Annotated in this window: 47 protein-coding genes, 1 tRNA gene and 1 pseudogene (1 of these 49 running past the window's edge); 17 read left to right on the plus strand and 32 right to left on the minus strand. The window is 64.0% G+C overall.

Annotation, left to right across the window (positions count from 1 at the left end):
- Positions 1-214 precede the first annotated feature (214 nt).
- A pseudogene (gene cysC / locus RBA40_RS22600) lies at positions 215-796 on the minus strand (adenylyl-sulfate kinase); the annotation flags it as partial.
- 26 nt (positions 797-822) lie between these two features.
- Positions 823-1,092, minus strand: a complete 270-nt coding sequence (locus tag RBA40_RS22605) for a hypothetical protein (protein WP_306650144.1) — start codon at positions 1,090-1,092, stop codon at positions 823-825.
- Positions 1,093-1,331: 239 nt separating this feature from the next.
- On the opposite strand from RBA40_RS22605, the gene RBA40_RS22610 reads away from it, so the two are divergent.
- Entirely contained in the window at positions 1,332-2,669 is a 1,338-nt protein-coding gene (locus RBA40_RS22610; protein WP_306650271.1) for an ABC transporter ATP-binding protein, read from the plus strand.
- 166 nt (positions 2,670-2,835) lie between these two features.
- Complete coding sequence (locus RBA40_RS22615) at positions 2,836-3,705, plus strand: YncE family protein (RefSeq protein WP_306650146.1); 870 nt, start codon at positions 2,836-2,838, stop codon at positions 3,703-3,705.
- On the opposite strand, the gene RBA40_RS22620 is transcribed toward RBA40_RS22615, so the two are convergent.
- Positions 3,628-4,827 (minus strand): acyltransferase family protein, encoded by a 1,200-nt coding sequence (locus RBA40_RS22620; protein WP_306650148.1) that lies wholly within the window; start codon positions 4,825-4,827, stop codon positions 3,628-3,630. The two genes, RBA40_RS22615 and RBA40_RS22620, sit on opposite strands and share 78 nt — an antisense overlap.
- Positions 4,828-5,193: 366 nt before the next feature.
- Between RBA40_RS22620 and RBA40_RS22625 the strand changes: the two genes are divergently transcribed.
- Genes RBA40_RS22625 through RBA40_RS22640 form a run of 4 tightly spaced genes read left to right on the plus strand, consistent with a single transcriptional unit; the run spans position 5,194 to position 12,429 of the window.
- A complete protein-coding gene (locus tag RBA40_RS22625; protein WP_099875330.1) occupies positions 5,194-5,994 on the plus strand; it encodes an ABC transporter permease in 801 nt (266 codons plus the stop codon).
- Complete coding sequence (locus tag RBA40_RS22630) at positions 5,994-7,214, plus strand: ABC transporter ATP-binding protein (RefSeq protein WP_306650150.1); 1,221 nt, start codon at positions 5,994-5,996, stop codon at positions 7,212-7,214. The genes RBA40_RS22625 and RBA40_RS22630 overlap by 1 nt, the downstream gene beginning before the upstream one ends.
- Positions 7,211-8,659, plus strand: a complete 1,449-nt coding sequence (locus tag RBA40_RS22635; protein WP_306650151.1) for a class I SAM-dependent methyltransferase — start codon at positions 7,211-7,213, stop codon at positions 8,657-8,659. The genes RBA40_RS22630 and RBA40_RS22635 overlap by 4 nt, the downstream gene beginning before the upstream one ends.
- Positions 8,659-12,429 carry a glycosyltransferase gene (locus tag RBA40_RS22640; RefSeq protein WP_306650152.1) on the plus strand — a complete coding sequence of 1,257 codons (3,771 nt, stop codon included), beginning with the start codon at positions 8,659-8,661 and terminating at the stop codon, positions 12,427-12,429. Before RBA40_RS22635 ends, RBA40_RS22640 begins: the two co-directional genes overlap by 1 nt.
- Positions 12,430-12,444: 15 nt before the next feature.
- On the opposite strand, the gene RBA40_RS22645 is transcribed toward RBA40_RS22640, so the two are convergent.
- The 6 genes from RBA40_RS22645 to RBA40_RS22670 all read right to left on the minus strand — a co-directional run bounded on the left by RBA40_RS22645 (position 12,445) and on the right by RBA40_RS22670 (position 20,009).
- Positions 12,445-13,644 carry a hypothetical protein gene (locus RBA40_RS22645; protein ID WP_306650154.1) on the minus strand — a complete coding sequence of 400 codons (1,200 nt, stop codon included), beginning with the start codon at positions 13,642-13,644 and terminating at the stop codon, positions 12,445-12,447.
- 1 nt (position 13,645) lies between these two features.
- On the minus strand, positions 13,646-15,067 hold the full coding sequence (locus RBA40_RS22650) for an MBOAT family O-acyltransferase (protein WP_306650156.1): 1,422 nt from the start codon (positions 15,065-15,067) through the stop codon (positions 13,646-13,648).
- A gap of 121 nt (positions 15,068-15,188) precedes the next feature.
- The gene (locus RBA40_RS22655; protein WP_306650157.1) at positions 15,189-16,934 is read right to left on the minus strand and encodes a hypothetical protein; all 1,746 of its coding nucleotides are present in this window, start codon (positions 16,932-16,934) and stop codon (positions 15,189-15,191) included.
- 49 nt (positions 16,935-16,983) lie between these two features.
- Positions 16,984-17,370, minus strand: coding sequence for a GtrA family protein (locus tag RBA40_RS22660; protein WP_306650158.1), 387 nt, complete (start codon positions 17,368-17,370; stop codon positions 16,984-16,986).
- Between the two features lie 15 nt (positions 17,371-17,385).
- Positions 17,386-18,330 carry a glycosyltransferase family 2 protein gene (locus tag RBA40_RS22665; RefSeq protein WP_099875320.1) on the minus strand — a complete coding sequence of 315 codons (945 nt, stop codon included), beginning with the start codon at positions 18,328-18,330 and terminating at the stop codon, positions 17,386-17,388.
- Positions 18,331-18,485: 155 nt separating this feature from the next.
- Positions 18,486-20,009, minus strand: a complete 1,524-nt coding sequence (locus RBA40_RS22670) for a DEAD/DEAH box helicase (RefSeq protein WP_306650160.1) — start codon at positions 20,007-20,009, stop codon at positions 18,486-18,488.
- A gap of 312 nt (positions 20,010-20,321) precedes the next feature.
- On the opposite strand from RBA40_RS22670, the gene RBA40_RS22675 reads away from it, so the two are divergent.
- Positions 20,322-23,438, plus strand: a complete 3,117-nt coding sequence (locus RBA40_RS22675) for a ligand-binding sensor domain-containing diguanylate cyclase (protein ID WP_306650161.1) — start codon at positions 20,322-20,324, stop codon at positions 23,436-23,438.
- Positions 23,439-23,537: 99 nt separating this feature from the next.
- Here RBA40_RS22675 and RBA40_RS22680 read toward each other — a convergent pair whose 3' ends face one another.
- Positions 23,538-24,299 carry a hypothetical protein gene (locus RBA40_RS22680; protein ID WP_306650163.1) on the minus strand — a complete coding sequence of 254 codons (762 nt, stop codon included), beginning with the start codon at positions 24,297-24,299 and terminating at the stop codon, positions 23,538-23,540.
- A gap of 123 nt (positions 24,300-24,422) precedes the next feature.
- Positions 24,423-25,040 carry an LON peptidase substrate-binding domain-containing protein gene (locus RBA40_RS22685; RefSeq protein WP_306650273.1) on the minus strand — a complete coding sequence of 206 codons (618 nt, stop codon included), beginning with the start codon at positions 25,038-25,040 and terminating at the stop codon, positions 24,423-24,425.
- A gap of 191 nt (positions 25,041-25,231) precedes the next feature.
- Between RBA40_RS22685 and RBA40_RS22690 the strand changes: the two genes are divergently transcribed.
- A complete protein-coding gene (locus tag RBA40_RS22690; protein WP_306650165.1) occupies positions 25,232-26,977 on the plus strand; it encodes a hypothetical protein in 1,746 nt (581 codons plus the stop codon).
- Here RBA40_RS22690 and RBA40_RS22695 read toward each other — a convergent pair.
- Both RBA40_RS22695 and RBA40_RS22700 read right to left on the minus strand, forming a co-directional pair.
- Positions 26,971-27,411, minus strand: a complete 441-nt coding sequence (locus RBA40_RS22695) for a hypothetical protein (RefSeq protein ID WP_306650166.1) — start codon at positions 27,409-27,411, stop codon at positions 26,971-26,973. The genes RBA40_RS22690 and RBA40_RS22695 overlap by 7 nt on opposite strands.
- Positions 27,412-27,462: 51 nt before the next feature.
- Positions 27,463-27,636: a DUF6726 family protein gene (locus RBA40_RS22700; RefSeq protein ID WP_306650168.1), complete on the minus strand. Its 174-nt coding sequence runs from the start codon at positions 27,634-27,636 to the stop codon at positions 27,463-27,465.
- 117 nt (positions 27,637-27,753) lie between these two features.
- On the opposite strand from RBA40_RS22700, the gene RBA40_RS22705 reads away from it, so the two are divergent.
- The gene (locus RBA40_RS22705) at positions 27,754-28,467 is read left to right on the plus strand and encodes an aspartate/glutamate racemase family protein (protein ID WP_306650169.1); all 714 of its coding nucleotides are present in this window, start codon (positions 27,754-27,756) and stop codon (positions 28,465-28,467) included.
- Positions 28,468-28,680: 213 nt separating this feature from the next.
- Positions 28,681-29,700: a tryptophan--tRNA ligase gene (gene trpS / locus RBA40_RS22710; RefSeq protein ID WP_099875312.1), complete on the plus strand. Its 1,020-nt coding sequence runs from the start codon at positions 28,681-28,683 to the stop codon at positions 29,698-29,700.
- Positions 29,701-29,715: 15 nt separating this feature from the next.
- Here trpS and RBA40_RS22715 read toward each other — a convergent pair whose 3' ends face one another.
- The 5 genes from RBA40_RS22715 to RBA40_RS22735 all read right to left on the minus strand — a co-directional run bounded on the left by RBA40_RS22715 (position 29,716) and on the right by RBA40_RS22735 (position 36,105).
- Positions 29,716-29,841 (minus strand): hypothetical protein, encoded by a 126-nt coding sequence (locus RBA40_RS22715; protein WP_306650171.1) that lies wholly within the window; start codon positions 29,839-29,841, stop codon positions 29,716-29,718.
- 174 nt (positions 29,842-30,015) lie between these two features.
- Positions 30,016-30,159, minus strand: coding sequence for a hypothetical protein (locus RBA40_RS22720; RefSeq protein WP_306650173.1), 144 nt, complete (start codon positions 30,157-30,159; stop codon positions 30,016-30,018).
- A gap of 107 nt (positions 30,160-30,266) precedes the next feature.
- Positions 30,267-30,764 (minus strand): hypothetical protein, encoded by a 498-nt coding sequence (locus tag RBA40_RS22725; RefSeq protein WP_306650175.1) that lies wholly within the window; start codon positions 30,762-30,764, stop codon positions 30,267-30,269.
- Complete coding sequence (locus RBA40_RS22730; protein ID WP_306650177.1) at positions 30,751-35,058, minus strand: RHS repeat-associated core domain-containing protein; 4,308 nt, start codon at positions 35,056-35,058, stop codon at positions 30,751-30,753. The genes RBA40_RS22725 and RBA40_RS22730 overlap by 14 nt, the downstream gene beginning before the upstream one ends.
- Positions 35,059-35,382: 324 nt before the next feature.
- Positions 35,383-36,105, minus strand: coding sequence for a substrate-binding periplasmic protein (locus tag RBA40_RS22735; protein WP_306650178.1), 723 nt, complete (start codon positions 36,103-36,105; stop codon positions 35,383-35,385).
- Positions 36,106-36,468: 363 nt separating this feature from the next.
- Here RBA40_RS22735 and RBA40_RS22740 point away from each other — a divergent pair, with 363 nt between their 5' ends.
- The gene (locus tag RBA40_RS22740; protein WP_306650179.1) at positions 36,469-37,254 is read left to right on the plus strand and encodes a hypothetical protein; all 786 of its coding nucleotides are present in this window, start codon (positions 36,469-36,471) and stop codon (positions 37,252-37,254) included.
- 92 nt (positions 37,255-37,346) lie between these two features.
- Entirely contained in the window at positions 37,347-37,742 is a 396-nt protein-coding gene (locus RBA40_RS22745) for a YbaN family protein (RefSeq protein WP_306650180.1), read from the plus strand.
- A gap of 86 nt (positions 37,743-37,828) precedes the next feature.
- Here RBA40_RS22745 and RBA40_RS22750 read toward each other — a convergent pair whose 3' ends face one another.
- The 3 genes from RBA40_RS22750 to RBA40_RS22760 all read right to left on the minus strand — a co-directional run bounded on the left by RBA40_RS22750 (position 37,829) and on the right by RBA40_RS22760 (position 40,975).
- Positions 37,829-38,209, minus strand: coding sequence for a translational machinery protein (locus RBA40_RS22750; protein ID WP_306650182.1), 381 nt, complete (start codon positions 38,207-38,209; stop codon positions 37,829-37,831).
- A 230-nt stretch (positions 38,210-38,439) separates the two neighbouring features.
- The gene (locus RBA40_RS22755; RefSeq protein WP_306650184.1) at positions 38,440-39,966 is read right to left on the minus strand and encodes a flavin monoamine oxidase family protein; all 1,527 of its coding nucleotides are present in this window, start codon (positions 39,964-39,966) and stop codon (positions 38,440-38,442) included.
- A 106-nt stretch (positions 39,967-40,072) separates the two neighbouring features.
- Positions 40,073-40,975 (minus strand): LysR substrate-binding domain-containing protein, encoded by a 903-nt coding sequence (locus tag RBA40_RS22760; protein WP_306650186.1) that lies wholly within the window; start codon positions 40,973-40,975, stop codon positions 40,073-40,075.
- A 111-nt stretch (positions 40,976-41,086) separates the two neighbouring features.
- On the opposite strand from RBA40_RS22760, the gene RBA40_RS22765 reads away from it, so the two are divergent.
- On the plus strand, positions 41,087-42,517 hold the full coding sequence (locus RBA40_RS22765) for a pyridoxal phosphate-dependent decarboxylase family protein (RefSeq protein WP_306650187.1): 1,431 nt from the start codon (positions 41,087-41,089) through the stop codon (positions 42,515-42,517).
- Positions 42,518-42,611: 94 nt separating this feature from the next.
- Positions 42,612-43,109 (plus strand): helix-turn-helix domain-containing protein, encoded by a 498-nt coding sequence (locus RBA40_RS22770; RefSeq protein WP_306650188.1) that lies wholly within the window; start codon positions 42,612-42,614, stop codon positions 43,107-43,109.
- Here RBA40_RS22770 and RBA40_RS22775 read toward each other — a convergent pair.
- Positions 43,091-43,825, minus strand: a complete 735-nt coding sequence (locus tag RBA40_RS22775) for a siderophore-interacting protein (RefSeq protein ID WP_306650189.1) — start codon at positions 43,823-43,825, stop codon at positions 43,091-43,093. The two genes, RBA40_RS22770 and RBA40_RS22775, sit on opposite strands and share 19 nt — an antisense overlap.
- A gap of 136 nt (positions 43,826-43,961) precedes the next feature.
- Between RBA40_RS22775 and RBA40_RS22780 the strand changes: the two genes are divergently transcribed.
- On the plus strand, positions 43,962-44,378 hold the full coding sequence (locus tag RBA40_RS22780; RefSeq protein WP_306650190.1) for a MarR family winged helix-turn-helix transcriptional regulator: 417 nt from the start codon (positions 43,962-43,964) through the stop codon (positions 44,376-44,378).
- Positions 44,379-44,429: 51 nt separating this feature from the next.
- On the opposite strand, the gene RBA40_RS22785 is transcribed toward RBA40_RS22780, so the two are convergent.
- Positions 44,430-45,398 carry a hypothetical protein gene (locus RBA40_RS22785; protein WP_306650191.1) on the minus strand — a complete coding sequence of 323 codons (969 nt, stop codon included), beginning with the start codon at positions 45,396-45,398 and terminating at the stop codon, positions 44,430-44,432.
- 322 nt (positions 45,399-45,720) lie between these two features.
- Between RBA40_RS22785 and RBA40_RS22790 the strand changes: the two genes are divergently transcribed.
- On the plus strand, positions 45,721-46,875 hold the full coding sequence (locus RBA40_RS22790; RefSeq protein WP_306650193.1) for a hypothetical protein: 1,155 nt from the start codon (positions 45,721-45,723) through the stop codon (positions 46,873-46,875).
- A gap of 168 nt (positions 46,876-47,043) precedes the next feature.
- On the opposite strand, the gene RBA40_RS22795 is transcribed toward RBA40_RS22790, so the two are convergent.
- From RBA40_RS22795 to ybiB, 9 genes are all read right to left on the minus strand, one after another.
- Positions 47,044-47,529, minus strand: coding sequence for a nuclear transport factor 2 family protein (locus RBA40_RS22795; RefSeq protein WP_306650195.1), 486 nt, complete (start codon positions 47,527-47,529; stop codon positions 47,044-47,046).
- Between the two features lie 248 nt (positions 47,530-47,777).
- Positions 47,778-47,856, minus strand: a tRNA-Ile gene (locus RBA40_RS22800).
- Between the two features lie 100 nt (positions 47,857-47,956).
- The gene (rpoD, locus tag RBA40_RS22805) at positions 47,957-50,173 is read right to left on the minus strand and encodes an RNA polymerase sigma factor RpoD (protein ID WP_306650196.1); all 2,217 of its coding nucleotides are present in this window, start codon (positions 50,171-50,173) and stop codon (positions 47,957-47,959) included.
- Positions 50,174-50,685: 512 nt separating this feature from the next.
- Positions 50,686-52,470: a DNA primase gene (gene dnaG / locus RBA40_RS22810; protein ID WP_306650197.1), complete on the minus strand. Its 1,785-nt coding sequence runs from the start codon at positions 52,468-52,470 to the stop codon at positions 50,686-50,688.
- A gap of 151 nt (positions 52,471-52,621) precedes the next feature.
- Positions 52,622-53,071 carry a GatB/YqeY domain-containing protein gene (locus tag RBA40_RS22815; RefSeq protein ID WP_099875291.1) on the minus strand — a complete coding sequence of 150 codons (450 nt, stop codon included), beginning with the start codon at positions 53,069-53,071 and terminating at the stop codon, positions 52,622-52,624.
- Between the two features lie 164 nt (positions 53,072-53,235).
- Positions 53,236-53,448, minus strand: a complete 213-nt coding sequence (gene rpsU, locus RBA40_RS22820) for a 30S ribosomal protein S21 (RefSeq protein WP_008451879.1) — start codon at positions 53,446-53,448, stop codon at positions 53,236-53,238.
- A gap of 119 nt (positions 53,449-53,567) precedes the next feature.
- A complete protein-coding gene (locus tag RBA40_RS22825; RefSeq protein ID WP_306650199.1) occupies positions 53,568-54,776 on the minus strand; it encodes a BaiN/RdsA family NAD(P)/FAD-dependent oxidoreductase in 1,209 nt (402 codons plus the stop codon).
- Between the two features lie 197 nt (positions 54,777-54,973).
- Positions 54,974-55,762 carry a uroporphyrinogen-III C-methyltransferase gene (gene cobA / locus RBA40_RS22830; protein WP_306650200.1) on the minus strand — a complete coding sequence of 263 codons (789 nt, stop codon included), beginning with the start codon at positions 55,760-55,762 and terminating at the stop codon, positions 54,974-54,976.
- The gene (gene ybiB / locus RBA40_RS22835; protein ID WP_306650202.1) at positions 55,746-56,735 is read right to left on the minus strand and encodes a DNA-binding protein YbiB; all 990 of its coding nucleotides are present in this window, start codon (positions 56,733-56,735) and stop codon (positions 55,746-55,748) included. The genes cobA and ybiB overlap by 17 nt, the downstream gene beginning before the upstream one ends.
- Positions 56,736-56,854: 119 nt before the next feature.
- On the opposite strand from ybiB, the gene RBA40_RS22840 reads away from it, so the two are divergent.
- Positions 56,855-57,671 carry the 5' portion of a DUF4331 domain-containing protein gene (locus RBA40_RS22840; protein WP_306650204.1) on the plus strand. Its footprint extends 689 nt past the window's final position, so 817 of the gene's 1,506 nt are visible here — the first part of the coding sequence; the start codon lies at positions 56,855-56,857; its stop codon lies beyond the right edge, outside the window.

Below are 57,671 nucleotides of genomic sequence, written 5' to 3' on the forward strand. Positions count from 1 at the left end.
CTAAGGCAGCACTGAGCTAAGTAGTCGCTCAATTTTTGCTGGCAAAGTCGAATTGGCAAAGCAGCAGGAGTTGATCGATGAAACATCTGGCACTGTCCGGGGAAGTGCAGCGCACGCTGCGTGAGATGGGTATTTTTCACGCGCATCCGAGGACACGGATGCGCGCCCAGAGGATCTTGCGATTGAGTCAAGGATTGACCCTCGCCGAGCCACTTCAGCGCTCCAGCAGTCCGCTGCGTTCCAGATACGCCATCACCTGCGCGGCGCAGGTCTCGGCGTCGTCACGCAAGGTATCGAGCCGCACCTCGGGCTGCTGCGGCGCCTCGTAAGGCGAATCGAGTCCCGTGAAATTGGGCAACTGCCCGGCGCGCGCCTTGCCGTACAAGCCCTTCGGATCGCGCCGTTCGCACTCGTGCAGCGGCGCATCGACGAAAATCTCGATGAATTCGCCGGCGGGCATCAGGCTGCGCACCAGCTCGCGGTCCGAGCGGAACGGCGAAATGAAGGCACTGAGCACGATCAATCCGGCGTCGGTCATCAGGCGCGCCACTTCGCCGGCGCGGCGGATATTTTCGACCCGGTCGGCCGCGCCGAAGCCCAGGTCGCGGCACAAGCCGTGCCGCAAATTATCGCCATCGAGCAGATAGGTGTGTGCGCCGCGCGCCGCCAGGCTGCGTTCGACCATGCCGGCCACCGTGCTCTTGCCCGCGCCCGACAGGCCGGTAAACCACAACAGACAGGGATTTTGCTGCTTGCTGGCGGCCCGCCGCGCACGGTCAACCGGGTGCTGCTGCCACGTCAGATCGGGGTGGACCGGGGCGCTCATGGCGCCGCCGGCTGGTCGCACACGGTGCACACGTCGCCGTCCCAGGCCAGGTAGCCGTGGGCCTTGAGGTGCCACTTGAGCACGCCGGCTTCGACTTCGTCGCAGGACGTCACGGCGGTGGCGGTAAAACGCACCTCGGCGGCGAACTGTTGGTCGAGTTCGAGCACGCCATCGACCCGGCCGCGCTCGGTCAGCACCCGCCACGGCAAGGGATTGTCGTTATCGTTACGCGTATTAAAGCGGATGTACACCCAGGATCGTTCCATCGTTTTCCTAAAAGTCCCGCTGCTCTTGCCAGGCGCCACTGCTTGTTTATTTGTTATTTTTTTCTTGGCCGTTATCATAGCAGTTCATCCCGCGAGCGGCAATCCGGACGCCTGCCGTGCAGGCCCGCGCAGCGCAGCCGTGCGCATGCCTGCTGTATAATCGCCCACCCCGGCGCGCCGGCCTTAACCATTGAATGTTCTATGACGATAGCAATTTCGCGCCCACGGAGCATGCGCTGATGGGCAGTATCCAGGTCAGCCAGCTCGGCAAAGCATACAAGCAATATCCAACCCGCTGGTCGCGCCTGCTCGAATGGGCGCTGCCCTTCCTCGGCCAGCGCCACCGCCTCAAGTGGGTATTGCGCGACATTAATTTCAGCATCGCCCAGGGCGAGGCGGTCGGCATCATCGGCGTCAACGGAGCCGGCAAAAGCACCCTGCTCAAGTTGATCACCGGCACCGCCCAGCCGACTACCGGCGCGGTGCACCTGACCGGCCGCGTGGCCGCGCTGCTGGAACTGGGCATGGGTTTCCATCCCGACTTCACGGGGCGCCAGAACGCCCTGATGGCCGGCCAGCTGATCGGCCTGAGCGTCGAAGAAATCGAACTGCTGATGCCCGAGATCGAAGCCTTCGCGGAAATCGGCGACTACATCGACCAGCCGGTGCGCGTGTATTCGAGCGGCATGCAGGTGCGCCTGGCGTTCGCCGTGGCCACCGCCGTGCGGCCCGGCATCCTGATCATCGATGAAGCGCTGGCCGTGGGCGACGTCTTCTTCCAGCAAAAGTGCTTCGAGCGCATCCGCGAGTATTGCCATGCCGGCAGCACCTTGCTGTTCGTCTCGCACGCCATGGGCGCCGTGTATTCGCTGTGCAACCGCGCGATTCTGATCAGCGAAGGCCAGGTCGCGCTCGACAGCAGCCCGCGCGAAGTGATCGATCTCTACAACGCCCACGTGCTCAACCAGCGCGACGGCAAGCCGCCGGCCCCGCCGCCCGCCGCCTTGGCGGCCGCTGTGCCAACTGCCGGCAGCGCTGAAACGCCGGCAGCCGTGCCTGCCGAGTCCCCGACCCCTGCCCCGGCTCCCGCTCCGCTCCCGGCCGCCGTCGGGTCCTTCGAGCGCGGCGGCGCCCTGATCCGCGCCATCGGGCTGTATGCCGACGAGCGTCCGGTGGCCACCGTCATCAGCGACCGCGTCGCCACGGTGCGGGTCGAGGTCCTGTTCAGCGCCGCGTTTGCCGACCCGCACATCGGCTTTCAGATCCGCAATGCGCGCGGCGAAGCCGTGTTCATGACCAACACCTACTGCATGCGCCGCCCGATCGGCGCGGTGGCCGACGGCGAATCCGTGGCCGCCGAATTTTCCTTCAAGGCGGCGCTCGCGCCCGGCGAATACACCATCACCGCCGGGGTGGCCGAAGGCGGCGCCGGCGACGGCGATTTCCGCCAGACCCTGGCCCGTGTCCAGGACGCCAGCGCCTTCAGCGTGCTGCGCAATCTGGACGCCATCATCTGGAGCGGCGTGGTCAATCTGGACCCGGTTCTTGAGCTGCAACGCATGGCCGAGCCGGTGTGAAATTCTCTCCTGTTGCGGGCCGACTCAGCCTTCACGTTATAATCGCCGATTCGATTGCCGCCTAGCGGCATAAGGCGCCGTGCGTGCAACATTGCGACAGGCGCATCACGTCAACACGGTCCGTTGCCTCATGAATTTACTAATTACTACATCACAATCTTTTCTTTTGCTCGATACAACCAGCGGCCACGCACACGTGCTCGACCGCGGTCACGGGCTATACTACGGCATCGCCCATAACGAGAAGCATCTGTTCGTTGCCGCCCGCAACCGGCTGGTGTCTTCCAACGTCGATCCATCCGAGGAACGCGGCGAGGTGCTGGTGTTCGACCGCTCGCTCAGGCTGTGCGAGCGCCTGCAAGCGCCCTTCCCCCTGCGCGACCTGCATGAAATCGCCTGGCACGACGGCAAGCTGTGGCTCACCAGTTCACACGACAACATGATCGCCATCTGGAATGGCCAGGTGTGGGAGCGCTGGTATCCGCTCGGCGCGCAAGATGCCGGCGACGTCAACCATTTCAATTCCTTCATGTTCGACCAGGGCCTGGTCTGGATCCTGGCGCACAACCGCGGTCCGAGCGAACTGCTCGGCTTTTCGCTGGAAACGCGCCAACTGGTGCAGACCGTCGCCATGGGCAACTGCGGCCACAATATCTGGCGCGAGGATGGCGAACTGTATTCCTGTTCCTCGGCCGAAAGCCGCCTGCTGAGCGACTCCGGCTTCGTGCTCGACACCGGCGGCTTTCCGCGCGGCGTGGCGTTCGACGCCAGCACCCGCTGCGTGGGCGTGTCCGCCCTCACCGAGCGCAAGTCGCGCGACTTCACCTCCGGGAAGGTGATGGTGTTCGAGCGCGACTGGTCGCTACGGCACGAAATCGACATGGCCGGCGAAGGCCTGATTCTCGACCTGTGCCGCTTGCCGGCCGGCTTTGCGCTCACGCACAGCGCCGCCGCGCCCTCACTGTGGGCCAGCATTACGCGCGCCCACAAGCGCGTGGCGCGCCCGGAGCAGGTATTCGCGCTGATGGAAACCTAACGCGCCGGGCCGCCCCAGCGCCCGGATCCACGCCTGCAGCGGCCGCTCCACGTGGCGGTAGCAGAAAAAGGACAGCACGAACGTCATCCCCAGGAAACCGAGCAGCAGCCACGGCGAGCGCCACGGAATGGCGCGTCCGAGCGCACCGCACACCAGCGCGATGGCCAGCTGCAGCGGAAAATGCAGCAGGTAGCTCGAATAGGTGAGGTTGCCCAGGCTGGAAAACACCTTCTGCACGCCGGCGTGGGCGGGCCGCACATATTGCAGCATCAGATACACCATCACCGGCACGATGCCGAAAATGGCGTGCTCGGGCTTGATGGCCCCGGCCGCGGTGGCCGCGCAGAGCCCCATCAGCGCCACGGCCAGCGCCACGCCCAAGCCATGGCGCGCCACCGCGCTCCAGCCGGCGCTGCGCCGGTCCAGCAGCGCCAGCACCCCGCCCAGATAGAAAAACAGCAGGCATTCGATCACCGGCAGCTCGCTGGCGTAGCGCGCCAGCCCCAGCGCGGCCAGCGCGCCCACGGTGGCGACCGCTCCCACGCCGGCGACGCGGCTGAAGCAAAAGAAGAACAAGTAAGCGATCACTTCCAGCGACACGCTCCAGATCGGGGCATTGAAGGAAAATCCCGTCCGCGGAAAGAACCAGTGGCTGGCCATGCCGAGCTGCAAGAAGAAACTCGACAGGCTGTTATCCTTGTAGACAAAATACCAAGAGTGAGTGCTCGCATACAGCGCTTGCCCGCCCGCCACCAGCAGCAGGGTGATCAGGTGCAGCGGATACAGGCGCGAAAAACGCAGCAGGAAAAAGCCTCCGGCGCCGACCGTCTTGTCGGCCAGCGCCTGGCCGTACTTCCAGAAAAAGATCAGCCCCGAAATACACCAGAACACTTGCACCCCGTACAAGCCATAGCGGTAGAACAGGGACAGCAGTCCGAACAGCGGCTGGGCTTCGGTCTGAAACGCGAACGCCTGGCTAGCCACGAAGGAAAAATGCTGGTAATGCCACAGCAGCACCGCCAGCGCACTGCCGAAGCGCAACAGGTCGATGCCGGCCAGCTTGCCGGTACCAGAAGCGGCGTCGGCATCCGCCTTGGCGCGCTGGACGGGAGGATTTTGCATGTGGGGAAAATGGCGTGTAAAGGTGCAATATTATAACGGCTGTGCATGCCTGCGGCCAGATCGCGCCGCAGGGGGCCGGCAGCGGCGCGAGCGGCGCCCATTCCCACCGGCTGGCGCAGGGCTGCATGCTATAATCCTAAGCCCCTTTGACGCCACGGTAATAGCGGCGGCAGGGATCCCGCGGCAGTCCGGCTGGCGCCTGCGCAGGCCATGGCGGCCGCGGGCAGCTGAACCGGTGGCCCCTCCGCGACCCTACATTTCCCATATGAAAATCGATACGATCCAACCCCTGACCCTGCTGTTAGCCGCCAGTGCGCGAGCCACGCCCCTCCGCACTTGCGCGCTGTCCGTCCGCGCCGCGCGCGCATGATCTCGCTGTCGATGTTCAGCGGCGTGTGGCGCTACCGCGGCTTCGTGCTCGGCAGCGTCAAGCGCGAATTCCAGTCCAAGTACCGCAATTCCCTGTTCGGCGCCGTCTGGACCGTCCTCAATCCGCTGGCGATGGTGATCGTCTACACCGTCATTTTCTCGGAAGTGATGGGCAGCCGCCTGCAGGGCGTCGATTCGACCTTCGCCTACAGTATCTACCTGTGCGCGGGCGCGCTGACCTGGGGCCTGTTCGCCGAAATCACCACGCGCGGCCAGACCGTGTTCCTGGAAAACGCCAACCTGATCAAGAAGCTGCAGTTTCCGCGCATCTGCCTGCCGATCATCGTGGTGCTCAATGCCGGCATCAACTTCGCCATCATCTTCGGCCTGTTTACCATCTTCATGGTCCTGTCGGGCACCTTCCCCGGCTGGATCTACTTTGCGCTGTATCCGGTGCTGCTGCTGCAGATCCTGTTTTCGATCGGCCTGGGCATGGTCCTCGGCGTGCTCAATGTGTTCTTCCGCGACGTCGGCCAGTTCTTCACCATCCTGCTCCAGTTCTGGTTCTGGTTCACGCCGATCGTCTACCCGGCCAGCGCGCTGCCGCCGGCGGTGCGCGAACTGCTGGTGTTTAACCCGATGGCCGGCGTGATCGGCGCCTACCAGACCATCCTGGTCAAGGGCCAGATGCCCGACTGGGCCAGCCTGCTGCCGATCGCGGTGCTCACCGTGCTGTGCTGCGTCATGGGTTTACTGCTGTTCCGCAAGCGCGCCGGTGAAATGGTGGATGAACTCTGATGGGCAGTATCGTTGTCAGCAACCTGGGCAAGGCCTACAAGCAGTACGACAACCGCTGGGGGCGCCTGTGGGAATGGGTGCTGCCCTTCCTCGGCCCGCGCCACCGCCTCAAGTGGGTGATCCAGGACGTCAGCTTCCAGCTCGCGCCCGGCGAAGCGGTCGGCATCATCGGCATCAACGGCGCCGGCAAGAGCACCCTGCTCAAGCTGATCACCGGCACCGCCCACCCGACCACCGGCAGCGTGCGCATCACCGGCCGCGTGGCCGCGCTGCTGGAACTGGGCATGGGCTTTCACCCCGACTTCAGCGGCCGCCAGAACGCCTTCATGGCCGGCCAGCTGATCGGTCTGACGGTCGATGAAATCGGCGCGCTGATGCCGCAGATCGAAGCGTTCGCCGACATCGGCGACTACATCGACCAGCCGGTGCGGGTCTACTCGTCCGGCATGCAGATGCGCCTGGCCTTCAGCGTGGCCACCGTCAAGCGGCCTGACGTGCTGATCGTCGACGAAGCGCTGTCGGTAGGCGACGCTTACTTCCAGCACAAGAGCTTCGAGCGCATCCGCCAGTTCCAGAAACTCGGCACCACCTTGCTGATCGTCAGCCACGACCGCGCCGCGATCCAGTCGATCTGCGAGCGCGCGCTGCTGCTCGATGGCGGACGCCTGGCGTCGCAGGGCAGTCCGGAACAGGTGATGGACTACTACAATGCGCTGATCGCCTCGCGCGACGGCGCCGGCGTCGAGCAGGTCGTCACCGAGGCCGGGCGCACCCGCACCAGTTCCGGCAGCGGCGAAGCAAGCGTCACCGCCATTACCCTCGAAGACGAGGCCGGGCGCGCGCTCGAAACGGTCAACGTGGGCGCCGCCGTCACCTTGCGCATTCGCGTGCGCGTGCATGCGCCGCTCGAGCGCCTGGTGCTCGGCTACATGATCAAGGACCGCCTCGGCCAGCAGATGTACGGCACCAATACCCACCACATGGACATGGCGCTGCACGACGTGGCCGCGGGCGAAGAGATCGACTTCCGCTTCCGCTTTCCGCTCAACCTGGGCGAAGGCAGCTACTCGGTCACCACGGCGCTGACCAGCACCGAGACCCATTTGGGCGACAACTACGAGTGGCGCGACCTGGCCTTCCTCTTCATTGTCATGAACATGAACCGCAAACAATTCGTCGGCACCAGCTGGCTCGAACCGCATGTGGAGATCCTGCGATGAGCGACAATTTTTACCGCGCCTTTGAAGACCGCTACCGCGGCGCGCGCCCACTGATCAAATCGCGCCTGATGGCGTACCAGCCCTTCTTTGCGCCCCTGATCGCGCTGTATCCCGGCGCCGCGGTGCTCGACCTGGGCTGCGGGCGCGGAGAATGGCTCGAACTGCTGACCGAACACGGTTTCGCCCCGCGCGGCGTCGACCTCGACGAAGGCATGCTGGCGGCCTGCCGCGAACGCGGCCTGCACGCCGACCTGACCGACGCCCTGTCGGCCCTGCGCGCGCAGGGCGACGCCAGCGTGGCCATGGTCTCGGCCTTCCATCTGGTCGAACATATCCCGTTCGACCAGGTCCAGCTCATGATCGCCGAAGCGCTGCGCGTGCTGCTGCCGGGCGGCCTGCTGATCATGGAAACGCCCAATCCCGAAAACCTGGTGGTGGGCGCGTCGAGCTTCTACATGGACCCCTCGCACCTGAAACCGATCCCGTCGCCGCTGCTCGAATTCGTGACCGGTTTTGCCGGTTTCCCGCGCCACAAGGTGCTGCGCCTGCAGGAAGCGGCGCAGCTGCACACGGACGCGCCGATTGGCCTGATCAACGTGCTCGATGGCGTCAGCCCCGATTACGCGGTGGTCGGCCAGAAGGATGCGCCGCCCGAGGCGCTGGCCGCGTTTGCCGCGCCCTTCGCCACCAAGTTCGGCATCGGCCTGTCCGACCTGGCGCTGCGCTTCGAGGAACAGGATAACCAGCGCCGCACCGAACTGTACGCCGGGATTGCGCGCGTCGAACATGCGCTGCAGAACGGCCTGGTCTCGCTCGATGCGGCGCACCAGGGCGTGGCGCGGGTGGCCGAGGGCGTCGAAAACAACCGCCGCCGGCTCGACCTGGCCGACCCGATCCTGCAGCGCGTCGGCGCCAACACCGACCGCCTGGCCGAACTGCAAGGCCAGATGGTGCAGCAGGTCCAGCTGGCGCTGCAGGCCCAGCTCCAGGTCCAGGGCCAGCTCGACGCGCTCGGGCACCGCATCGGTATGGCCGAAGCGCGCGCCCAGCAAGCCGACGCCCACGTGGCGGCCCTGCTCGAGAGCACCTCGTGGCGCGCGACGGCGCCGCTGCGGATCGTCGCCGGCACCACCTACCGCCTGCGCAGCGCCGCGCGCGAGGGACGCCTGGCGAGCGGCGTGAAACGGCGCCTGGCGGGACCGCTGCTGACCTTCATGCGCGCCATGCTGCGCCGCCCGCGCGTCAAGCGCGTGGCGCTGACGGTGCTGCGCCGCTTCCCCGGCCTGCACGCGCGCCTGTACGGCATTCTGCGGCGCGGCAATGCGCCGCCGCCACCGCCGCCGGCCGCCTCGCCCACCCACAGCGCCAGCGCGGCCGACCTGTCGCCGCGCGAGCAGCGCATGTACCACGAACTCAAACAAGCCATGGAAGCAAGGAACAAGTGATGCGGATTGTGATCGACCTGCAGGGCGCCCAGTCGGAGAGCCGCTTTCGCGGCATAGGCCGTTATTCACTGGCCCTGGCGCTGGGCGTGGCGCGCAACGCCGGCGAGCATGAAGTCTGGCTGGTCCTGAACGGTGCGCTGGGCGGCGCCATCGCCGAACTGCGGCGCGCCTTTGCCGGCCTGGTGCCCCCCGAACGCATCCGCGTATTCGACATCGTCGGCCCGGTCGCCGAAATCGATGAAGGCAACAGCGCGCGCTGCCGCGCCGCGGAACTGATGCGCGAGTATTTCATCGCCCAGCTGCGGCCCGACGCGGTGCTGGTCACCAGCCTGTTCGAAGGGTTTGTCGACGACGCCGTGGTCTCGGTCGGCGCCTTCGACGGCGCCGCGCGCACCGCTGTGGTGCTGTATGACCTGATCCCGTTCCTGAATCCCGCCGCCTACCTCGGCAGCCAGACCCAGCGCACCTACTACGAGCGCAAGATCGCCTCGCTGCGCAGCGCCGGCCTGCTGCTGTCGATCTCGGACTACTCGCGCCAGGAAGCGATCGACGCACTCGGTCTCGCGCCCGACTCGGTCACCGCGATTTCGACCGCGGTGGACGACAGCTTCCGCCCGTCCGACAGCAATCCGGGACAACTGGCCGAACAAATGGCCGAACTGCGCGCACGCTTCGGCATCACGCGCCAGATGCTGATGTACGCGCCGGGCGGCTTCGACGCGCGCAAGAACATCGATGGCCTGATCACCGCCTACTGCCTGCTGCCGCCGGCGCTGCGCGAGAGCCACCAGCTGCTCATCGCCAGCAAGATGGGCGAGCGCGAACGCGCCGAACTGGTGGCCCACGCGGCCAAGCGCGGCCTCGAAAAGGACCAGCTGATCCTGACCGGTTACGTCAGCGACGCCGACCTGATTCGCCTGTACCAGGCCGCGGCCCTGTTCATCTTCCCGTCGCGCCATGAAGGCTTCGGCCTGCCGGCGCTGGAAGCGATGGCGTGCGGCGCGCTGGTCATCGGCGCCAACAACACCAGCATTCCGGAAGTGGTGGGCTGCGCGGAAGCGCTGTTCGACGCCGACCGTCCCCAATCGATCGCCGAAAAGATCACCCAGGTGCTGCAGGACCCGGCCATGCAGGAACGCCTGCGCGTGCACGGACGCGCCCAGGCGGCGCGCTTTTCGTGGGACGCGAGCGCCACCAAGGCCCTGCGCGCGCTCGAAGCGCGCTTCGGCAATGTGGCGGCGCCTGTGGTGCCCCTGCCGGCCGCACGTCCGCGCCTGGCGTTCGTCTCGCCGCTGCCGCCCGAGCGCACGGGGATTGCCGACTACGCGGCCCAGGTGCTGCCAGCCATGATGGAACACTACGACATCGACCTGATCGTCCACCAGGACAAGGTGCTGCTGCCGCCCTCCCTGGCCGCCCTGCCCCAGCGCAGCGCCGCCTGGTTCGACCAGAATGCCGGCCAGTTCGACCGCATCCTGTACCAGTTCGGTAACAGCCCCTTCCACAGCCACATGTTCGGGCTGCTGGCGCGCCATCCGGGCGTGGTGGTGCTGCACGATTTTTTCATCAGCAGCGTGCTGGCCTACGAACAGATGGCCGGCGGGATTCCCAACGGCTGGACCGACGCCCTGTACCAGGGCCACGGCATGGCCGCGCTGCTGGCCGGGCTGGACCCGGCGCGCGCGCTCGACGCCCGCAATCTGTATCCGTGCAACCTGGCCGTGCTGCAGCAGGCGCGCCGCGTGGTGGTCCACTCGCAGCATGCGCGCGACCTGGCACGCCAGTGGTACGGAGCGCTGGCCGCGGGCGACTGGAGCGTGGTGCCGCTGCCGCGCGCCCTGCCGCAGGCACAGGACCGCGCTGCCGCCCGGCGCGCGCTGGGCATCGCCGACGATGTGTTTTTGGTGTGCAGCTTCGGCTTCGTGGCGCACACCAAGCATAGCCAGGAACTGCTCGACGCCTGGATCAGCTCCACCCTGCACGCCAATCCGCGCTGCGAGCTGGTGCTGGTCGGCGCCAACGATGGCGGCGAGTACGGCGTGGCGATCAACGCCACCCTGGCCCGCGCCGCCAGCAAGCGCATGCGCGTGGCCGGCTGGACCGATGAAGCGGTGTACCACCAGTATCTGCAGGCGGCCGACGTCGGCGTGCAGCTGCGCTGCCAGTCACGCGGCGAAACCTCGGCCGCGGTGCTCGACTGCCTGAACTACGGGATGGCGACCATCGTCAATGCCAACGGCTCGATGGCCGAACTGCCGCTTGATGCGGTATGGGGCTTGCCCGACCAGTTCAGCATGGTGCAGCTGCGCGAAGCGCTGGAAAGCCTGCATGCCGATCCGGCCCGCCGCACCGCGCTGGGCGAACGCGCGCGCACCCTGCTCCATACGGTGCACAGTCCCGCCCACAGCGCGCGCCTGTATGCCGAAGCGCTGGAACAGACTTACGCGCCGGCAGCCGGTTCACGCGGCGCCCTGCTGGCGGCGCTGGCGGACCAGCCTGCGCTGCATGCCGACGACGCGCTGGTGCGCCGCAGCGCCCAGTGCCTGGCCGTGATGCCGGAAGCGCTGGCGCCGCGCCAGCTGCTGGTCGACGTCACCTCGATCGCCCGCCACGACCTCAAGACCGGGATCGAACGGGTGGTGCGCATGCAGCTGATCGAACTGCTGGCGCGGGTCGAACCGGGCCTGCGCATCGAACCGGTGTACCTGGCCGACCAGGATGGCCGCTGCGAATACCGCTACGCGCGCGACTATGCGCGCCGCCTGTTCGGCATCGATTGCCCGCTGCCGCCCGACCAGGCGGTCGAAGTGCAGGCGGGCGACCGCTTCTACAGCGCCGATTACGCGCCGGGGGCCGTCATGGCCGCCGCGCGCAAGGGCGTGTATGCGCACTGGCGCGCGCGCGGAGTCGAAGTCAATTTCCTGATCCACGACCTGCTGCCGGTGCTGCGTCCCGAATTCTTCCCCGAAGGCGCGGAGCATGGCCATGGCGCCTGGCTGGCCTGCGTCGCCGGCCAGGCCGACCGCCTGGTGTGCATTTCGGACGCCGTGCGCAATGAACTGCAAGCCTGGCTGGAACACACCCGGCCCGAGATCCACGGCCAGGTGAAGATGGCGGTGCTGCACCACGGCGCCGATATCGGCGGCGCCCAGCCGGTGCCAGGCGCGCGCGCGGCGGCGCCCAAGGACGGCGCGGCCACCTTCCTGATGGTCGGCACGATCGAGCCGCGCAAGGGCCACCTGCAGGCGCTCGACGCCTTCGAGCAGCTCTGGCGCGAAGGCGTGGACGTGAAACTGACGATCGTCGGCGCCGAGGGCTGGACCCCGCTGCCCGACGGCGCGCGGCGCACCATTCCGCGCATCGTCGAACGCCTGCGCGGCCATCCGCAACTGGGGCAGCGCCTGCAATGGCTCAAGGGGATCGGCGACGCCGAACTGCTCGACCTGTACCAGACCAGTTCCTGCCTGCTGGTGCCGAGCGAAGGGGAAGGCTTCGGCCTGCCGCTGATCGAGGCGGCGCGCTACGGCCTGCCGGTGCTGGCGCGCGACCTGCCCGTGTTTCGGGAAGTGGCGCGCGAACACGCGGCCTATTTCAGTGGAATGGAAGGGGCCGACCTGGCGGCGGCGCTGCGCGAGTGGCTCGAACGGCACGGTGCGGGCACGGCGCCGGCATCGAACGGCATGCCGTGGATTACCTGGCGCGAGAACGCCAGCGAACTGCTCGACGTGCTGGCCGGACGGCGCGAGGAAGTGCGCTGGCCGGCCGACTGACACTGGTGCCCGCCGTTATTTGGCGGGCACCGGCAGCATGCGCTCGGTGGCGTAGCGCAGCACGTCGTTGTACATGGCGCCGCCGTCGTGATACAGCAGCAGGATGTCGGTGTCACCCGGATTGCGGTACATATAGGTCTTCAGGGCGCCCAGCTGCGCGGGCGAGAGCAGGTCGATATTATTGGTCGCGAACTGCTCGACCTCGCGGTAGTAGCGCGAGTACCACGGCGAGATTTTCGAGCCGAACGAATCGGAAATGATCAGCAAGCGGCGCGCCGGCGCCTTCGGATTGCCGAAGCGGCTGACGTCGCGCAGCAGTTTGCCCGCCTCGACTTCCGGAAAACAAGCCTCTCCAAAGCAGCCTTTTACCTGCGACGCTTCCAGGTCCGGCTCCGTGATCTCGCTTTGCAGCCCCACGCCATCGAACAGGTGCGATACATCCGAATACTGCATGTGCTTCCTGACCTGCAGCGCGGGCGCCTGGTCGAGCGGGCGCTGCCAGAATGCGGTCAGGCTCAGGCGCGCCACCTGGTCGAGTCCCTCGCCGGTCCAGTGGAACCAGGTTTTCGGAAACAGGGTCGCGCTCTTTTTGATCTCGCGCATCTGCTCGAGCGGGAACAGGATCGACGCGGCCGCCGTGGGATTGAGCGCGTTCGACGCGAACAGGGTCTTGAAGGGCGTATCAAGTCCCATGCAGCGCGGCGTCAGCCAGGCCGGCAAGTCCTCGGGATGGACCACCGGCGCCGATGGCGCGATCAGCAGCTTGGGCGCCAGCCCGGCCGCCTGGTAAGTGTCGAACAGCTGGTTGATGTAGGGCGCGATCTTGTGGCTCAGGACCGCGCCGCTGCAGGTGGCGATGACGGCCTGGTAGGGCAGCTCGTTGGTGCCGTGGGCGGTGAGGAAGTAGCGCCCGTGGCGCCCGCTCGACATCTGCACCGACGGGAATTCGTGGAATACCTTAAAGCGCGTGCGGTTGTTCAGCTTGACCAGGTCATTGCGGTAGCCGAAATGGTCGTTGATCCAGGCCGTGACCTTGGACGGGGCTTCGCCCAGCTCCCACCACGAGGCCGGACGGGCCGGCAGTTGCGCCAGGTTCGGGTCGTTCGGCTTGGTGCGCGCGTCATGCACCGACACGATGGCAGGCACCGCCAGCACGGCCACCACGGCAAATTTCATGGCATGCCGGCCCAGCAAAGTGAGAACAGAGTTGCTCATGTCAGAAGCGGAAGTAGATGAAGGGGTTGTAGGTGCCGGCCGCCAGGCTGGCGATGCACAGCAGCGCCAGGCCCGCGGTCCACGCCAGGTGGCCGCCGTGCAGCAGCAGCGCCGGCACGCGCGCCGCCGAGTGCGCGCCGGCGGCGCTTTCTTTCGGAACCGCGGCGGTGCGCCAGCGCCAGCAAGCCAGCACGATGCCCACCACCAGCGCCGCCAGCGAGGTATTGGGCACGTCGAGGCGCCAGGTATGCAGCAGGGCCTGGCCATCGTAAGCGCCAAACATGCTGCCCAGGTACTTGAGCGCGTACGGCACGTCGGCGGCGCGGAAAAACACCCAGCCGATCATCACGCACAGCATGGTCCAGGCCTGGGCCACCACGCCTGGCAGGCGCGCCAGCAGCGCCCCGCCGCCGACGCGTTCGAGCACCAGCAGGGCGCCATGCCACAGGCCCCAGATCACGAAGGTCCATGCCGCCCCGTGCCACAGGCCGCACAGGAAGAACACCAGCGCCAGGTTGAAATAGGTGCGCGCGGGCGAGACGCGGTTGCCGCCCAGCGGAATGTACAGGTAGTCGCGGAACCAGGTCGACAGGCTGATATGCCAGCGACGCCAGAAATCGGTGATCGACAGCGCCGAATACGGACGGTTGAAATTGGGCGGGTAGGTAAAGCCGAGCATGTGGCCGATGCCGATCGCCATGTTCGAGTAGCCGGCGAAGTCGAACAGGATCTGGATCGAATAGCAGGCGATGCCCATCCAGGCGCTGGGGGCGTCAAGCTGGGATGGATCGACCGCAAAAATGCGGTCGGCCGGCAGCGCCACGTAATTGGCGATCAGGACCTTCTGGGCCAGTCCCAGCACGAACTGGCGAAAGCCCATCCAGATGCGCGCATTGTCCAGCGAGCGGTGGTCGACTTCATCGGCGATCTGGCTGTAGCGCACGATGGGGCCGGCGATCAGTTGCGGGAACATGGCCTTGTACATGGCAAAGCGCAGGAAACTGCTTTGCGCGGCGATATCGCGCCGGTACACATCGATCAGGTAGGAAATGCCCTGGAAGGTGAAGAAGGAGATTCCGAGCGGCAGTACGATGGCCGGCAGCGCGCCTTCGTGCAGGTTGATCGCCTGCAGGATGCCGGCGAAAAAGCCCAGGTATTTGTAGTACGCCAGCATGGCCAGGTTGAGCGCCACGCCCACCACCAGCAGCGCCTTGCGCTGCGCGCTGGCGCGCGCGATCAGGTAGCCGACGCTGTAATTGAGGAAGGCGGAAAGCATCAGCAGCGGCACGAAGCGCGGCTCGCCCCAGGCGTAGAACAGCAGGCTGCCGATCAGCAAGACCGTGTTTTTCCAGGGAAGAACGTAATACAGCAGCAGGAAGCCGGGGAGAAAATAGAAGAGGAAAACGGCCGAACTGAATACCATAGGATGTCTCGTGAGATGGAAACCGCGGCAACGGCAGAGCCGGATCAACCCGCGATTATACATCCCCATGTCATGAAGAATCGAATGCTGCTACACGCCAACCACCCCAAAAAGCAACACTTCAGGGCAAGTGGCCGACCTCGCACAGCTGGTACGGATCGCTGTCCTTGCTGCCGCCGAAGCCGGCCTCGTAGACGATGCAGCTGGCCTCGTCGAAGGTCAGGCCGTAGCGCTTGAGGATGGCCTGGCCGGCCACGGCTACGCGCTGCTGGCGCGCGGCCGTGTCGGCGTCCGGCGCGGCGGCGCCCTGGCGCGGACCGGGCGCCAGGCCGTTGGCGGTGAGCATGACGTACAGCGGCCCTTTGCGCGCGGCGACCATCTGGGCCACGCGGGCGGAAAATGCAGGCGACTCGGGAAAGCCCGAACCGAGCGCGGCAAACGCCAGGCGCGCCGGGAAATTCGGGATCAGCCACGACATCGGCGGGTCGCCATGGACGGTAAACACCATGCTCTGTTCAGGATCGGCGAACACCGGCACCTGGGCCGTGACACTCTTCTCGCCATGGAAATGGTGGCCCCAGTTCACGCGCGGCAGGCCGGCGATGACGGCCAGCAGCACGCAAGTGGCGCCGATCACGCGCGCGGTGGGCAGCGCGCACAGGCGGTGCAGCAGCAGCCACAGCACCAGCGGTGCCAGCAGTTCGAGCGGCACCAGGTAGCGGTAGATGCCGAACAGCTTGATCCAGATGACATACGAGAGCGCGAAAAACACCAGCAGCATGCGCGCGCCGGGAGCGTCGGCGCTCGATGCGGCGGCCGGTGCCGCCGGCGCGGCCAGCCACAGGCGGCGCAGGCGCTGGGCGATGAAGGCGATGAAGGCGATGTACACGATCGGCCACAGGATCTGGGTCATCGGCAGCTCGATCACGCGGCGCGGATTGAAGGTGAAGATGAACGGCCACAGCAGGAATTCGGTCCAGTCCTTGGGCACCCAGCCCATGTCGGCCACGCTGATCTGCGCGGCCAGCGGGCCCTTGAAGATATTGTTAAATTGGGGAAACAGGGGATTGCCGAACGTTTTCCACATCAGCCAGTACCAGTGGCCGGCGGTGACGGCAATGCCGGCCAGGGTGCCGAGGCCGAACACGAAGGCGGTGCTGAAACGCAGCCACAGGCTGGCGCGCAGGGTCAGCAGCGCCAGGCACAGGGCCAGCGCGTAGTTGGCATTGGTCAGTTTCAGGCCGGTACCGGCGCCGATGACCAGGCCCGCCAGCGCGGCGACGATGGCGCCGCGCGCACCGCCCGCCAGCAGTTGCGGCCACTGGCGCAGCAGCAGCGCGATGGCGCCCAGCACGGTGAGCGAGGTCAGGTTGTCGCCCATGGTGTTGCCGAGCTGGCTGAGGAAGGAAAACCCGGCGCAGCCGGCCAGCGCCAGCATCAGCGGCAGGCGGTACGGCGCCGCCCCGGCCGCGGCCGGTTCGCCGGCGCGCAGCACCTGGCGCGTGATCATCAGCAGCAGCACGTAATTGAGGCCGTGCAGATAGCCCATCACGAAACCGGTGACGCGGCTCGGGAAATGCGTGGCCAGGCCGTAATACAGCAAGTCGATGGTGGGATTGAAATAGCTCTGGAACTGGCCGGGATTGAGGTCGAAGCCGATCTTGCCGTTCAGGAAGGCGTACGGGTTATACCAGTGATAGTTGCGCAAATCCCAGTTGGAATCCTGCCCCAGCCACATCGATACCAGGCCGGCCAGCACGGGCCCGAGCCACATCGACAGGCGCAGGACAGCGGCGCGATCGAGCCCATCCCACAGGCGCACGACGCCGGCATCCAGGCGGGAAATTGCTCGAGTCAGTGCATTCATGCCGTACCTGCGATAGAAAGGGGATTCACAAGGAGGATTAACAAGGGAACTAGCGTTGAAAGACGAACCAGCGCGCGCCGACGAAATTGACCGCCATGCCGGCCAGCGAACCGGCGCACACGCCCCACGAGGCGATGTGGGGCACGTTCGGAAAGGTCCAGACGATGGCGCTGTAGGTGGCGAAGTTGACCGCCCCGCCGCCGCTCATGGCCAGCAGGTAGCGCCACCATTCGGTCCACAGCGAGACGCCGGCCGGATGGAAAGTGTAGCGGCGGTTGATCTGCCAGGTGGCGAACACCGCGCACAGGAAGGAGACGGCGCGGCCGGCATAGGGATTCATGCCGGCGCGCAGCGCCAGTTCGAGCACGGCCAGGTCGACCAGCAGGCCGGCCACGCCGGCCACGCCGAAACGCAGGACCTGGATACCGAGCTTCATCGGAGACTACCCGGCTCAGGCATGCTTGACGCGCGGTCCCGAAATCGCCAGGTAGGCGAAACGCTTCTGTTCGATGCGGCCCTTGGTGACGGTATCGAGGATCAGGCCGCAGTTGAGCGAAATCACGCCGAACAGGCTCAGCGCCACGGACAGGATCGCGGTCGGCAGGCGCGGCACCAGGCCGGTTTCCAGGTAAGTCTGGAGCAGCGGGAAGGCGAAGCCGACGGCGGCCAGCATGAAGGCGAAAAACGCCAGCGAAAAGAAGGCCAGCGGCTTTTCGGTCTTGAACAGCTTGATGATGGTCCAGAGGATGCGCACGCCGTCGCGGTAGGTATTGAGCTTGCTGACCGAGCCTTCCGGACGCGAGCGGTAAATGGTTTCGACCTCGGCCACCGGCATGCGCAGTTCGAGCGCGTGCACGGTCAGTTCGGTTTCGGTTTCGAAGCCGGCCGAGTGGGCCGCGAACGACTTGGCGTAACGGCGCGAAAACACGCGGTAGCCGGACAGCATGTCGGTGAAGGTATTGCCGAACACCGCAGCGACCGAGCCGGTGAGCAGGCGGTTGCCGAAGCGGTGGCCGAAGCGGTAGGCTTCCTGTTCGGTCGACACGCGCGTGCCGACCACCATGTCGAGGCCTTCATCGATCAGTTTTTCGGCCAGCTGCGGCGCCACGCTGGCGTCGTAGGTATTGTCGCCGTCGACCATGATGTAGATGTCGGCGTCGACGTCGGCGAACATGCGCCGGATCACATTGCCCTTGCCCTGCAGCGGCACATTGCGCACCACGGCGCCGGCTTCGCGCGCCAGGCGCACGGTGGCATCCTTGGAATTGTTGTCGAATACATACACCACGGCTTGCGGCAGGCAGGCGTTGAAGTCGCGAACAATCGCGGCAACCGTCAGTTCTTCGTTATAACAAGGCACGAGGATGGCGATGCTTTGATTAATTAGTTTGTTCATGGTTATACATTGAGTAAAAAGAGAAACGCCGCGGCGCCTGGCCGGAAAGCCAAGCGGGTGGCGGCATTACATTCAAGCAAATTATACATCTTGGCAACAACCAGACGACAGTGCGGCCGCCCCGGCCCCGGGCCGGGCGCGGGACCCGCCGGGGCTTACTGCTTGGGCGAACCGCCGAGCAGCACGGCAATCTTCTGCTTGGGCTTGGTGCTGGTGGCAACTTGGTCGGCGACGACCGGCGTATTCTTCTTGGCCGGCTCGTACGGGGTCAGGAACCAGGGATCGACCTTCTCGCGGCGCGGGTACGGGCCCGGGCGGCCGGCGGAACTGGTGGAACTGCGTTCGGAACTGCGGTCGCCAGTGCTGCTGCGCTCGCCGCTGCGTTCGCGCTCCGGCGGGCGCGCGGACGGGCGGCCGGCGCTGCTGCCGGCACTGCTGTCGTCGCGGCGCGGACGGCGCTCGCCCGAGGCGTCAAAGCGCCCCGCGCTGGCGCTGGCAACAAAGCCGGCCAGTTCGCCGCGCGTGATGGTCTGCTTGATCAGTTTTTCGATATCGACCAGCAAGCGCTCGTCCTTGTCCGAAAACACCGACAGCGCATCGCCCGAGGCGCCGGCGCGGCCGGTACGGCCGATCCGGTGCACATAATCTTCGGCGTTGTACGGCAGGTCGAAGTTGATCACGCACGGCAGGTCGGAAATGTCGAGGCCGCGCGCGGCCACGTCTGTTGCGACCAGCACGTCGATCTCGCCCTTCTTGAAGGCGTCGAGCGCGGCCATGCGTTCCTGCTGGGTCTTGTCGCCGTGAATCGCGGTGGCCTTGATGCCGCCCTGCTCCAGGTGGCGCGACAGGCGCGAGGCGCCGATCTTGGTGTTCGAGAACACCAGCACCTGCTTGAGGTCGCGTCCGCGGATGAGGAATTCGACCACGTCGCGCTTGGCTTCGTCGGCCACCTTGTAGACGATCTGGGTCACCTTGTCGGCGGTGGCGTTGCTGCGCGCCACTTCGATGGTCACCGGATCGGTCAGGAAGCTGTTGGCCAGCTTCTTGATTTCCGGCGAGAAGGTGGCCGAGAACATCAGGTTCTGGCGCTTTTTCGGCAGCAGGTTGATGATGCGCTGCAAGTCCGGCAGGAAGCCCATGTCGAGCATGCGGTCGGCTTCATCCATGACCAGCATCTGCACCTGGCCCAGGCTGACGTTTTTCTGTTCGATATGGTCGAGCAGGCGGCCCGGGGTGGCGATGACGATTTCGACCCCGCCCTTGAGGATGATGGTCTGGCCCTTCATGTCCATGCCGCCGAACACCACGGTCGAGCGCAGCGGGGTGTGCTGGGCGTAGGCCTTGACGTTCTCGGCCACCTGCACCGCCAGCTCGCGGGTGGGGGTCAGGACCAGCGCGCGCACCGGATGGCGCGCCGGCGACATGCTCGGGCTGGCGTGGGCCAGCAGCAGCTGGATGATGGGCAGCGAAAAACCGGCGGTCTTGCCGGTGCCGGTCTGGGCCGCGCCCATGACGTCGCGCCCCTGCAGGACGATCGGAATGGCCGCGGCCTGGATCGGCGTCGGGTGGATGTAGCCCTGGTCCGTCAGTGCGCGCAGGATCTCCGGCGCAAGGCCGAAATCGGCAAACTTGACGGTGGGTTCACTGTCGGCTTCGATGGTAATCGGTGTTTCAGACATAAGTTTTCCGGGCGTTGGTTCGATATGCTCTACGCCCGGACAGGCCGACGCGGGGAACTTCCAGGATGGACGGGAACGAGCCGGGCAGTGGCAAGACCGGCGGCCAGCTCGAAGTGTGCCACGACAGCGTCGGCAGAACCGGACGTACGGACGTAGATGCAATAATAGTGCCGTAAACGATACCCTAAATCCCGGCAACTGTACATCGATATAAGATTAAGAAAGAGGTATTGCCGCAGAGTCAACTTGGTTTACACTGCCCGGGTTCCCCGGCATTCCTGGGGTGACCGGTACTGTAGACACCTATTTGACATGCCAACCGTATTTACCGCCCCCGCGCACTGCCTGTCCGCCCTGTTGCGTCCGCTGCTGTTCGCCTGCGTATGCGCCTGTCTGTGCCTGCAGGCCGCGGCCCATGCCAGCGCCACGCCGACCTCGCCGCTGCGCTTCAAGCGCCTCGCCTCCTTCGACTCGGACGAGCTGTCCATCCTGGCGCTGCTGCAGGACCGCCAGGGCTTCGTGTGGATCGGCACCCATAGCGGCGGGCTGTACCGCTACAACGGCTACCACGCGGTCAAGTACGTCAGCAACGCCAACAGCGGCGGTAACCTGCCGCACGACCGCGTCTCCGACCTGTACGAAGACGCGGCCGGCACCATCTGGGTGGCGACCCAGAACGGGCTGGCGCGCTTCAATCCGCAGACCAACAACTTCACCCGCTTCGTGCCGCCGCCGGGACCGGGCGCGCAGCGCATCATCAAGGAGATCATCGGCGACGGCAAGGGCGGCATGTGGCTGGCCACCTGGGGCGGCCTGCAGCACTTCGACCCGGCCAGCGGCAAATTCACCCTGTACCTGCACGACGCGGCGCGCCCGGGCAGCCTGGCCAGCAACGACCTGAACGCCATCGCCATGGACGAGCGCGGCGGCCTGTGGGCCGCCACCTGGCCGGGCGGACTCGATTACCTGGCGCCCGGCGCCGACCAGTTCGTGCACTACCGGATCGACCGCCCCGAGTCGCCCGACCCCAAGCTCAACATCGTGCGCGCCCTGCATTTCGCGCCCGACCGCACGCTCTGGATCGGCACCGAAACCGGGGTGGTGACCTGGCGCGCCGGCCAGCCCTGGAGCGCGCGCAAGCACGTGCCCTCGCCCGCCACCCGCATCAACTACCTGTACGGCGACCGCAACGACACGATCTGGGCCGGCACCCTGGCGGCGGGCCTGCTGCGCTGGGATAAAACCAAGGACCAGGCAAGCAGCACCCCCGTGCATTACGTGCACCGCGCCAACGATTCCTACAGCTTGCCGTCGGACGATATCCGCGCCGTCATGCACGACCGCAGCGGCATGCTGTGGATCGGCTCGATCACCGACGGCATCAGCCTCGTCAACCTGAACAGCGAGGGCTTCCAGCGCTACATTCCATTCGATGTCGAGGCCAACAACCTGCGTCCCAACAATGCCATGCGCGCCATGGAAGGCGCGCCGGGCGGGCGCCTGTGGCTGGCCAACAATGCCGGCCTGTCCCTGTTCGACAGCGCCAGCGGCGCGGTGCTGCGCAGCTACCGCGCCGACGGCAAGCCGGGCGCGCTCAGCAGCAACATCGTGTACAGCCTGTACCAGCAGCCGGGCGGGCCCTTGTGGATCGGCACTGCGGCCGGCCTGAACCGGCTCGACGGGGTCGAGGCACCGGTGCGGGTGGTCAGCTTCGGCTCGGTCGGCAGCGACTTCATCAACACCATCGCCCCGGCCGCCGGCGGCGCCCTGTGGCTCGGCACCGGCCAGCACGTGGTGCGCTACGATCCGGCCACGGGCGAGAGCACCCAGTTCCCGTCCGACCCGGCCCGGCCCGGCAGCCGCAGCGTGAACAGCACCACCACCATCGTCGAAGACCGGCTCGGGCGCGTCTGGATGGGCTCGGAATGGGGCGGCGGCGGGCTCGATGTGCTGGACCAGGCCAGCGGCAAGTTCCGCCATCTGCGCTACCGCGCCAGCGACCCCGCCTCGCTCTCCGACAACAACGTGGTGTCGCTGTACCAGGACCCGCGCGGGCGGCTGTGGGCCGGCACCGCGCGCGGCGTGAACCAGATCCTCACCGATGCCAAGGGCGCGATCCGCTTCCAGCGCTACGACGGGCCCGGCAGCGTCGGCCAGGTCAAGATCCTGGCCATGCGCAGCGACCAGGCCGGCCAGCTGTGGCTGAGCACCGCCAATGGCTTGCTGCGGCTCGATCCGGACAGCGGCAAGGTGGCGCGCTTTTCCGCCGCCGACGGCATGTCGGAAGGGTTTTCCTCGGGCGCCGCGCACGCCGCGCCCAACGGGCGCCTGTACTTCGGCGGCGTCAAGGGCATCACCGGGGTGACGCCGGCGGCGGTGCGCAGCGTCTCGGCCCCGCCGCAGGTGGCGATCACCGATATCAGCGTGTTCAACCGCTCGCTGCGCGACGGGCGCGCGGTGCCGGGCCTGCGCCTGGACGGCGCGGTGACGGCGCCGGTCAACCTGACCCTGGCCGGCGACGGGTCGGTGTTTTCGATCGAATTCGCGGCCCTGCACTTCACCGATCCGGTACGCAACACCTACAAATACCGCCTGGCCGGCTTCGACCGCGAATGGGTGGTGACCGACTCCGCCCACCGCAGCGCCACCTACACCAACCTCGATCCGGGCACCTATGTGTTTTCGGTGCGCGCCGCCAATCACCAGGGCATGTGGAGCGAGAACGCGGCCAGCATGACGGTGACGATCCTGCCGCCGTGGTGGAAAACCTGGTGGTTCCGCCTGATCCTGGCCTTGCTGGCGCTGGGCCTGGTCAGCAGCGCCTACCGGGCGCGCGTGCGCGACCTGACCCGGCGCCAGAAGCAGTTGCAGCACATGGTGGCCGAGCGCACCGCCGAGCTGGAAGCGAGCAACGCCAAGCTGGCGGCACTGTCGAGCACCGACGGGCTGACCGGCATCAACAACCGGCGCGGCTTCGACACCGCGCTCGAGTCCGAATGGCGGCGCGCCGCGCGCAACGGCTATCCGGTGGCGCTGGCCATGCTCGACGTCGACCACTTCAAGAGCTACAACGACCATTACGGACACCAGGCGGGCGACCAGTGCCTGCGCGCGGTGGCCGGGGTGATCGCCGCGCACGCGCGCCGCACCACCGACCTGGTGGCGCGCTATGGGGGCGAGGAATTCGCGCTGCTGGCGCCCGCCACCAGCGCCGCCGAAGCACTGGAACTGGCCAACGCGCTGTGCCAGGCGCTGGAAAAACTGGCGCTGCCGCACGCCAAGTCGCCGTACGGAGTGGTGACGATCAGTATCGGGGTGGTGTCGCTGATGGCCGACGAGACGGGCAGCCCGGAACAGCTGGTCGAGCATGCCGACCGCGCCATGTACCGCGCCAAGACCGGGGGCCGCAACCGCGCGCTGTGCGCGTGAACGGTACGGCGCGCGCCGGAAGCGGATGCTGTGGGCCGCAGGCGGCGTCCGCTGCGGCGTCCGCTACGGCGTCCGCTACGGCGTCCGCTACGGCGCCCGTCAGCGCTTCCAGCCGCGGTCGCGCGCGGCCCGTTCCGCGAGCGGATCGAGCGTGTCGGCGCTGCGCAGCGTGACGGCGTCCTGCACCGCGCGCGGCATGCCGTTGCCGGGGGTAAGGTATTCGTTGCCGGTGCTGTCCATGCGCGCGTACAGGGTGATGTTCCAGCCGGTGCCGCCGCGGCAGGCCAGCCCGCCGCCGTTGGCCAGCCGGAAGCTGCGGCAGTACGCCCCTTCTTTCGACAGGAAAGTGGTGCCGATGCGCACCGGCGCGTCCGCTTCCGGCGTGCCGGACAACTGCTGCGTGAGCGCGTGCGCCAGCGCGCCGCGCGCCGTCATGATGGCGCCCTCGCCATCGATCAGCGCCAGGCCTTCGCGCTGCAGCGCGTGGCTGATGCCGGCGCCCGCCAGCAGGCCGAGCACCAGCGTGGCCGCCAGGCCGCTCCAGGCGCTCCAGGACCAGCCGCGCGGCCCCGCGCCGGCCAACTGCGGCGCCAGCTGCGGCGCGGCCGGCGGCGGGGCGGCGCGGGCCGCGCGCGCCGCATGCAGCTGCACCACCTTGGCCGAGCGCGCCGCCGGCTGGCGCTGGGAGCCGCCCTCGCCCGGCCCGAAGCCGGCGACGGCATTGCTGCGCTGGGCCTGCAACTGGCGAAAACGGGCCTCCAGCGCCGGGTCCTGGCGCAGCGCCTGGGCCACCACCTCGCCGGTGGCGGCGTCGAGCGCGCCGTCGGCGTAGGCCCTCAGGATGTCATCGGAAAAGCTCATGCTGCCGTCCTCGTTTGTCGGGATGCCCGGAGTGCCCGGGCGGCGCCGCTTGCTGGTGTTTCTCTGTTGCGGTGATCGCTATATTATCATTCAGGCATGGCGGCATGGTGCGGCACCCGCCCCTCAGGATGTAATCAGGCCATGTTCGTCGAGCATATCGTGCAGCAATTCGAGCCGGATGACCGGATTGTCGAGCATCAACAGGCGGTATTTCTGGTCGTTCGGCAAGGGCAGCAGGTCGCACCAGCGGTTCGCGACCCAGCCGCAATCGTCGAGGCGGAACGGCGGCAGCACCGGCCAGCGCTGCTCGGGCACCTCGTCGAGCGAAGCCAGCACGCGGTCGAGGGCGTCGGCCGCGCCCTGCAGTTCGGACGGCACCGGCACCGCGTGGTCGTCTTCGAGCAGTTCGGTCTCGGCCATCCACAGGCCGTTGGCGCGGCGCGCGCTGGAGAGGATGCGAAAGCGCGCCGCGCCGCGGCAGGTGACCTGCATCAGTCCCGGTGCTGTCATGCTGCTGTCCTGCACCGAAGCGAGGGTGCCGGCCGGGTGGAAGCGCTCCTGGCCCTCGGGCGTGCGCACCTCGTGGCCCTCGGTCAGCAGGACCACGCCGAACGGGGTGCCGTTGGCGATGCATTTGCCCACCATGTCGAGATAGCGCACCTCGAAAATCTGCAGGGGCAGCACGCCGTCCGGAAACAGGACCGTACCGAGAGGAAAGAGAGGGAAGGAGAGGGTCGCCATCACCCCATGATGCCAGAATCCGGGCCGGCAGCGAAGCACGATTGTCGGTGCGCATGCGCCGTGAGTGATGTGTCGCGATTTTACTTTTTTTGCATCAAGCAACCCCTTTTTGGGGCTGCTTCCGTTACATTCCATGTCCCGCCAATGCGCAACAGTCGCAGCGGACAGACATAAAAACAGGAGAGCCATTCATGTCGCATTATCTCGCCGCCGGCCTGGCGCTGTTGCTGGCCGCGCTTGCGGGCTGCCAGCCGCGTGCCAGCGGGCCGGCGCCGCAGAAAACCATGCACGCGTTCCAGGACGAGGCGCAGCTGGACGCGTTTCTCAAGGATGCTGCCGAGCAGGCCGGCGAGCGCACGGCCGATGCGGCCGTGCTGCCGGCAAGCGCGCCGGCGCGCGCGCCGGCCGACGCCGGGGCCAGCGCTGTCGTGCGCGAACATGGCCGCCATCTGGTGCTGCTGCGGCGCGGCCGCCTGCTGACGGTCGATATCGGCAAGGACCAGCTCAAGCTGGTGGCGGCGCTCGATGCGCGCGCGCCAGGCGACGAGGCGCAGGAAGCGATGGCGGTGGCCGACGGCACGGTGGCGCTGATCGGGCGCCGCCCGGGCGGCACCGGCATCGCGCTGTTCGACATCGACGCGGCCGGGCGCTTGCGCTACCGCGCCAGCTACCAGCTGCGGGCCGGCCTGCACGGCGCGGCCATGCAAGAGAGCGTGCGCCAGATCGGCAGCAAGCTGGTGCTCTACAGCGCGCTCGCGCTCGATCCGCTCGCGTCCGACCAGCTCGCGGCCCTGCCGGCGCTGCGCGGCGCGCTGGCCGGCGCCGACCCGGCGGCGGCGCCCTTCACCCGCATCGCCCCGGCCACCCGGATCCACGTCGGCGAAGCGCCCATCGATCCGGACCTGGGCCTGGTGCTGCACAGCGTCACCGTGTGCGACCTGGCCCTGCGCGCGCTGCGCTGCGACGCCAGCGCCGTGCTGGGGCCGCCCGCGCGGACCTTCCATATGGCGCCCGAGGCGGTGTACGTCTGGAGCGCGCCGCACAAGGATGATGCCGGCGCCAGCCTGTACCGCATTCCCCTCAATGGCGGCGCCCCAGGCGCCATTCGCGTGGCCGGCGCGCCGCACGCTCCGTCCGCCTTTCACGAAAGCGCCGATGGGCACGTCAACGTGCTGGTCGGTCCAGGCGGCGCGGGCCAGCCCTCCTGGCGCGGGCGGGCCGGCGCCGACGACCTGGCCCTGCTGCGGTTGCCGCTGACGGCCTTGTCCGACGGCAGCGAAAGCGCCGCGCCCTCCAGTTACAGGCAATTGCCCGCATTCGCCTCGCAGCAGCTGCGCAGCCGTTATGTCGGTCCGTGGCTGCTGTACGGCAGCGCCGGCGACGGCGGCGCGCCGCTGTACGCGCTGCGCTGGGACGGCACGGGCGCGCCGCAGCGCCTGGACCTGGCGCATCCGGCCGAGCACATCGCGCCGATGGGCGACGATGCCGTGGTGACCGGGCAGGCGCAGGGCGAGCTATCCCTGAGCAGCGTGCGGCTGCGCCAGCAGGCCGCCCTGGCCAACACCCATGTGCACGCCCTCGCCGAGGAAAGCGCCGGCGTGCGCCATGGCTTCCATTACACCTCGCAGCGGCCGGGCCAGGGCATGGTCGGCTTGCCGCTGGTGCAGACGCGCGAGGCGCAAGCGGCCGGGGAGCCGGAGACCGTCGTGTCGGTGCTGTACCTGCGCAATACCGCGCTCAAGCTGCGCGAACTGGGCACCCTCAAGGCCCAGGGCGGCGAAGGCGGCGATGCCGCTGCACTGCCGCCGCCGCTGCCCCTGTTCGTGCAGGGCCGGGTATTCGCGCTGATGGGGGACGAGCTGGTGGAAGGAAAACTCAAGAACGGGCGCCTGAGGGAAGTGCGGCGCATCGACCTGGCACCGGCCAGCGCTCAGTAGGCGCGCAGCGCCTGTTCCAGTGCGCGCAGGCGCCAGCGCAGCCGGTCCGGTCCGGGATTCGGGTGCAGGCCGACCAGCACCGTCAGCTCGCCGCTCACGCGCGCGCTGCACGGCAGCTGCAATTCGGTGGCGCGCTCGAAGGGCAGGCGGAATTGCTGCCCCGGCAGCAGGCGCAGGCCGCCGAACTGGTGCGGCACGCTGTCGCTGTTCCTCAGCAGCAGCACGTCGCGCAAGCCCACGGTCAGGCGCACCACCGGCGGCAGCACCTCGGCCCGGTCGCCGGCCAGGCGGCGTTCGGCGGCGCGTGCGGGAACGTCGAGCAGGAAGTCACGGCTGCCCGGCGGGATCGGCGCCATCGCGGCCCAGACCAGCAGCAGCAGGCAGGCGCCAAGCAGGATCGAGGCGAGCCAGTGGCGGCGCAGGTGCTGTTCCATGCGCCTAGCCGCCCGCCGCGGGCATCGCTGTCAAGGTCGGCAAGTGGGGCGTCAATCGATGATCGCGGCGCAGGCATCGGTCGGCAGGGCCGCCACTTTCCCGACCACGGGAACCATCTTGATCACGGCCGAACCGACGCGGCAGGGTGCGGCCATCACGCCGCAACCACCGAGCACGGCTGGTAGCAGGAGAAAGAGGGCGATACGGCAAAGGCGGGCATTCATGGTGAATCCGGGCAAAAGTCAGGGTGAGAAAGAATTGTAAGTGGCGCGCCGCATCGCCGACAAGAAAATCGAGGTAACAAAACGTTTACGTGCCACAAGAGTGCTAGGATATTGCCCATGAAACCACCTGCCAGCCACCAGCATATCGGTATCGTCGCCTGCTCGGCCGAGGGTGCGGCGCTGTGTTACCGCACCATCTGCCACGAAGGCGCGCGCCTGCTCGGGCCGTACGAGCATCCCGAGCTGTCGATGCACTCGCATTCGCTGGCCGACTACATGCGCTGCATCGATGTGGACGACTGGCACGGCGTGGGCGAACTGATGCTCTCGTCCGCGCACAAGCTGGCCAGCGCCGGCGCCGACTTCCTGATCTGCCCCGACAACACCATCCACCAGGCGCTGGCGCTGGTGCAGGCGCGCTCGCCCCTGCCCTGGCTGCACATCGCCGATGTCGCCGCCGCCGAAGCGCTGGCGCGCGGCTACCAGCGCATCGGCCTGACCGGCACGCGCTGGATGCTCGACAGCGACGTCTATCCCGAGCGCTTCGCCGCGCACGGACTGGCCACGGTGCGCCCCGGGCTGGCGGCGCGCATCGAAATCAACCGCATTATCATGGATGAACTGGTCAGCGGCGAGTGCAAGCCGGCGGCGATTGCCTATTTCCAGAAAGTCATCACGCGCATGAAAGATGGCGGCTGCGATGCGGTGCTGCTGGGCTGCACGGAAATTCCGCTACTCATGAACAATGGCAATTCGCCCCTGCCCACGCTCGACACCACCCGCCTGCTGGCGCGCGCCGCACTGCGCCACGCCACCGGCCAGCCCGCGTGAACGGACGCGGCCGGATTGACAGGGGCGCGCAAAACTGCGAGGATACGTGCATGAAAATGTTTAATTCACATGCCTTGGGTTCGAATTGGTGGCTGCGCTGACATCGCGCGGCGCCTGCACCATCATGTGTTTTCCATGAACGCCGCCTCGATTGGGCGGCGTTTTTCATGAGCGTTTTCCGATAGGGGCACCACCACCCGAGGGACTATCGACATGCCAACACCAGCAACGAGCGCAGCACCCATCATCCTCACCGGCGACCGCCCGACCGGCCCGCTCCACCTTGGCCACTACGTGGGCAGCCTGCGCAACCGCGTCACTTACCAGCGCGACTACCGCCAGTTCATCATGCTGGCCGACGCCCAGGCCCTGACCGACAATATGGACGACCCGGCCAAGGTCCAGCGCAACGTGATCGAAGTGGCGCTCGACTACCTGGCGACCGGGATCGACCCGGCCCAGTCGACCATATTGATCCAGTCGCAGATTCCGGAACTGGCCGAACTGACCTTTTACTACCTGAACCTGGTGACGGTGGCGCGCCTGGAGCGCAACCCGACCGTCAAGGAAGAAATCCGCCTGCGCGGCTTCGAGCGCGACATTCCGGCCGGCTTTTTGACCTATCCGGCCAGCCAGGCGGCCGACATCACCGCGTTCAAGGCGGTGCTGGTGCCGGTCGGCGAAGACCAGGTGCCGATGATCGAACAGACCAATGAAATCGTGCGCCGCTTTAACCGCATCGCCGGCGCCGAAGTGCTGGTCGAAGCGAAGGCGCTGGTGCCGGAAATCGGGCGTCTGCCGGGCATCGACGGCAAGGCCAAGATGAGCAAGTCGCTCGGCAACACGATCAACCTGTCGGCCAGCGCCGACGAAGTGCGTGCGGCCGTCAAGAAGGTCTACACCGACCCGCTGCACCTGCGCGTGGCCGATCCCGGCCATATCGAAGGCAATATCGCGTTCGCCTACCTCGATGCCTTCGATCCGGAAAAGGAAGCGCTGGCCGAGATGAAGGCGCATTACCAGCGCGGCGGCCTGGCCGACAGCATCGTCAAGGCGCGCCTGGAACTGTGCCTGCAAGAATTCCTGACCCCAATCCGCGCCCGCCGCGCCGAGCTGGAAAAGGACCGCGGCCACGTGATGCAGATCCTGAAAGAAGGCACGGCGCGCGCACGCGAAGTGGCGGCGCGCACGGCCGATGAAGTCAAGCGCGCGATGGGCCTGAGCTACTTCTGATCCGGTCGCGGGCGCTCAGCGGTAGCGGGCCGGGATCTGGCCCCCGCTGCCGTCGTCAATCAGGCCATTGATGGCCTGGTTGATTTCCTCGAACGGCACCCGCGCCGTCTTCGAAAAGACGCATCCGCCAGCGGCATGCACTTGTTCACGGGTACGAATGCGAAAACTCGCAGATGGAGGTGCGCCAAGGTACCTAAGTGGTAAGGATGAGAAGAACGACGATGACAACGAGAGCCAGCACCGGAATCACAAACGGCTTGACCAAATCAACGGCTAAGTGTCTTGGCAAATTCAAGGCCTCGTTCGCATAATCGATCACCCTTCTGATTTCTGCGTCATCAAATTCATGATTTGCCCTGCAGCGATAAACGCCCCAATCTTACGCAATTCCACCTGGTTTTTACTTAAATCGGCCTCATCCAGAACATAGGCCATAGACAATATAATTGACTTCGCCATGTCCTGATCGGTTTCCGGTTCATAACCACATCTTGCACAGGCCGCTTGCGGGGTCGTCTTATGTTCCCCGCATTTGATGCAAAAAAATATAGCTCATTGACAATCATCTAAAAATCGCCCAGCAAATCAAGCGCATCTTCCGGCCGGGGCACGCAAAGAACTGTAAATAACTCTGCGCAGTCTGATGATCTTTCAACCAGCTCAGCCATCTTCTCAGGCTGCCTAACTAGCTCCGGTTTCTCGCTATCCTCAAGATATCCCAAGCTCTCCGGGTGTCGCCGGATATACTCGGCCACAAGTCTGCGGACTTCCTCGAAAGGAAAATCCGGCAGTGGCCTGAGTGTCACGGCAATTCGGCGCCATGGGCCATTGAAAAAAGAGAGGACTTTCCCTACGATAGTTTTTCCATCGAGTTCGCAAAATTGAATGCCTTCAATCCGTGATACTGAACCATCGCGATAGACAACTAACGTACCGAGGTGCCTGCGCAACAATTTATGCTTTGACCCTGACGACAATTTAAAAGCATCCGAACTGTGCGGATGGACGGTTTGCTCTTGCTGATTTAACAGAAGTACAGTTTCGCAGCCATCATTTGCATTCACATTTATCTCCCCCCGCCCGCCCTCCAGTCCCGCCCAAAACCGATCCAGCGGTTAGCTCACCCATCCATGAAGGCGCGCCGAGCCAAGCAAGATTTGCATGGCGTCCCAACCAGTTATTAAATGGTGCCGAAATGGGATTGATATTCCAGGGCTGGTTTTTTATCGACTCCGAAACGTACTTTCCTATACCCTGATTCTGCTCAAATAACCAATGATGCCGTTGCTGCCCCGGCTTTAAATCGTGAATGTGACTCCGTCTCATCCACGCGGCAGTGGCTCCCCAACTATGCGAGCCCTTTTTTATATAAAATACCTTTTTTACCATCGCATTTACGATGCCACCACCGATCAGACTGAGGCCGACTTGACCCAGATCAATGCAACGCCAATTCCCATCGTGTTGATATAGTTGCAACCCAATGTCTGCTATACCAAGAACAGCGCCCCAGGCAATCCGACCGTCGGGATCTACGAAGGACAAAGGATTGCCCTCTGCATAAGGATAGAGGTTCGTCCCTCCTCCCAACCCGTTCGGGTCACTCTGGAGATACCGTCCGGTCACAGGATCATAGTATCGGTGCCAGTTATACCAAAGCCCCGTCTCGGTATCGTAATACTGGCCGGGGAATCCGACGTTGAGGCCACCAATCGAGTCAGAAATCACACGCCGGTCAAAAGCAGCATTGGCGGCGCGCCAGACCTTGGCTCCGTCAGCGTTGGTCAGCACTTCAGGACGCCCGAGCTGATCGTTATGACTCGCGAAAAACGCACCGTTGCGCGCGATCCCCAGAAGTTGCCCACCAAGCCAGACATAGTGCGTCGTTGTCGCGCCAACCTCCGCAAGCAATTCACCATCAGGACCGTAGATTGTCCTGACCCCTGCGCCTTTAGATATCTTCAGGACCCGTTGGTTCAATCCGTTGACGCGATAATCGCCGATCTGCGCGCCATTGATCCACACCCCGTTCATCCTGTTGAATGCATCGTATGTGTATTTCCGGTTACCGTCGTGGCGATGCTCGATGGTCGCGTCACCTAAGGCGTCATACTCGAACCGACGCGATTGCCCACCGCCAGCCCAGTTTTGCAGGCGGTTAGTGTTTGCAAAGAATCCGTAGTTGTACTCGCCCTGGGCCTCCCTGCTGTGCTTCAGGCGATTGCCAGCGTCGTCCCACCCAAAATATTGGTGATCTCCAATGCGCGTCGCGCTGGCAACTCGGCCGGCTTCATCATACCAATACTCGACCGTCAGATCTGGGAACACAGTGTCGGTAATTTTTGAAATAGTTCCTTTCGGATGATAATCAAAGTTGAGGCTATGAATGCCAGGCGTTACAAGCTGGTCCAGTCGCCCGTCTACGTCAAAGGTGAGCATGCGCGGGAGCCCGTTGCCAAAGCGCCAGCCATACGGGACGTCCGTAGCCGGCTGGTAGATGAAGCCATCGGCAATGGTCGCCCATTTGCCGCTCAGGTTGCTGCGCATCTTGGTCAGGCGGCCATTGGCGTCGTAGTCATAGCCGAGATGAAGACCACTCGACATCGCCATCCCGCTCAGCCTGCCCGACGCGTCATAGGCCCATTTTGTCCAGAATGTACTACCGTAAATATCGTTGCTCTGAAGGACCACGTTCCCGGCGATGTCATACGCGTAGTCGGTACGTCCAGTTGCGTCTGTCATGCTTGTCATCCGTCCTTTTCCCAAGTGACCTTCGTCATAGTTGAAGGATTCAGTTGTGTTGCCGCTGCGACGCGAACGCAAGCGACCGATGTCGTCCCAAGTGTAGGTAATAACCCTGCCGTCGGCGCGCGTCTCGTGCGTCAGACGGCCGAGGTCATCATAGGCATCGAACGTGGTTACGCCACGGTCGGCACTATCGATGCGAAGCACGTCGCCGAAGTTATTGTAGGCATAGTTAGTTCTGACGTTGCGAGGATCAATGACTGTTGCCAGCCGTCCGGCGACGTCGTATTCGAAGCCAATGATGCCGCCATCGGGATTGGTTTGTTTAGTCAACCGGTTTTGCGCGTCGTATTCATAGAACGTGCCTTTGCCGTCTCCGCCGTATTCCGCCTCAATGTTTCCGTTGGCATCGTAACGGGTGTCTTCACGCTCGCCTTTGCTGTTGACCCTTTGATAGGGCCTCCCCAATGAATCGAGCAGTGTCAATGCACTAAATTCGCCGCTGGCCGTGCCAACGGGACCGCTGGCTCCGGCCGAGGGAACGTTGCGGGGCGAGGAACTGCGTAACGAATTGGCGGCAACATCGTACTTTGTGGTTGTGTACTGGTGCTGCGCATTGCCAACTGCCTCCTGGCGTCCGGATGGGGTATAGGCATACCGTGTCACGCTGCCGTCGGAATGATTAAGGATTACTGGCTGGCGATTGCTGTTGTAGGCAATGCGCGTAATGCGATTGCCGTACTCGGTCACGGATGCCAACGTGCCGTTCGGGTTATATGTGTAGCTCGTCACCAAGCCATTGATATCGGTGGTCGTGCCAGGCAGGCCAAGTCCGGTGTAATTACCGTAGTACGCCACTTGCCCGAGCGGGTTGACGAGCGAGCTGACCCGGCCGTACGTGTCGTAGTTCACCTTCGTTTGCACGTCACGGCCACCCAGGACGGAATTGGTGACTTTGAACGCCATTGTGCTATTCGGATGAAAGCCATAGCCGTATCGGTCGATCCGTTGTTTGCCGCTCTTCAAATCGGTGATTCTGGTTTCTGCAATCAGCCCGTGTGCATGTCCACCCGAATGGTACGCATAGCTGACACTGGAATGGCTGTCGCCGCTTGCGCTTTTATAGATTGTTTCGACCAGGTTGTCGTTGTCCCAGCGGTGCTCTGTCCGCAGCGCGGCGGGCGTTCCGTCCGCAGTGATCTTTTCACGCAGATGTCCATCGATGTCGTAGACATATCTAGTCGCGTTGCCCTTCCAGTCTGATGTCCATTGCAGATAGCCGTTCTCATCATACGAAGTTTGCGCACTGGCGCCAGTGCAGGTCGCAGTCGGCGCACGATCGATCTTACTGATCTTCAGTTCCCCAGCCACGTTCTCAAAACTGTAGCGGATTTCCTGGCCTTTTGCGTTCGTAACAACGGTGAGATCCTTGGCGTAATTGAAGACGTCTTTTTCCTCATTGCCGGCAAGGGCACTTACATGGACCCGGCGATCCCCATGGTAGCTGTAGGTGCTGTGGCGGATTCCGCCAATCGAAGTGCCCGTCAGCAGTGTCGGATCGCCAGCCTCGTAATGATATTCGCGTACGTCCCCGCCAGGGGCAGTCACTTTCGTCAACATGCCGTTGCCGTTGTACTTGTAATCCCAAATGCTGCCGTTGGTGTCTTGGACCGCTGCAACACGCCCGTCACCGCCCCAGCTCAGCTTGACCGACTGACCCGGCCTGTTTTCAATCGCTACCAGCTTGGGGCCGTCGTAATAAAATTTCCGCACGAGCAGGTTCGCTTTGTCGTATATTTCCTCGATCCCGCGATTGACGCCGAAGACGAATCTGGCCCTTTCCTTTTGAAGCGTGACGTTTTCGCGCGGCTTGAAGGTAATTTTCGCGAGAGTCGAACCCTTTCCGTAGTGGTAATAATATTCGTCAGGTCGTTTTGCAGGCGGCTTTTCAGGAGTGGCGCGCGCGTCCGGGCTGATCGCCCGCTTTTGGTCAGAGGGCAGCCATAACCAGTCTTGCTCGATAAGCGGACCGTGTCCACTATATTTGTACTCAATCGCGGTTCCGTTTTCGGCAATATGCGTGATTCTCTGGGGCACGCAGTCGAAATCCTGATGAGGTTTAAAACAAGCAGCGTAGGTCAACCTTGGCGTGTCCAAGGTAGAAAGCCAGTGCTTGCCGAACAGAGTTCCTTCCGCATGCTGGCTGCGGTAAGTTCGCGTAAGCGACAAGCCATACAAACCTTGGGATTCGAAGTCGGATTCCGTCGCAACCTTTTCTCCAGTAGCGAGCACTACCGGGTTGGCGGTTGTCTTGCAGTCCTGTTCAGACTCTTTGTTCGAATTACCTTGCGACGGAGGCGCGGCCTTGAGCGGACCGCCACCTTTATCTGATTTTATCGTGTAACTGTCGAGACCAAAACCGGCGCGAAAATCGAAAATAAACGACTCCGGTTTCGGCCGCTCTCCATTCACAGGCACCACGATCATCCCGTTCTCTACAGTACCTTGCAGAGTTCGCGCCACGTTGTTGGTGTCGGTGATTTCTGGAATCCCGGACGCCTTTAAGGGCAATAGGAACAACAGCGAAATGAAAATGACTTTTGGCGGTTTCATAAACATCCCAGCTTAAATTTGACAAACTGAGCAATGGAGGGGAACCAGCCTTCCACTTTATGAAACCGTTGAATGCACAACAAGTGGCATCTCCGCACGGCTTGTTTTTCCTCAAGAACGCGCCGAAAAATGTAGCTTGCCGTCGCAGCAAAACATCATCTTGGAGAGCATGGTCGGGGTATCACCCGTGAAGCAGCAACGCCATGAGCTATTTATGCCGCCAACGTAATCGAGCTGCCGCGCGCACGCGAAGTGGCGGCGCGCACGGCCGACGAGGTCAAGCGGGCGATGGGCCTGAGCTACTTCTGATCCGGTTGCGGGCGCTCAGCGGTAGCGCGCCAGGATCTGTTCCACGCTGCCGTCGTCGATCAGGCCATTGATGGCCTGGTTGATCTCCACGAACGGCACCCGCGCCGTCTTCGAGAAAGCGCATTGCGCCTTGAACGAGGCGAACACCAGGTCCTGGCGCAGGCGCAGGGTCTTGTTGATGCGCTTCTGGTAGGCCAGGGTCGCCTGCCCGATCACCGTGTGGCGCACGCCGCCGGCCATCAGCTTGCGCAGGTTTTCTTCCATCGTGGGCGATTCGCTGCGCTGGAAACGCAGCCCCAGCACCTGCTCGACGCGCGGATAGCGGTAGCCGGCCACCGTGCCCACCGGGCGGTCGCGCAGGTCGGCCAGCGAGCGCACCGGCGGCGCGCCCTCGACCGAGGCGACCAGTTCGGCGTCGGGAATAAGCGGCTGGCTCCAGTCGTACTGCCCGTCGATCCAGAACGGGCGCACATAACAGATGCCATCGGCCTTGCCGGCGGCCAGCGCCTCGCTCACCTGCTCCCCCGCCACGCTGACATGGACGATGCCGCGCCCGAGCCGCTGCGCGATCGCCTCGTCCAGGTCTTTCAGGATGCCGCCGCTGAGCTTATCGTTGTGAAACCGCGCCAGCGGCATGTTTTGGTTCAGGGGCGCGATCATGATCAGGTCGGCGCCCGGCGCGGCAACACCTGCGAGAGGGACAATCAGCGCGGCGAGGCAGGCGGAACGCTTGAACATGGGTTGGCCAGGTGGTCGGACGGTGTGTTCAATGTACCATCGCCGCCATTATTCGACGCATTATTTTGTTGCTCCGAGGCCACGAGCCGCGTAAAAGCGCCGGATGCGCAACAGGCACCGGGTGGCGGGCAGTGGCTGCCGCGCCGGAACGCGGCGCGGTGTCGCCGACGCCGAATGAGGTCGTGTAAGGCCGCCGCTTTTATCTGAACGGCAAGAGCGCGCACCGCCCTTGCCAGCTGCGCCATTCCGATCCGACGTTTTTTCCTTTTCTGTCTCAATCGCGCCACGCTGCTGCGTGACTCTTCCGTACACGCGTCGAAATGGCATACACTACGAGTTTCCTATAAGCATCAATATTTTCGGATGAGCTACATCTTGAAAGTGGTGGTCCCGCCAGTGCCTTCCGACAATCTGTCTGTCCGGGGGTTTGCCAACACGCTCGCGCATACGTCGATGGACTTGCCGCCGTCGGCGCGCTTGCTGCAATTCTATGAAGCGATCACGGCCAGGTATCCGTGCGCGTCGAGCGGCGCCTACAGCAGGGCCAGCGCGGCCGCCTGCCCGTGGGCCGACACGCCGCTGATCGATTGCCTGACGGGCGACATCGGCGTGATCAGCCTGTCGTACAAGAATATCGAAGTGCTTTCCTTCGTGCTGCGCCGGGCGGGCGCGCTGTCGCTGACGGTGATCGATACCCAGGCCGGCCTGGTGTACCGTCCGGCGCGCTTTCGCGTGGTGCTCACCAGCATCCAGAAAAACGTGAATACGGCGGCCATGCTGGGCAAGCTGGTGCCGCTGCTTAAATGCACGCCCGAACAGGCGGCCTCCATGCTGGCCACGCCGAACGCGGTCCTGCGCAGCCGGCTCGACCACGTCACGGCGCAGCGCCTGGTTGCCACCATGCACCTGCTCGGCTGCAATTGCAGCGTCGAGAAAGAACCGTCGCGTTCGGCGCAGAAAGCGGCGGCCAAGCCGGCTGCGGCGCCCGGCGCGCCGCGGGTGCCGGCCCCGCGGGCACGGGCACAGGCGCGGATGCCGGCACCGTTTGCGATGGCATACAAGGCCGTCGCCAACCGCGCCGTCTGCTTTGTGCAAGCACTGCTCGAACGCCTGTGGGAACGCATGACGGCCACCCGCCCGTATTCCTGATGGCGTGAGGCGGCGACCCTGGCCACCATGGTAGGATGCGCGCGGCGGGCCGCCGCGTGCGGCGCCCTCCTCCACGGCCACCAAGGACTTCCATGAAACTGCTGCTGAACACGATCGGTTGCCTTGCCGTGCTGCTGGGCGTCCTCGGCATTTTCCTGCCATTGTTGCCGACCACACCCTTCCTGCTGCTCGCCTCGGCCTGTTTTGCACGCGGCTCGACCCGCATGCACGCCTGGCTGCTGGGGAACAAAGTCTTCGGGAAATATCTGAGCGATTTCGAGCAGGGACGCGGCATTCCGCGCCGCGCCAAGATCACCATACTCGTGCTGATGTGGGCCTCGCTGGGGTACTCGATGCTGCGCCTGCAGCGCACCAGCCTGACCCTGCTGCTGCTCTGTATCGGCGCCGGCGTGACGATTTACCTGCTGCGCTATGTGCCCACGGGTGCACCGCGCGCGGCGCGGCTCGATGGCCCCGGCCCGGGCTGATGGCGCGTTGACGCGCCCGGTGTGACGCGGACAAAAAAAAGCCGGGAGCGCCCGCTAACGGCGCTCCCGGCTTTTTTACGCATCAATTAATGCATGATGCCTTCTTTGACAAAATACTTGCGCGCATAAGCGAGCAGCTGGCCGTCGTTCGGATGATCGACGGTTTCGACGCTGACCACTTTGGCAGCCACGGCGGCGTGCTGCTTTTCCAGGTGCTTGATGAAGACCAGCTTTTCCTGGCCAGGGCCGACGATCAGGATTTCCTGAGCGGCTTCGATGGCGGCGGCGATTTCGTTCAGGTAATCGGGATTCTGTTCCGATTCGATGCTGGCATCGACGCCGGATTTTTTGTGCTGCGAGTGCACGGAGGCGGTCTTGATGACTTCCGATTCGGCGGCATCGCGCGTGAAATGGATAACGTGTGCTTCGGCCTGGTCGAGCCAGACGACGACGTGATTGAATGACATGGTGGTATTCCTTGAGATGAAGCGTGATCGTGCGCGGACGACGGCCAGGGATATCAGGCGCGACGCAAAAAGACGGCGCGGCATTCTGGGCCGCGCCTTAAACGGAAACTGCACCGGCTGGGGGCCGGCGCATTGCAATCGAATGAGACCAGTGTGCCCGCATTGAGCGGGCCCGTCCGTTCGGAAGCGCACGTAGCCGGAATGTCAATTTTTAGGCGGCGACAGGCGCTTCAGCGCCCCTGCAAGATCGCTTCCAGCGCCAGCTCGGAGCTGTTCAGCGCCCCTTCGACAAAGCCCTGGTAATCGGAATACGCTTCGCCGACGATGTGCACGTTCTTCGCGCCGCTGCCGAAGTCGAACGCCTTGAAGGCATCCATCACTTTCCATGAGCGCACACCAGGCTGCCAGCCATGGTTGGCGGCGCCGTACGGCGCGCGCGCCCAGTCGCGGATGCCGTAGGTGATGATCGAATTGCGGATGTAGGCCGTGGCCTGGTCCAGGGTCTGGTCGCGAAACACCGCCTTCGAGTGGTCGTTGAGCTTGAGGTGCGATTCGTTCGTTTCCAGCAGGCGCTTGACGTCGCGCGCGACGAACAGGGCAAAGGCGTCGACGATGCGCGCATCCTGGTCGACTTCGGCGCGGTCGTGCTTGTCCGGCTCGCTCAGGTAATGGCGCCAGAATTCGGTCGACGGGCGGTCCATGTACAGCAGCACCATGCCGTGGCCGTCCATATCGCGCCCCTGCTGACGGCGGAAGTAATGCACTTCGCGGGTGGGCAGGCAGTTGGCGTATTGCTGCGGCGGCTGGTCGTAATCCCACCAAGGCGCGTTGCTCACGAAGAAAATCTTCAGCATCGGAAAACCGTTGACGGCATCCAGATGGGTCGCGATGTGTTCGGGCAGGTGCTGCGCCAGCTTGACCAGCGGCATGCGCGGCAGCGCCAGGATCAGGCGCGCCGCCTGCAGCTTGATGGTGTCGTTCTTGGTGCGCACGTCCAGTTCCATGGTGGCCTGGCCCAGCGCGGTGGGACGGAAACCGAGCAGGGTGTGGCCGCCGGCCAGGGTGATGTTGGGCAGGCTGTGGATCTTGGCCATCAGGCCGTCGGTCAGCTTGGCCGAACCGCCGGCGATGCTGGCCAGCTTCCGGCCCACGGTTTTGAGCGCGCGCAGCCACCAGATGATCCATTCGATCGCGTTCAGGTTTTCCGGAATCATGTGATAGAAGGTGCCGGTGTCGCGCAGCTTGACCAGCGCACGGTGGCTCAGGATGCCGTGGCCGGACATCACGTTCCAGAAACCGGTGGCCCACAGCGGATGGCCGTGCAGCTGCGCATGGCGGCGCAGGCGGTTGTAATCCGCTTCGCTCAAGCCGTCGATCCAGTCCTGGTCGTTGGGGTCGCGTCCCATCACCAGCATGATGCCGCGCTTGAGCAGTTGCAGCGAGTTCAGGCCCTGTTCTTCGGGCGGCAACTGGCTGTCGGGCGCGCTGATTTCGTCGGCCGAGGGACCGGAAAAATCGACCAGTCCCACGCCCAGTTCGGCGCACAGCTGGGCAAAGCGCGGCTGCAAGGTCGGCTCGAAGCGCATCGGGCCGTATTCGGCGATGAAGCCATCCATGTCTTCGGTTTCGATGCGCCCGCCCCAGCGATCGGAAGACGCTTCCAGGATCAGGACCTGGTGCCCGGCTTCGGCCAGCCGGATGGCGCAATACAGGCCGGAGACGCCGCCGCCGGCAATGACGATTTGTTGTTCTGACATGGGAACGATTTACGCGGATGGGATGCCGTGGGCACCGAGGGCGCGATTGTGCCATGTAATTGATGAGCTTGGCAGGGGTGACATCGCCACGTTGACGGTGTTAGCGCTACCGCCGCAGCGCCGGCGTGGCGCGCGATTGCGCGGCTTCGGCCTGGATCCATTCCACGAAAGCGCGCGCGCCCGAGGCGGCAAAGGTGTCCGGCAGACCGACCAGGTAATAGCCGAACTGCGTCGGCCATTGCTGCTCCAGCGCCTTGCGCAGATGACCTTTCGCCAGGTCGGCGCCGGCGTAGATATCGCGCACCAGCGCCAGCCCCTGCCCTTCGATGGCGGCGCGCACCAGCAAATGCTCGTCGCTGAACGAGAGGCCGCGTCGCGCCTTGGGCGATGCGTTGCCGTGGGCCTGCAGCCACAACGACCAATCGCGGCGTTCACCGTCATGCAGCAGGGGGTAGGCCAGGCAATCGGCCGGGCAGCGAATGGGCGGCCCCTGGCGCAGCAAGGCCGGCGCGCCGACCACGATCATTTCGGGCGACATCAGCGGGCGCGATTCGAGTCCGGGATAGCTTCCCAGGCCGTGCCGGATGGCAAAATCGACCGCGTCATTTTTCAGGTCGACCACGCGCGCATCGCTGTCGATCGAGAGCGACACGTCCGGATGGCGGCTGGCGAAATCGCCCAGGCGCGGCAATAACCATCCGGAAGCGAGCGATGGCATCACGCTCACCACCAGTTGCCCGGTGGCGTGATCCGCCAGGCTCCGGCGCGAGACCGTTTCGATCTGCTGAAACGGCGCCTGGATATCGGCATACAAGGCCGCGCCGGCCGCGGTTGGCGTGACGCCGGCACGGGTGCGCTCGAACAGGCGCTGACCGTGCCGCAGTTCCAGCTCGCGCATGCGCTGGCTGATGGCGCCGGCGCTGACATGCAATTCGCGCGCGGCCTCTTTCATGCTGCCGGCGCGGCAAACGACAAAGAACGTATAAAAATTCTGGAGCGGGATGTGCATGACTTCACTTTAGCTCAGCTAACGTGACAGCGGCAACAGATCGTTTGCGCTCACCGATCGCCGGCTTTACGCTCGGGGCTCCACATTTGAACAAGGCCGCCGCGCATCGCCATGACTACCATTTCCCCGTTTCGCCCGGCACTGGAACGTGCCCTGAGCCACGCACTGGCCCATCTGGATCATCTGGAACAGCAACCGGTCGGGGCCCGCGCCAGCCTCGACACGCTGCGCGCACGTCTGTCCAGGCCGTTAAGCGATGGCGGCATGCCAGCCGCCCAAGTGATCGACGAACTGGCCGCCGACACGGCCGGCGGCATCACTGGCAGCGCAGGCGGGCGTTTCTTCGGCTGGGTGATCGGCGGCGCGTTGCCGGCCGCGCTGGCGGCCGACTGGCTCACCAGCGCCTGGGACCAGAACGCAGCCGCGTATGCCTGCGCGCCGGCCGTGACCGTGATTGAAGAGGTCTGCGGCGCCTGGCTGAAGGAATTGCTCGGCCTGCCGGGTGGCGCCAGCTTCGCCCTCACCAGCGGCTGCCAGATGGCGCATGCGACCGCCCTGGCGGCGGCCCGCAATGCGCTGCTGGCGCGCCGTGGATGGGATGTCGAACGCAATGGCCTGTGCGGCGCGCCGCCGATCCGCATTCTGAGCGGCGACCAGTTCCACGCCAGCATCACCCGCGCGGCCCGCTTGCTGGGCCTGGGCACCGGCGCCGTGAGCGGCCTGCCCGTCAACCAGGCCGGCCAGCTCGAAGCGGCGACGCTGCAACAGGCGCTGATCGACAGCGCCGGCGCAGCCGTCATCGTGCTGCTGCAGGCGGGCGACCTCAACATCGGCGCCTATGATCGTTTCGCCGATCTGATTCCCCTGGCGCACCGCTACGGCGCCTGGGTGCACGTGGATGGCGCCTTCGGCCTGTGGGCTAACGCCAGCGCGCGCTACCGCCATCTGCTCGCTGGCGTGGCGCAGGCCGATTCCTGGGCGACCGACGGTCACAAGTGGCTCAACGTACCCTACGACAGCGGGTTTGCCTTTATTGCCGATGCCGATGCGCAGCGGCGCGCCATGTCTTACGAAGCCAGTTATGTTGCCCACAGCGATCAGGTGCGCGAGCCGGCGGACTGGAATCCGGAATGGTCGCGGCGCGGGCGCGGCGTGGCCGCCTATGCCGCCCTGCGCGAGCTCGGACGCGGTGGCGTCGAAGCCATGATCGAGCGCTGTTGCGCGGCGGCGCACGCACTCGTGACCGGCATTGCCGCCCTGCCCGGCGTTGAACTTGTGTGGGAACCGCAGGTCAATCAGGGGCTGGTGCGTTTTCTCGATCCCACCCCGGGCGCCACCCAACGCGAGCACGACCGCCGGACGGATGCGGTCACCAGCGCCGTGCTGGCCAGCGGCGAGGCGCTGTTCAGTAACACCAGTTGGCGCGGCAAGCGCTGCATGCGGGTATCGGTATGCAATTGGCAGACCGGCGACGCCGATGTCGCGCGCGCGGTGGCGGCGGTCGCGCAAGCCTTGCGGTCGCGGGAAAAGGCTGGCGGATAGCGCAAAAGACCGCTGTCGGGCCGCTGTCGGGTGATTTTCGTCACCGACACGGCACAAATCGGTCAATACTCATGGTTCACCAGCCTCGGGAACCATGATGATTCTTAAACAACTGCGTATCAGCCGCCATCTTTCTCAAGAACAGCTGGCCCAGATGTCGGGCTTGAGCGTCAGGACGATCCAGCGCATCGAAAGCGGCCACAAGGCCAGTGTGGAATCGCTCAAATGTCTTGCGGCGGTGCTTGAAGTGGAGGTGTCGACCCTGAACGAGGAGACATTCGTGATCGACAAACACGCGCTCGACTGGCACACGCTGCCGCTGTGGCTGCGCTGCTGGTTCGGTTTCAGCTTTCTGCATATGCACCCGACCCGGCGCGTGGCCAAACGCATCGAAGCCGTGTCGCACGCCAGCGGGTTTCTGTTTTGCCTGCTGGGATTTGTGAGCGAAGCGGCGCTGGCCGGGGGCTTGATCATGCTGTCCACGGCGTATCTGTTCTACTTGCTGTCGTGGCAGGGCGACCGCTACGGCATCTGGGTGGATGCCCCAGTTGACGACACGCAAGCCGCACCGGCTTACTCCAGGTTCTCGTGAAACCCGCTGCCGCCGCGCTTCCAGTAGGCAGCGGCGCGGATGGCAGTCTTGTCCATGCCTTTGACGCCGACCAGCTCCTGGCGCACGGCGGCCATGGTGGCAGCCTCGCCGGCGCACCAGGCATAGCCGTCGCCGGCCGGCAGCGTCCAGGCCTGTACGGCGGCCAGCAGTTCGGCATCGCTGGCGACCCAGCGCAGGTCGACCTCGGCCTGGCTGGCAAAGGCGCGGCGGTCGGCGGCATCGTCCACCTTGACGATCACGGTGGCGCGGGCGCCGGCGGGCAGCTCCTCCAGGCGGCGCGAAATCGCCGGCAAGCCGGTTTCGTCGCCGACCAGCAAATGCCACTCGTAATCGACCGGAATGATCAGCGAGCCCTTGGGGCCGCCGATGATCACCTGCTGGCCCGGCTCGGCCTGGGCTGCCCATGCCGCACAGGGGCCGTCGCCGAGCAGGGCGAATTCGATGACCAGCTCGCCGGCGGCCGGGTCGACGCTGCGCGGGGTGTAGTCGCGCCTGATGGCGTCGGAACCGTCGCCAAGAATGAACTTGACGTGGTCGTCGAACGAGGCGCTGTGGAAGTCGTGCAGCGCCGGGCCGCCGAACGTAATGCTGCGGAAATGGCTGCCGATGGCGCGCACGCTCAGCACCTCGACCTGGCGAATCTTGAGCTCGTGGCGCACACGCTGCACACGGCTGACGCGAGAGTCTATACTCATGTCTTTATCTTTCAATTGGTTGACAATGTCACCTATCATCCACGAATCGAATGACAATGTCAACCATTCTGCTGAGGCTAGGCCTGGCGCGGCGCGGCCTGGCGCGGCCCGGCCTGGCGCGGCGCGGCAGGATGTCGTGCTGGAGCTGATTCATTCGATCATGCACCAGTACCGTTCGCAGCAATTCCAGGCATTGCGCGACGGCCAGCATGAGCTGACGCATATGGAAGCGAACGTGCTGGCGTTTTTCGGCCATCATCCGGGCTCGACCCAGAGCGAGCTGGCGCGCCACAGCGGACGCGACAAGGCGCAGGTGGCGCGCCTGATCACGGGGCTGCGCGAACGCGGATTGCTGCATGGGCAAGCCGATGCGGCCGACCGCCGCAACACGCGCCTGTCGCTGACCGACGCCGGCCGGGCCATCCAGCAGGCGGCCCAGGCCGAAGCGGGCAAGCTGAACGCGCAGGCGGTACGGGGGATGAACGGGGAGCAGCAGGAAGTGCTGCTCGCCCTGCTGTTGCAGGTGAAGGACAATCTGGACCGGGCCGGGTAGGAACGGCAGTCGCGCCAGGGAACCTGCCACCGCCAGGCTCCCGGGCTACTGCTAGTGCTGCACGATGCTGGTGCGATTGGCGCTGCCCGATTGGGTAATGCTGGCGAAAAAGCCATTGCCATTCTGGGCGATCGTCGCGATGTTCGGCGTGTCGTAGTTCTTGCCGCCGTTTTGCGTGACGGACGCGATATTGCTGTTACCGGTCTGGGTAATGAGCGACTGGCTGTAGTCCAGACGCTGGACGACAGTGGCTTTATTGAGATTACCGGTCTGGACAATCAGGCTGGCATTATCGTTGCCTTGTTCGTCGCTGCTGGCGAGGTTGTTGTTTCCTTTCTGGATGATGGACTGCTGGCGCGTGAAGTAGGAATTGTTTTGCCTGACGCTGGCGTTATTCGCATTGCCCAGCTGCTGCACTTCGACACCCGAATACACGGCGTCATTCTGATCGATCGTGACCTTGTTCAAATTGCCGGTCTGTACGACCAGCGGCCCGCCAAAACCCGAATTGACCTGTTTCGCCGTGATGTCGTTGTCGTTGCCGGTCTGGTAGGCCCGGATACTGAAAGGGAATAACCCGAGCTGGTCGACATTGACCGCATTGCGGTTGCCAATTTGCTCGATCGTATTGGCTACTTCACCGGAATTCTTTTGCTTCACGACAGCTTTGTTGTCGCTGCCGAGTTGCTTGATGTTCGTACCGCTGCGGTGGATATTGTCCTGCGCTATGCTTGCCGCGTTTTTGTTTCCGGTCTGGACAATCTCGGCATAGGCATCGTAGGACCGCACCTGAAGGATGCCCGGCGTTTTCGCTGCCGGATCCCCGGCGACATTGTGATTGCCTGTCTGCTTGATCGCGGCGCGCAGTTCATAGTATTCGTAATCGGGCGCCTTCTGGTCCACGTACAGCGTGTTGCCTGTGCCGGCTTGTGAGGTGGTCACGGTCGGCTGGGCCGAGACGGCGCCGCAGGCAAACGCCATGGCGAACGCTGCGGCGATGGTTGAGAGTATTGTTTTCATGAGTTTCTCCTTGAAATTGCTGCGCAAAAAGGTGGCAGCGAAAGGTCGATGCCGCCCCGCACGCAGTGCGAACGGGCTGCTTCAAGAGTCGAGTGTATCGGTCGATTCTGGCCTCCGTTTGATGCTTCTCAACCGCTGAGACCGCTATCTTTCGGCATGATCACCCAGGTGCAGGCTAGCAATTCAACGCGCGATGTGCAGCGAAAGGCGATTTGCTGGCGCCGCAACCGGCATCGGATGCGTTATCATCCTGTTAATATAATCAGGCGAAAAAAATATGAGTATGGCGTGGCGACTTGTCTTCCTTGGATGGATGCTGATCATGAGCGCGCGCGCTTTTGCCCAGGGTCCCGCCGCTGAACCTCATCAGGCGCCGGCAAGCGCCCCGTCCTCACGTACGGCTGGCGATATCAAGACCGAGCTGATCAGGCAGATGCAGAAAGATGGCTATCTGAGCGAACGGATGGCAAAGGAAGCCGCCGGCAAATATGTCAGCCCGAGCGACTTCCGGGAAACGGCGGCAGGCGCCGTCAAAGCGGAAGCGAGCCAGCCATCGGTCTGGTCGCGCTATATGTCCTGGGTCAATCTCATCAAGGTCGTTGCGGTGATCTGCTTCCTGGTGGTGTTTTACGAAACGGTGCTCAAGGTGGCCAAGGCGCTATGGACCTATGTGATCAAGGTGCCGACCATTGTGTATCAGCTGGTTTTCCTGTCCCTCACAGGACTTGGAACGCTGTGGCCGGCGGCGATGTGGCCATCGCAGGCTTTCTACCTGGCGCTGTTTTGCGGATTCGCCAACGTGCTCCTGGTTGCCTGGATTGCCGATACCTACAAAGTGGTTCCGGAAACGCTGAAAAAAATGATACCGCTGTTTCGCCGGGCGCCGGCAAGTACGGCTTGTGCGCTGGGGATGGTGTATTTTGGCGCGCTGGCATTGATGCATCAGTCCAGCATTTTCGGATTTTTCGCCGCGGTGTGTTTGTCGGGCGTGCTTTCCTTTTACATGGTCTATACGCCGGGCACGCTGTATCTGAAACTGGACGAGCGCATGTTGAAGGGCGTTGTTTTCGGCCACCTGATCGTGCTGGCGGCTTATTGCATCGTGCGCACCAATGGCATCCATCGGGAATCCATCCAGTATTTCGAGGCGGGCCTGGAGTATTACTGCACCATCGGCCTGGCGCTCGCGCTATTGATCGGCGCATCGCCATGGCCCAGCAGAGCGCACCGCAACCGGTATCTGGCCTTGTTTATCGTGCTGGCGGTATTGGCGAGCCTGGGCTACCTGTTCCTGGACCTGAAAGTCATCGCCAGCATACTGTTGTGCTTTTTTGTCCTGCTGGTGCTCGAATGGATCGTCTATCTGGGCTTCAAAACCAATATGCTGATCGGCGCCGGCGCACTGGGCGCGTCCCTGTACGCGATCGCGGTACTGCTGGAAAAATACAGTTCGCTGATTATCCTGTCGGGCAGTTAGCGGGGCACTGCGGGGCGGCGCGCGCGGGCGCCGCCTTTCGCGCCGGGTCTCGCCATCGGCAGGCCAATACTGGCCGGGATCCTGTTCGGATGGCACGCCTTTCAGCCTGGTTTCCGGGTCACGGCGCAGAATAGCCTCCTCGGGGATGTCGCCGACCTCCGGGATGGCTTATTTGCGCGCCGGATCCCAATGCTCGACGATCTTCCCATCCCTGATGCGGAACATGTCGAACCAGGTGGTGGTATATTTTTGGCCAGCGGCGGCGGGGTCCGGATATTCCCTGACGAAACCAAGCATGACCAGGTCGCCCTCGGCCATGATCGTCACGAGTGGCGACTTGATCGTCGCGGCGATGGGTTTTACCTTCGACAACTTGGAAAAGAATTTAACGAACCCCTCGCGGCCGGTCGGCACGGTGGGATTGTGCTGGATGTAGGACTCAGCCAGGTATTTGTCCGCCAGTTCGAGATGGCCGCCTTCCAATACCTCGCGCCAGAAATCGTAGACAAAGCGCTTGTTCGCGGCAAGTTTGGGATCCGGGCTTGACAGCAGTTGGGCGTGGTCAGCCGTGGCTTGCACGGGGTCTTGCGCCGAGGCGTGCAGCGGAAGTGCGAATGCGCATGCCGCAACCAGCGAAAAGAATGCCTTGTTCAATCGATGCTCCTGTTCAGAAATGCGGAGCGCCCGTCAGTTTACGACCGCGCCGACACCAGCGACGAGCGCGAGATTGCGCTCATGCGGACTAAATCTTAATGCAGGATAAGATCGCGGTGTGCTTTAACCGATGCATACATCCTTCGTGCCGAAGGGGCCGGCACGACCGCCCCCCACATCGATCCGCGGGGTCTTGAAACGAAAAAAAGGGAGACAATCTCATGTCTCCCTCTTTTTGTACGGAATATTGGTGGGCCTCCCGTGAGTCGAACACGGCACCAACGGATTATGAGTCCGCTGCTCTAACCAAGCATGAGCTAGAGGCCCGAAATCGATGCGACGGGGATGCCGACACGGCCACCAGAAGAAAAGCCTCCCGTCACAAAGTGGCGAGAGGATATGGCTTTTCGCATCAGCCCGTCAAGGCTTAATTACCTTCCAGGAAGCTCTTGAGCTTGTCGGAGCGCGATGGATGACGCAGCTTGCGCAGCGCCTTCGCTTCGATCTGGCGGATCCGCTCGCGCGTCACGTCGAATTGCTTGCCCACTTCTTCCAGGGTGTGGTCGGTCGACATCTCGATGCCGAAACGCATGCGCAGCACTTTCGCTTCGCGCGGCGTCAGGGAATCCAAAACATCCTTGACCACGCCACGCATGGAAGCGTGCAGCGCCGCATCCGATGGCGCCAGGGTGTTGTTGTCTTCGATGAAGTCGCCCAAGTGGGAATCGTCATCGTCGCCAATCGGCGTTTCCATCGAGATCGGCTCTTTCGCGATCTTCATGATCTTGCGGATCTTATCTTCCGGCATTTCCATCTTGATCGCCAGGGTCGCCGGATCAGGTTCCGCGCCGGTTTCCTGCAAGATCTGGCGCGAGATGCGGTTCATCTTGTTGATCGTTTCGATCATGTGCACCGGAATACGGATCGTGCGCGCCTGGTCGGCGATCGAGCGCGTGATGGCCTGGCGAATCCACCACGTTGCATACGTGGAGAACTTGTAGCCGCGGCGGTACTCGAACTTGTCCACGGCCTTCATCAAGCCGATATTGCCTTCCTGGATCAGGTCGAGGAATTGCAGGCCGCGGTTGGTGTACTTCTTGGCGATCGAAATTACCAGGCGCAAGTTGGCCTCGGTCATTTCACGCTTGGCCTTGCGCGCCTTCATTTCACCGGCCGCCATCTGACGGTTGATGTTGCGCAAGTCAGGCAGCGGCAGTACCACGCGCGCCTGCAGATCGATCAGGCGCTGTTGCAGTTCCTTGATCGTCGGAATATTGCGGCCGAGGATGGCGGAGTAAGCATGGCCGGCGTTGACTTCGCCATCGACCCATTCCAGATTCGTTTCATTGCCCGGGAATACCTTGATGAAGTGGGCGCGCGGCATGCCGCACTTGTTCACGGCCACGTCGAGAATCTGCTTCTCGATATGGCGCACTTCATCGACTTGTCCGCGCAGGGTGTCGCACAGCTTCTCGACCACCTTGGCGGTGAAGCGGATGCCGAGCAGTTCGTTGGAAATCGATTCCTGCGCCTTGACGTAGGCTTTCGAGTTGTAGCCGTCTTTCTCGAAGGCCTTGCGCATCTTGTCGAACTGCACCGAGATGATGTCGAACTTTTCCAGCGCCTGGTTTTTCAGCGCTTCGAGCTGTTCGGCCGAGAAACCCGCGGCGCCGGAAGCGTTGTTCTCTTCTTCCTCTTCCTCTTCTTCCTCGTCGGCCTCTTCCTCGTCTTCATCCTCGTCGGTGGCGACCGGCGCCACGACAGGCTCGAGCGGTTCGTCCGGGTCGACCATGCCGTCGACGATTTCGTCGATCTTGATTTCGTCGTTCTGGATGCGGATCGCGGCGGAAATGATTTCGGCGATCGTCACCGGGCAGGCGGAAATGGCCTGGATCATGTCCTTGAGGCCATCTTCAATCCGCTTGGCAATCTCGATCTCGCCTTCGCGCGTGAGCAGCTCGACCGAGCCCATCTCGCGCATATACATGCGCACGGGATCGGTGGTGCGGCCGAAGTCGGAGTCGACCGTCGACAGCGCCGCTTCGGCCGCGGCCTCGGCTTCGTCATCGCTGGTGACCGTGGCGACATTGTCCGACAGCAGCAAGGTCTCGGCATCGGGCGCGTGCTCGTAGACCGCGATCCCCATGTCGTTGAAGGTGCCGATGATCCCTTCGATCGCTTCCGGATCGACGATATTTTCGGGCAGGTGATCGTTGATTTCGGCGTAGGTCAGGAAACCGCGTTCCTTGCCGAACTTGATCAGGGTCTTGAGCTTTTGACGACGCCGCTCGAGTTCTTCCTCGGTCGCTTCGGTATCCGACGAGAAAGCGTCTTTCAGCAGGGCCTTTTCCTTGGCCTTGCGGTCCTTGGCCTTGGCCTTGTCGACCGCTTTCAGCTCGGCCCGCTCGACCGCGTTGAGGGCGGCCACTTCATCGTTCTCGGGCTGGAATTCTTTCGGCTTGCGCCCACGCCTGCCCGGTACCTTGACTGAGGGCAGCACGTAACCGGACGTGTCGATCGCGGCCAGCGCGGCGGCATCGGTGGTCTGGCTGACGACAGGGGTCGCGCTCGTACTCGTACCCGAACTTGTACTCGTGGTCCGCGTTTCCGCCTTGTCTTGCGCTTTATCCGCCTTGGCAGACATTCTCGTTGGCTTATCAGCCGTTTGGGTTTCAGGTTTCTTGATTGGCACAGGCGCTTTCGATGTCACAACGACTAGCTTTATGGTGGATTAAGATAAAGTTTGTTGCCGGCCTTTTGGGCCCTACGTCCCGGACCGGCCTTCGCAGACCGCTCCGGCATTGCTGCACTCATAACACCTTTACATCACCTTACGGGCACGACCCGCGCGATTTCGGCAGTAGTCTACTGCAAACAACGGCGGTTGGAGGCGCGAGCCGTGTGTGGTTGAAAAGCAAACCGATGTTTGCCATCGACCGCGCAGCGCGCCGTCGCAACCAAAGCTGGCCCTGGCCGCCGACGCCCACCATCTTTGCGCCGATCAAGAGCCTAACTCACTGAAAGAAATACAACTTACGGACAACGAAAAAATTTCTGCGAACACAACACTTATCGTTTTATTATAGCACGCAGTCCGTCTTTTTCCAGTGCCAAACGCCCCCTGTGCCGGACCCCGATTTCACCTTTGCGAGGGGTCTAGGCCGCTGCGCCGTCATCCTCCAGACGCTTTTGCTCCGCCATGATTTCGCGGTACCGCACACCTACCTGATCTGAGGTCAGCCCGGCGGAAAACAACTGGGTCAGCTCCTGTTTAAGCGCTGCAAGTTTGATCTGCCTCACAGCCCCGATGAGCCACAATTTCACGCTGTCGAAGTCCGATTCCGGCTCCGAGGCGATCTCGGCCACCAGGCCATCGTATTCGTTGCTCGTATCCTTCAGATGCTGGGACAAGGCGGCAAAGCTGCCGTTCGCCCCCAGCGCCTGGCCGCAGGCGACCAGGTACAGCAAGCGCTCGGCCGCGTCCGGGCCGAAATGGTTGAACGCGGCCAGGGCCGCCTCGTCCAGTTCCAGGCTGAGCGGCGGATGGGCCACCAGATGACGCAGGATCTGCAATTCCAGCCCGACCGGCTCGGGCCGGCCCTGGCGCGGCGGCGCCCGGCGCGCCACCGACACCGGCTTGGACAACTCGAACAGCGCCTCGATTTCGGCCGGCGTGGACTCGGTCATGCTGGCCAGGCCGCGCACGATCTGCAGGCGCAGGGAACTTGGCGTCATCGATTGCAGCAGCGGCTTGGCGTCGAACTGGACGTGGGCGCGCCCTTCCGACGTGGAAAGATCGTGTTCGCCCGACACTTCGCGCAGCAAAAACTGCGAGAGCGGCATCGCTTCGTGAATCTCTTGCTCGAACACATCGGCGCCGAACTCGCGCACGAAACTGTCCGGATCGTGCTCGGCCGGCAAAAACAGGAACTTGATGGTCTTGTTGTCGCTCACCTGCGGCAGGCAGGCCTCGAGCGCGCGGCGGGCGGCGCGGCGGCCGGCCTTGTCGCCGTCGAAACTGAAAATCACGCTGTCTGTCTGGCGCAGCAACTTTTGCACGTGGGTACTGGTGCAGGCGGTACCGAGCGTGGCCACCGCTTGCGGAAAGCCGAGCTGGGCCAGCGCGACCACATCCATATAGCCTTCGGTGACCAGCACGTAGCCGGCGTCGCGGATGGCCTGGCGCGCCTCGAACAGGCCGTACAGCTCCAGGCCCTTCTGGAACAGCGGCGTTTCGGGGGAATTGAGGTATTTCGGCTCGCCCTGGTCGAGCACCCTGCCGCCGAAGCCGATCACCTGGCCTTTGGTATTGCGGATCGGGAACATGATGCGCTCGCGGAAGCGGTCATAGCGCTTCTTGTTACCGCCGTCTTCGTCGACCTTGTCGATCACCAGGCCGGATTCGACCAGCGCCAGCACCTCGTAATCGGGGAACACGGTGCGCAGGTTATCCCAGCCGGACGGGGCGTAGCCCATGCCGAAGCGGGCCGCCACTTCGCCGGTCAGGCCGCGGTTTTTCAGGTAGGCGATGGCATTCGTGGCGCCGCGCAACTGGCCGCGGTAATAATCGCAGGCCTGGGTCATGGCTTCGGTCAGGGCCAGCGCCTGGGCCTGGTTGGCGGCGCGCTGCAGCGGCGCAATCTTGTCGTCCGCATCGGGCACGACCATGCCCACGCCCTGGGCCAGGTCCTTGACGGCATCGATGAAGCCCATGCCGGAATACTCGATCAGGAAGCCAACCGCGTTGCCATGCGCGCTGCAACCGAAGCAATGGTAGAACTGCTTGGTCGGGCTGACGGTGAAACTGGGGGATTTTTCGCTGTGAAACGGGCACAAGCCCATGAAATTGGCGCCGCCCTTCTTCAGCTGGACATAGCGGCCGACCACATCGACGATGTCGATGCGGTTGAGTAAATCGGTCAGAAAGGATTGTGGAATCACGTGCGATGAACAGTCTTTGTGTCAGGTCAGACTATACCGCCGCGCCCGCCACAGATTTGATCTGCGACAAGACGCGGACGCGTCGGGTACCGTGTCGCCTGGGCGCGTCGGCTGGACGCGGCAGCTTCCGCGGGAATGTTCCGTAGGACGATCAGGCGGGCGCGAGCGCCTTCTTGATCAAGCCCGAAACGGCGCTCATGTCGGTGCCTTTTGGCAATTTCGCCTTGAGCAAGCCCATGACCTTGCCCATGTCTTGCGGACCGGCAGCGCCCGACGCGGTCACGGCGGCGGCCACTTCGGCGGCAATTTCTTCTTCCGACAGGCCGGCCGGCATGTAAGCGGCAAGGATGGCCAGTTCGGCTTTTTCGATGTCGGCCAGGTCGGCGCGGTTGCCCGCTTCGAACTGGGTGATCGAATCCTTGCGCTGCTTGATCATTTTTTCGATGATCGCCAGGGTTTGTTCATCGTCGAGCTCGATGCGCTCGTCGACTTCGCGGCGCTTGATCTCGGCCAGGATCAGGCGGATCGTGCCCAGCTTGGCCGCTTCTTTCGCGCGCATCGCCGTTTTCATGTCGTCGGTAATTTGTTCTTTCAAGCCCATGGCAATCCTCGTATCGATAAATGATGATTTAATAGCAGGTACAAGCAGCAAAATCCAAATAGCAAAACCCGCTGCGGTAAACCGGAGCGGGTCTGCGACTACAGTAAAAACAGTGACCCGGTCAGGCTGTTGGCCGTCACCGGATCAGGTTCGACTGGACAGTCTTAGAATAATTTCTTAGGCAGTTGCTGGCTGCGGATGCGCTTGTAATGACGCTTCACGGCAGCTGCCAGCTTGCGCTTGCGCTCAGCCGTTGGCTTTTCGTAGAACTCGCGTGCGCGCAGTTCGGTCAGCAGACCCGTTTTTTCGATGGTGCGTTTGAAGCGACGCATTGCGACTTCGAACGGCTCGTTTTCTTTAAGGCGAATAGTGGTCATGTAAAAATCAAACCGTTAGATTTAGGGAAGAACGAGATAATAGCACCGATCACCCAGCTTTGGAAGTATTTCGCTTTTACTCATCCGCTTTTGCTGTTTCGCAACAACCCACCGTCCGCTTACACCGCCTGCCCGGCCGCCACGCCCGATGCCCACGCCCACTGGAAATTGTAGCCGCCCAGCCAGCCGGTCACGTCGACCGCCTCGCCGATGAAATACAAGCCCGGCACCTTGTTGGCCATCATCGATTGCTGCGACAGCTCGCGCGTATCGATGCCGCCCAGGGTCACCTCGGCCTTGCGGTAGCCTTCCGAGCCGGTCGGCACGATGGCCCAGCGGTTGATGGCGTCGCCCAGCTTGCGCAGTTTCGCGTCAGGCAGGTCGGCCAGGCGTGCATCGGGCGTGAGGCCGGCGACGCCGATCAAGACCTCGGCCAGGCGCACCGGCAGCCACTGCGAGACCACGTTGCCCAGTTGCTTCTTGAGGGTGCTCTTGCCGTCGATCAGCTCCTGCGCCACATCCATCTCCGGCAGCAGGTTGACGATGATCGGCGTGCCCGGCTGCCAGTAGCTGGAAATCTGCAGGATGGCCGGGCCGGACAGGCCGCGGTGGGTGAACAGCAAGTCCTCGCGGAAATGGCCGCGCTTGTTACCCTTGCCCTTGTTGCTGCCGGTTTCCATCTCGACTTCGAGCGCGATGCCGGCCAGCGGGACGAAGGCTTCCCAGCTGGGGCCGTCGAAAGTGAGCGGTACCAGGCCCGGGCGCGGCTCGACCATGTTGAGGTCGAACTGGGCCGCGATGCGGTAGCCGAAATCGGTCGCGCCGATCTTGGGGATCGACAAGCCGCCGGTGGCGATGACGACGCTGTCGGCCAAAATCTCGCCGCTGTCGGTGAGGATGAAGAAGCCGTCGGCGGTTTTGTCGAGCGACTCGACCTTGGACGGCATGCGCCAGGTCACATCGCCGCTGGCGCACTCGGCCTTGAGCATCTGGATGATCTGTTCGGCCGACTCATTGCAAAACAGCTGGCCGCGATGCTTCTCGTGATAGCCGATGCGGTGTTTCTTTACGAGTGCCAGAAAATCCTGCGGCGTATAACGCGATAATGCGCTCTTGCAGAAATGGGGATTGTCCGACAAAAAATTCTGCGGCGCGGTATTGATATTGGTGAAGTTACAACGCCCTCCGCCAGAAATCCTGATCTTTTCCGCAAGCTTCTCCGCATGGTCGATCAACACCACGCGCTTGCCGCGCTGGGCGGCGACGGCCGCGCACATCATCCCGGCCGCGCCCGCGCCGATCACTGCTACATCAAATTGTTTTGCCATGGCGTATGCCGGTTTCCGCTAATCACTAAAACAGTGATTGTAAACCGCGCAGCCTTGCCAAGTGCCTGAACCAGCGGTAGAAAATCCTACAACCAGGGTCAGAGCTCTGACTAGCAACACTTTTATTGCTAATTAAAGCTCTGACCCCGGTTGTAGGACTTTGACGCCGGTAGGTCTGGCGGGATCTCCGACCCTGCTTAGGAAATTTTTACACTGGCTGGACCCAGCGCCTGGACGTGCTGGACCGCGCTGTCGGCGCAGCGCACCACGTCGCCGATCACGATGATGCTGGGACTGCCCAGCCCGGACACGGCGAGGTCGTCCGCCAGGTCGGCCAGGGTCGTCAGCAGTTGCGTCTGCCCCGCCCCGGTCGCCGAATGAATCACGGCTACCGGCGTCGCACCCGCCTTGCCGCCCGCCAGCAGCGCCGCCTGGATCTGCCGGCAGCGCGCCACGCCCATGTAGATCACCAGCGTCAGCCCGGTCTGCGCCAGCAAGGCCCAGTCCGGCGTGCGGGCGCTGCCGGGCTCGTCGCCACGCTCATGCCCCGTCACGAAGATGGCACCCGAACTCCAGTCGCGGTGCGTCAGCGGCACACCGATCGACGATGGCGCCGCCAGCCCGCTGCTGATGCCGTTGATGACCTCGACCGCGATGCCCTCCGCCATCAGATGCGCGCGCTCTTCGCCGCCACGCCCGAAAATGAAGGGATCGCCCCCCTTGAGCCGCACTACCTTGCGCCCGGCCCGCGCCTCGGTCACCATCAAGCGTTCGATGAATGCCTGCGGCGTCGACTGGCAACCGCCGCGCTTGCCAACGGGCACAATACGCGCCGACGGCGAGGCGTGCTCCAGGATCGCCAGGTTGACCAGGTCATCCACCAGCAGCACATCGGCCGCCGCAATCGCCTTCACCGCTTTCAAGGTCAGCAGCTCCGGGTCGCCCGGACCGGCCCCGACCAGATAAACCTTACCGTTGTTCTCCATGATGCGCACCCGTGTTTGCCTGTATTGACTTTGAAACTAGCAAGCACTGTGCCACTTGTTCGGTAATCGACGCCGGAACGGCCACGCCACCCTCCAGAGCGCGGGCAATCCAGGCTGCCGTGGTGGCGCCGTCGCGCTCGGCCGGTCCCTCGGCCACGTCATCCGTTGGTGCATCGCGCTGCACCAGGACGGTGCGTTCAAAGCCGTGGAACCAGTCGATCTGCTGCGCCCGGTTAGCATTGGCCACCGTTTCGCCTTCGGTGCCGCGCATCAGGAAGGCGTCGCCCCGCCCTTCGCGCGCGATGGTCGTGAAGTATTGGCCGAGCATCTCCAGGTATTCCGGATGCGTGTACGAGACCAGCCGCAGCGCCGGCGCGGCAAACGGTTGCAAAATCTTGACCAGGGTATGGGTCGAGTTGCGCACGCCCAGAATGCGGCGCAGCGACAGCAACTGCGCCATCTTCGGCGCCAGCGTCTCGATCGGCATGAAGGCGGGCTTGCCGGCTGCAAACGCGGCCTGCACATCGTCGGCGCAAGCGGCCGGCCCGATACCCATCTCGGCGAAAATCTCGGCCGTGGTCACCCGCCCGGGATCGCTGCTCACACCATGCACCAGCACCGGCACGCCTTCGCGCGCCAGCAGCAGCGCCAGCAGCGGGGTCAGGTTGGCCAACTTGCGCGCACCGTTGTAGCTGGGGATGAGCACCGGCGCATACATGCCCGCCGGCGCGGCCAGCGGCGCGAACGAGGCCTCGCCCGCATCGAGGAAACCGGCGATCTCTTCCACCGACTCGCCCTTGATGCGCATCGCCAGCAAAATGCCGCCCAGCTCCAGGTCGGACACCCTGCCGTCGAGCATCGCTTCATACAGCGCATGCGCATTTTCGCGCGTCATGCTACGCGCTCCTTTTTTGCCGCGTCCGATTTCTTTTATAAAAGTGGCGGCGAGGAATGGTTCGGTTGTTTTGTTCATGGGTTCCAGCTTAACACTCCTCTACGAAAAAATTATTTGGCATAAAGTGAATCCGGCGACGGTAACGCCGCGTATATCTGCATGCACATCAGTGTGAACCCTATAACGAGGAGAGAAACATGAAACAGATGAGACTACGGGCGACTATCGGCGCGGTCCTGGCGGGAAACCTGCTGGCCTGCGCATTCGTGCCGATGGCGAACGCATCGAGCCACCGGGAAGCGCCGTTCATTACGCGCAATCCGAAGATCGATGCCACCGACTTCTACATGTTCCGCAGCTACCAGCCGGGCCGCAGCGATTTTACAACGCTGATCGCCAATTATGTCCCGCTGCAGGATGCCTACGGCGGCCCGAATTACTTCATGATGGACCCGGACGCGCTCTACGAAATTCATGTCGATAATAATGGCGACGCCAGGGAAGACCTCACCTTCCAGTTCCGCTTCAAGAATACCAATAAAGACACGCAGCTGACCGTGGGCGGTAAAAAGGTATCGATTCCCCTCGTGATCAATGGCGGCCCGATCGCCGACACCAATGCCGCCGGCGCCAATGTGCGCGAAACCTTCACCGTCACCGTGGTGCGCGGCGACCGCCGCAGCGGCACCCGCGCCATGGTGGTCAACGCCGACAGCGGCCACACCGCCTTCGACAAGCCCCTGGACAACATCGGCACCAAGTCGATCGCCAATTACGACGCCTACGCTGCCAAGCATCTCTACAACGTCACCATCCCCGGCTGCCCGGCGCCGGCCAAGTTGTTCGTCGGCCAGCGCAAGGATCCGTTCGTCGTCAACCTCGGCGAAACGTTCGACCTGATTAACATCAAGGCGCCGGCCGTCGAGTTCAGCGCCAACGCCGAAAAAGGCGCGAAGGATGATTTGGCCGACAAGAACGTGACGACCCTGAGCATGGAAGTGCCGACGTCGTGCC

It is taken from the genome of Massilia pseudoviolaceinigra (assembly GCF_030846505.1).
Lineage (GTDB): Bacteria > Pseudomonadota > Gammaproteobacteria > Burkholderiales > Burkholderiaceae_D > Telluria_A > Telluria_A violaceinigra.

Coding starts and splice junctions, on each gene's coding strand:
- RBA40_RS22650 (WP_306650156.1), bottom strand. CDS start 15,067: ATGGTATTCAGTTCGGCCGTTTTCCTCTTCTATTTTCTCCCCGGCTTC.
- RBA40_RS22610 (WP_306650271.1), top strand. CDS start 1,332: ATGGGCAGTATCCAGGTCAGCCAGCTCGGCAAAGCATACAAGCAATAT.
- RBA40_RS22635 (WP_306650151.1), top strand. CDS start 7,211: ATGAGCGACAATTTTTACCGCGCCTTTGAAGACCGCTACCGCGGCGCG.
- RBA40_RS22770 (WP_306650188.1), top strand. CDS start 42,612: ATGATGATTCTTAAACAACTGCGTATCAGCCGCCATCTTTCTCAAGAA.
- RBA40_RS22825 (WP_306650199.1), bottom strand. CDS start 54,776: ATGGCAAAACAATTTGATGTAGCAGTGATCGGCGCGGGCGCGGCCGGG.
- RBA40_RS22720 (WP_306650173.1), bottom strand. CDS start 30,159: ATGGCGAAGTCAATTATATTGTCTATGGCCTATGTTCTGGATGAGGCC.
- RBA40_RS22755 (WP_306650184.1), bottom strand. CDS start 39,966: ATGTCAGAACAACAAATCGTCATTGCCGGCGGCGGCGTCTCCGGCCTG.
- RBA40_RS22660 (WP_306650158.1), bottom strand. CDS start 17,370: ATGAAGCTCGGTATCCAGGTCCTGCGTTTCGGCGTGGCCGGCGTGGCC.
- RBA40_RS22740 (WP_306650179.1), top strand. CDS start 36,469: ATGAGCTACATCTTGAAAGTGGTGGTCCCGCCAGTGCCTTCCGACAAT.
- RBA40_RS22760 (WP_306650186.1), bottom strand. CDS start 40,975: ATGCACATCCCGCTCCAGAATTTTTATACGTTCTTTGTCGTTTGCCGC.
- RBA40_RS22730 (WP_306650177.1), bottom strand. CDS start 35,058: ATGAAACCGCCAAAAGTCATTTTCATTTCGCTGTTGTTCCTATTGCCC.
- RBA40_RS22640 (WP_306650152.1), top strand. CDS start 8,659: ATGCGGATTGTGATCGACCTGCAGGGCGCCCAGTCGGAGAGCCGCTTT.
- RBA40_RS22605 (WP_306650144.1), bottom strand. CDS start 1,092: ATGGAACGATCCTGGGTGTACATCCGCTTTAATACGCGTAACGATAAC.
- RBA40_RS22675 (WP_306650161.1), top strand. CDS start 20,322: ATGCCAACCGTATTTACCGCCCCCGCGCACTGCCTGTCCGCCCTGTTG.
- trpS (WP_099875312.1), top strand. CDS start 28,681: ATGCCAACACCAGCAACGAGCGCAGCACCCATCATCCTCACCGGCGAC.
- RBA40_RS22620 (WP_306650148.1), bottom strand. CDS start 4,827: ATGCAAAATCCTCCCGTCCAGCGCGCCAAGGCGGATGCCGACGCCGCT.
- RBA40_RS22700 (WP_306650168.1), bottom strand. CDS start 27,636: ATGAATGCCCGCCTTTGCCGTATCGCCCTCTTTCTCCTGCTACCAGCC.
- RBA40_RS22690 (WP_306650165.1), top strand. CDS start 25,232: ATGTCGCATTATCTCGCCGCCGGCCTGGCGCTGTTGCTGGCCGCGCTT.
- RBA40_RS22765 (WP_306650187.1), top strand. CDS start 41,087: ATGACTACCATTTCCCCGTTTCGCCCGGCACTGGAACGTGCCCTGAGC.
- RBA40_RS22735 (WP_306650178.1), bottom strand. CDS start 36,105: ATGTTCAAGCGTTCCGCCTGCCTCGCCGCGCTGATTGTCCCTCTCGCA.
- RBA40_RS22630 (WP_306650150.1), top strand. CDS start 5,994: ATGGGCAGTATCGTTGTCAGCAACCTGGGCAAGGCCTACAAGCAGTAC.
- RBA40_RS22655 (WP_306650157.1), bottom strand. CDS start 16,934: ATGAATGCACTGACTCGAGCAATTTCCCGCCTGGATGCCGGCGTCGTG.
- RBA40_RS22785 (WP_306650191.1), bottom strand. CDS start 45,398: ATGAAAACAATACTCTCAACCATCGCCGCAGCGTTCGCCATGGCGTTT.
- RBA40_RS22685 (WP_306650273.1), bottom strand. CDS start 25,040: ATGGCGACCCTCTCCTTCCCTCTCTTTCCTCTCGGTACGGTCCTGTTT.
- rpsU (WP_008451879.1), bottom strand. CDS start 53,448: ATGACCACTATTCGCCTTAAAGAAAACGAGCCGTTCGAAGTCGCAATG.
- RBA40_RS22745 (WP_306650180.1), top strand. CDS start 37,347: ATGAAACTGCTGCTGAACACGATCGGTTGCCTTGCCGTGCTGCTGGGC.
- ybiB (WP_306650202.1), bottom strand. CDS start 56,735: ATGAACAAAACAACCGAACCATTCCTCGCCGCCACTTTTATAAAAGAA.
- RBA40_RS22695 (WP_306650166.1), bottom strand. CDS start 27,411: ATGGAACAGCACCTGCGCCGCCACTGGCTCGCCTCGATCCTGCTTGGC.
- RBA40_RS22750 (WP_306650182.1), bottom strand. CDS start 38,209: ATGTCATTCAATCACGTCGTCGTCTGGCTCGACCAGGCCGAAGCACAC.
- RBA40_RS22680 (WP_306650163.1), bottom strand. CDS start 24,299: ATGAGCTTTTCCGATGACATCCTGAGGGCCTACGCCGACGGCGCGCTC.
- RBA40_RS22790 (WP_306650193.1), top strand. CDS start 45,721: ATGAGCGCGCGCGCTTTTGCCCAGGGTCCCGCCGCTGAACCTCATCAG.
- RBA40_RS22815 (WP_099875291.1), bottom strand. CDS start 53,071: ATGGGCTTGAAAGAACAAATTACCGACGACATGAAAACGGCGATGCGC.
- RBA40_RS22645 (WP_306650154.1), bottom strand. CDS start 13,644: ATGAGCAACTCTGTTCTCACTTTGCTGGGCCGGCATGCCATGAAATTT.
- RBA40_RS22665 (WP_099875320.1), bottom strand. CDS start 18,330: ATGAACAAACTAATTAATCAAAGCATCGCCATCCTCGTGCCTTGTTAT.
- RBA40_RS22670 (WP_306650160.1), bottom strand. CDS start 20,009: ATGTCTGAAACACCGATTACCATCGAAGCCGACAGTGAACCCACCGTC.
- cobA (WP_306650200.1), bottom strand. CDS start 55,762: ATGGAGAACAACGGTAAGGTTTATCTGGTCGGGGCCGGTCCGGGCGAC.
- RBA40_RS22705 (WP_306650169.1), top strand. CDS start 27,754: ATGAAACCACCTGCCAGCCACCAGCATATCGGTATCGTCGCCTGCTCG.
- rpoD (WP_306650196.1), bottom strand. CDS start 50,173: ATGTCTGCCAAGGCGGATAAAGCGCAAGACAAGGCGGAAACGCGGACC.
- RBA40_RS22775 (WP_306650189.1), bottom strand. CDS start 43,825: ATGAGTATAGACTCTCGCGTCAGCCGTGTGCAGCGTGTGCGCCACGAG.
- RBA40_RS22625 (WP_099875330.1), top strand. CDS start 5,194: ATGATCTCGCTGTCGATGTTCAGCGGCGTGTGGCGCTACCGCGGCTTC.